Genomic DNA, 44,089 nt, shown 5'->3' with positions numbered 1-44,089 from the left:
GATTTTAAACCATCCTAATCTTTCTTCAGTCTTGTCTTATGGTACTTTGGCTGCTTAAAAACTGTCCGGAGTATTGAACGATCGCACAGGAAATAAAAGACCGCCAAGTAGAAGGTGTAGCACTCGGCAATTTGGGAATAGCTTACCTCAATTTGGGTAACTATGCCAAAGCCATTGATTATGGGCAGCAGAGTTTAGCGATCGCACAGGAAATAAAAGACCGCAAAGTAGAAGGTGTGGCACTGGGCAATTTGGGAATCGCTTACAGCTATCTGGGCAACTCGGCCAAAGCGATTGAGTATACACAGCAATATTTAGCGATCGCAGGCGAAATTAAAGACCGCCTTGGGGAAGGTAATGCACTCGGCAATTTGGGAGTTGCTTACCTCAATTTGGGCAACTATGCCAAAGCCATTGAATATGGGCAGCAACAGTTAGCCATCGCCCGCGAAATTAAAAACCGCCAAGTAGAATCTGTAGCACTGGGCAATTTGGGAGTCGCTTACAGCTATCAGGGCAACTATGGCAAAGCCATTGAATATGGGCAGCAACAGTTAGCCATCGCCCGCGAAATTAAAAACCGCCAAGTAGAATCTGTAGCACTGGGCAATTTGGGAGCTGCTTACCACTCTTTGAGCGACTATGCCAAAGCGATCGAGTATTCACAGCAATATTTAGCGATCGCACAGGAAATTAAAGACCGGCTTGGGGAGGGTGGGGCGCTCAACAACCTCGGAGTGGCGTTCTTGAAAGCTGGCAACCCAACAGAATCTGAAAAAATGCTCGTGAATGCGATTCAAGTTTGGGAATCGATGCGTCAAATGCTCGGCCCCAACGATGCGAATAAAGTCTCCATCTTTGAAGGACAAGATCGCACCTATCGGACTTTACAACAAGTCCGGGTGGCCCAGAATAACCCAAATGAAGCGTTAGAAATTGCTGAGCGTGGACGTGCCCGTGCCTTTGTCGATCTACTCACACAGCGCTTATCGTCAGGTGATGCCAATCCGGTCATCGCCACTGCTCCCAACCAAGACGAGATTCGACAAATCGCCAAAGCGCAGAACGCTACCTTGGTGCAGTATTCCATCATCTACGACTACTTCCAGATTCAGGGCAAACAAGTAGGACATGAATCCGCACTCTACATCTGGGTGATTCAACCGACGGGCGAGATCGCGTTCCGCCAAGTTGACCTCAAACCCCTCTGGCAGCAGCACAAAGCCTCTCTAGCCGATCTAATTATTGGCAATCAAGAATTCCTCGCCGTCCGCAGTCGGAGCAGTCTGGGCTCCACCCAACCCCAACCCAACTTACCGACGCTGCATCAACTGCTGATCGATCCTATTGCCAGCCTGCTACCCAAAGATCCCGATGCCCGCATCATTTTCATTCCCCAAGACTCCCTGTTCCAGGTGCCTTTTCCCGCCCTGCAAGATGAAGGCGGCACTTACTTAATCGAAAAACACACCATTCTCACCGCCCCTTCGATTCAAGTATTGGATTTAACCCGACAACAACGACAGAAGCTAGCACAGAAGCAATCCCACAGCGGCAGCGCTCTAGTATTGGGCAATCCCACCATGCCTAGTGTGTCTTCCTATCCTGGAGCACCCAAACAACAATTGTCTCCTCTACCTGGGGCCGAAGCCGAAGCCAGAGCGATCGCCCCTCTGCTCAACACCCAAGCCATTACGGGCGCTCAAGGTACAAAAGCTGCGATCGTCCAAAAAATGCCCCAAGCATCGATTATTCACCTGGCAACGCATGGATTGCTCGATGATGTGCGCGGATTGGGAAGTGCGATCGCTATGGCTCCTTCTGGTAGCGATGACGGCTTATTGACCGCAGAAGAGATTTTTGACATGAAACTGCAAGCAAATTTAGTTGTTTTGAGTGCCTGCAACACTGGAGAAGGCAGAATTACCGGGGATGGGGTGATTGGTTTGTCGCGCGCTTTGATTTCGGCAGGAGTGCCGAGTGTGATTGTTTCTTTATGGGCGGTTCCAGATGCGCCGACATCGGAATTGATGCAGTCGTTTTATCAAAACTTGCAAAATAATCCTGACAAAGCGCAGGCATTGCGGCAAGCAATGTTAGCCACGATGAAAACTCATCCTGGGCCACGAGATTGGGCGGCATTTACTTTAATTGGGGAGGCAGAGTAAGGACGATCGCGACAAGCAGATTACAGAGTACGATCGGGGATACTGCTCCTATCGCGAAACTGGCGGCTGCAAAATTTCATCCTCTGGAACTATTTTTGCTGACTCCAAAACCTCCTCTAAAATCGGAGAAGGAATCGGCACTTTCTCAACTACCTGATGCTTTTCCAAAGTCAAGCGAGACTGCGACGAACCAGACAATCTTTTCAATAATTGCGGTTTGCGATCGCACAGCAAATAAATTATTCGATCGCCTGCTTGCCAAATCTGGGTCGCCGACACTACTTGCAAGTATCCTTGCCTTTCCAGCAGCAACGGCGCCAACTCCCCGGCTTTAACCAAAGCTTGTAAGTGAGCAATTTGAAACTGCAATCCCTCTGTTTTTAACTCTGTTTCTCCCAATTTCACTTCGCCGTCGCTCAAATATTCGTTCCAATCCTTCAGCGACAAATCGGAGACAAAGGCTTGATTGATTTTAGTCGGATTTGCAGGCGTATTTGCTTGCGGATCTTTGGGGAATATTGCCAAAACCCTCGGCGGTGCAAACTCTTCGGCCGCTCGCTGAGCTAACACTAAGTTTACCTCGCCGTTGTTAGTCATTGCCAAAAAAGTTCCCATCGATTCCATTCCGGCTTCTTCTAAAACGCTGTGGTCGAGAGCACTGCTCAAAAATACCCGCAAACCTTCTCGTTCTGCTTGTTCGCAAGCTTCGGGGTTTGTGTCGATAATTGCCACTGATTCTCCGCGTTCTTGAAACAAGCGAGCAATTAATCTGCTCAAAGGATTTGACCCCACAATGACAGCACCGGTGGCCGATTTTGAGGTGATGCCCAAAAGTTGAGCCATCTGTCCAGCCGTTAGTCCCTGGACGAAAACTGTCATAATAATTGTTAGGAAAACTAAGGCTTTAATCGAGTCGCCGCCGTTGATTCCCCGCTGGGTGAGCAAAATTGCAAATAAAGATGCGATCGACGCTGAGACAATTCCCCTCGGCGCTACCCAACAAACAAATAATTTCTGTCGCCAATTTAGTCCGCTGTTCCAAGTACACAACCAAACATTGATCGGCCGCACTACCCACATTAAAGCTAAAACTGTAAACAAACTTCCCCAACCGAGGGCGACCACACTAGCGAGGGATAAATCGGCCGCCAGCAGCACGAACAGCATGGAAATAGCCAGGACTGTGAGTTGACCTTTAAACCTCCTCAGCAGCCTTTCTTCCGGGACAGCAGCGGCTCTGAGGACGATGCCGGATACCACAGTTGCCATCAGTCCCGATTCACTGCGGATTTCTTCTGCTAAGCCGAAAAACCCCCACAAACCTGCTAACACTACTAAGTTTTTGAGGTCTTCTGAGAGAAATTGCGATCGCTTGAGAATGAATCCCAGCAGCCAACCTCCCGCAACCCCGATGACTGCGCCAACTAATAGTCGCACGATTAAATCTCGGAACAAAACCAGCAAATCAGCATTGCCATTCAAAATAATATTCAGCACCAATACTGCCAGAATTGCCCCGACAGGATCGATTAAAACGCCTTCTGCTTCGAGCAACGAGGCGACTTGTTTGTCAACAGATACTTGTTTGAGTAAAGGGCCGATTACTGTCGGGCCTGTGACGACTACTAGAGAAGCATACAAAAATGCGATCGGCCAGGGAAATTCCCCCAACCAGTGTGCGGCCATTCCGCCGCCTATTAGCGTAATTAAAGTGCCTACGGTAACTAAATTGCGGATGCTGCCGGAAAGTTTGCCCAAATCTCGCAATTCCAAATTCAAGCCGCCTTCAAACAGAATTAAAGCTACGCAAAGGGATACCATAACTTCCAAACCGCTTCCCAGCAGATTCGGGTGCAGCACTCCCAAGCAGTCTGGGCCTGCTAAAATGCCAAACAACAGCAAAAAGACGATCGCCGGAACTTTCAGATAAGCGGCCAGAACTTGAGCGCTGATGCCACAGATGACGGTCATGACCATCAACAGGGTGATGTTAAAGGAGATTTCCATAGATATAATTGTTACAGGCTGCCCGCTTAGTTTTAAATGTTCGATCGCGGGTAACGGGAGTGCAGGCGTTATTTTCCGCGCAGCTTACAAACTCGGCACGGCCCTGGATTTTTCCCAATAAGATTAAAAAACCTTGATAGTCGCTATAACTTTATCAGATAATTCTCTTGGCGTCAAAGATGGCAGTAAGTTGTAGCTAAGCGAGAGAGTTTCTGTAATATTCGAGAGTCTGATGGGGATGCGGGCACAGAGGGAGAGGATTTGACGAATTTTGATGCGGAGTCAATCTCAAATCTTAAATACCAAGATTTGCCAGCTTTCCCATTATATAAGCCTTTCAACCCCAGATTCATCTGTGGAGTCAATCTCCAATCAAAAAGCTCACATCTCAAATCAAATCGATCACCCCCAGACTCATCTTTAGAGTAGATTTCCCATCTAAAATCTAAAATCGCAAGATTCATCTGTAGAGTCAATCTAACATCTAACATCTAACATCTATAATCGATTCGCATTCTGCCACTTGCGAAAAAACTCTGATAGAATTGCAGGCGAAATTCGCCCTTGCAGCCAATCTAAAGCCTGGTTTTGTTGGGGGGCGGCCCGATAAAATTTGCACGCATCTATCAACCGAATCGGAGAAGTAGTGACTGTAGATTGAGAGCGCCACTTTTGTGCAAACTCGGTAAGAATAGCCGGAGAAATTTGTTTTTGCAACCAATCTAAAGCTTGGTCTTGTTGTGCTAAACCGCGATAAAATTTGCCAACATCTATCAATCGCAAATTAGTGTCTGGAGGTACGGCAGTGGCCCGCCATTTTTGAGCAAATTCCCCTAAAATAGAGGTAGAAACTTGACTTTGCAGCCAAATTAAGGCAGTATCTTGGCTAGCGCTAGCTTGATAAGACGAGAATACCTGAGTCAGCCGCACGCCTGATATGGGAGTGGGAGTGGGCGCTGGAGGGGGGACAACTACTTTGGGAGATTTTCGCATCAAAGCCGCCCAGGTTTTGAGGCTTGCAATGCCGTCGGGATTGAGACCTTGAGATTTCTGAAACGAGATGAGCGCGGCTGTGGTGGTGGCTCCAAATTTACCGTCCATCGCGCCTTGATAAAAACCTTTAATTCTTAATTCCTTCTGGATGTCTGCAACTTTATAACTTACGGCGCCTTCTCGGACGCTTTCAAAAATATTGGTGTCTACATTGCCCGATACGCCTGACACGGTGCCTGTGTCGCTGTATTGCCAAAAAGTCCAAGTTTTCCAGCCACCGGGAACCCAAGGTTCCTCAGCAGTGGTATAGTGAGCAATCCACAGTGGGTAATCGGCAAACCGTGTGGTTCCCAAGTTGTCCCAGAAACCGGGGTAAGTGTAGATAATTGGCCGCATCAACGTGGCTTTTTCGACTGCTTCTAACCAAATTGCGGCTCGATCGCACAATTCACCCGCACTCAAACCGCCTGTAGTTTCCAAATCCAAGACTGCCGGCAAATCTCCCGCTTCGAGTTTGACAGTTTTCAGGAACAAATCTATTTGTCCTTGAACGCTGCTTGTCGGTCGAAAAAAGTGGTAAGCACCGCGTTGAATCCCCGCCGCTTTCATGGCCGCCCAATTGCGGGCGAAAGTTTGGGCAACGAACGTTGCACCCTCGGTCGATTTGACAAAACTGAAGGTAATACCATCCCGGGCAACTGCTTGCCAATTGACATTGGGCTGGTAGTCGGAAACGTCTATACCGCGAATACTCATATTACGAAGAGTTGGGAAAAGCTGGTTTGATCTGAAGCAGCGACTCGATTAAGGGTACATTAAATTGTAATGCTAAGTCGCTAATTGTTTTTTTTCAGGGAAGATTGTGCAAATGAATTCCGATCGAATACAGCCTGGCCCCGGTCAAGAGTCTGTTTGGGATTACCCGCGTCCCCCTCGCCTTGAGGAATTGACCAAACACGTACAGATAATTTTTAATGGAGTGACACTTGCCGACACGCGCCGTCCTCAGCGGGTATTGGAGACCAGTCACCCTCCTGTCTACTATATCTGCCCCGATGACATCAAAATGGAATATTTGCACAAAACTTTACAGGGTTCTTGGTGCGAGTGGAAGGGACAGGCTGGTTATTACACTGTGACGGTAGAGTCGAAAGAAGTAGTAAATGCTGCTTGGTTTTATCCCAATCCTAATCAAGTTTTTGCAGCTATTAAAGATTATGTGGCTTTTTATCCGAGCAAGATGGATGCCTGTTATGTGGACGGGGAATTAGTGCAATCTCAACCAGGGGATTTTTACGGCGGCTGGATTACCAAAGATATTGTCGGCCCGTTTAAGGGAGGGTCAGGAACGTGGGGGTGGTGAGGGAAGATTGAGTTTTAAGTTGTGAGTTGAGAACAGGGGCAGAAACCACCTTTTTTTTACGCAAAACCTCGTTACAGCCTCGACCCAGGTTTAACAACCAGGTTTTTTGAGTTTGTGTGCACTGTCAATGAGTTGAGGAATGGCGCCAAAATCGTTGTTTTACGCCCTAAAAAGCCCATCGTAAAAAATCGAGAATAATTCAATAAATCTGTAATTTAGTGAGGAGGAATCAATGCAATGCAGCTACGGCAAAAACTAACGGTGCAGCTTCTTCCCTTATGAAAAAATAGTGTCGTAAATAATACAAGCAATGGTAACAAATAAATAATTATATAATTTAATAGCTGACACTAGCTTTGTTGCTGGTTTATTGTTTATTCGGATCTGCGCTGTGTCTGTTGAATTTATTGAGCCGTCTAACTCGGCAGAAAACTCACCCCAAAATTTATCTTTAGAGTCTACTCTTAAGGATCTGGCTCTATTCAATTTTCAGGTGGAGTCCTCATATCTCGCCAAAGAAGTAGCTCGGTTGTTTCAATCTCACCCGCTGCTTCCGGGAGTTATCTTGACCGTAAATGGGAAATTTTTAGGGATGATATCGCGTCGGCGATTTATGGAACGCATGAGCCGCCCTTACGGAGTAGATATATTTGCTTGCCGACCGATTATAGCCTTGTATCAAATAGCTCAAACCGATATTTTGATTTTACCAGGAGTAGCCTTAATTGTCATGGCAGCTCAGCGCTCCGTGCAGCGACCGCCGGAACTGCTTTACGAGCCGATTGTTGTGCAGTTAGAACCTCAAGTTTACCGACTTTTAGACGTGCATCAACTCTGGGTAGCTTTATCCCAAATTCACCAAGAAGCTACTTGGTCTATGAGTGAACTTTATTACAATTTATCGCTCACGCAATCCGAGCTAGAAGCAGCTAATTCTCAATTAAAAGCAGCTAATTCCGAATTGTACCGCCTTGCCCACTTAGATGGCTTAACTCAGATTGCAAACCGCCACTGTTTTAACGAATACTTAGATAAAAAATGGCAAGAATTGGGAGAAGCAGCAGCCGAACTATCTTTGATTTTATGCGATGTTGACTTTTTTAAGACATACAACGATACTTACGGACATCAGGCGGGAGATGCTTGCTTGCAGCAGGTAGCCCAAGCTATTTTGGCAGCGGTAAATTACTCAGCAGGCGCAGTTTCGGGGGAGACTCTGGTAGCTCGTTACGGAGGTGAAGAATTTGCGGTAATTTTACCCCGCACTTCGTCGGAAATAGCTGTTTGGATTGCAGAGCAAATTCGAGTTTGGGTAAAAGAACTAGAAATCGAACACCTTAATTCAGCGGTGTGTTCTTTCGTGACGCTGAGTTTGGGGGTAGCGAGCACGTTTCCTCAGCCCGAAACTTCTCAGGAAAATCTGCTTGCAGCGGCAGACCGCGCGCTTTATCAAGCTAAAGACCGAGGTCGCGATCGAACAATCCTCGATACTAAGCTTTAGCTAAGCGAGAGGGGGAGAGGATTCTCGCTTGTTTTGATAGGGAATTAAAATATACAATTCAAATGCAGTAAAGCTTATAAAGTTAGATTAATAGTCCTGGACGCACAGAGTGTCAGAAACTGAGTTTCTTGCCGCCGAAAGAGCCTAAAAGCGTAGGTTTTTGCTCTATTAACCCGGTTGCTTTGGTGGCGAGTGCATCCCGGACAGACTAAGTAGGAAAAATTGCGTTCGATCGCCCCATCCAAACTCTACCTCCAAACACGTTCTGCCGTCCAGTGCCTGTCTGAAGATTCATAAATCCTCAATCCTTCCAATCCGACAGTTTCCACCATCATCTCAACTTCATCCAGCGTAAAAGCCGCTTGCAGCGAATCGCTGAACAATTGTTTCTGATGCGAGTTGCAATCTCCCGCATACATCTCCACTAAATGACTCCTCATTTCCTCATCCATAGGCCGGAGTAAATCGCGCAGAAATATTGCTGCGTTCGGTTTTAAGACTCGCTTGACTTCGCGCAAAAACGGCAGCGGATCGGGCAAATGGTGGATAATGCTGTTGGAAATCACCATGTCAAAATAACTGTCTGGATACGGCATGGCTTTAGCATCGATTAATTCGAGACTAATTTGCGATCGCACGCCCGCCTTTTCCACATTTTGGGCCCCCACTTTCAGCATATTTGCCGACAAATCAATGCAAGTCAATTTCCATGCTGGCCGGAGTTGAGAAATTGCGATCGGAATTCTCGCCGTACCCGTGCCCGCATCCAAAACGTTTCCAAAAACCGGCCCCAACGCCGCAGCACTGTGAGCAAAAGCAGCATTAACCTCAGCAAAATCCATCGAATCGTATTCGATCGCCTCTTCCAAGGAATCCATCACTTCCGGTTCCAAAACTCGCTGCATAAAATTTATCTCGTTATCTGGCATTTCCATATAGGGGCTGAGTTTTGCCTGCAAAAGCTCGACTAACTCCGGTTCCATATATTCGTAATTGTCCGGGATTTGCAGGCAAATAACTTTCTTGCCCTCGATACTTTCGGGAAATTTGCTGCGAAGTCGATCGCCATGCTTCTTCTCCATCACAAATATCCAATCTGCCCAGCCCAGCAAACCCTCAGTTACTCTGATTCTTGCACCTTTTTCCGTTCCCGCCGATCGCACGCTGTAGCCGCTAACTTTCTCGCATATCTTCTCGGCAGTCAAACTTCTCCACTTATTCTGACTGCACACAAACAATATCTTGGTTTTATCCATCAGACACAAGTACAAAATTCTATGTTAATTGTGGCACGGGCGTCCCGCCTGTGCTTCCGAAGCGGTTAAAAATTTCCTTCTAATTTTCCCCCAATCGCACCTTACATACCACAAACACTGTATTTTGTCAAATTTGGCAAAATCTCCGTTACAATTCTTAAACCATAAAATGCTGATTTTGCATAAATAATTGTACTTATTACATTTGAAGAGTTTGCTAATTTTATGAATTAAGTAGGTTTCAGCGTCAAAAAGTGAAATTAGTCATAATGCCCCTGGATTGTGAAAATCGTACCACAAGCCTCAAAGCAAGTAAATAGGTAAAATAATTGAGAATGAAGTCAATAATTTCGGTCGTCTTTAGATTTTTTTAATAATTGAGGGGTTAAAATAGATCGAACATTTAAAACTAAATCGACTTTTAGATTGTTTTTGCTTATTAAAGTAGCTGGAATTGGCCCGAAGACCGATCGACCCTCAACAATAGATACAGATGCTCGATCGCACAATGGCATCAAACCAAACTCGATCGCACTCTGCTAAAATTAATAAAACGAAGTCGTTATGAGTTTAAGTAAATACCTATGACCAACGAAACCGTAGAAAACCTAGTAATTATCGGCTCAGGCCCAGCAGGCTACACAGCAGCCATCTACGCAGGTCGAGCAAACCTGAAACCCGTAGTGTTTGAAGGCTACCAAGCGGGAGGCGTCCCCGGCGGTCAACTGATGACCACCACAGAAGTCGAAAACTTCCCCGGCTTTCCCGAAGGCATCACCGGGCCGCAGCTTATGGATCGGATGAAAGCTCAAGCAGTGCGCTGGGGTGCCGAATTATACACAGAAGATGTAATTTCGGTGGATTTGACCAAGCGGCCGTTTACAGTGCGCTCGGAAGACAGAGAAATCAAAACCCACACGATAGTAATCGCTACAGGCGCGACGGCGAAAAGGCTGGGATTGCCTAGCGAACACGTATTTTGGAGTCACGGCATTTCTGCCTGTGCCATTTGCGACGGCGCTACCCCAATTTTTAAAGGAGTAGATTTAGCTGTAATCGGCGCAGGCGACACCGCAGCGGAAGAATCTATTTATTTGACAAAATACGGCTCTCACGTACATATGCTGGTGCGGCGCGATCAAATGCGCGCCAGCAAAGCCATGCAAGACCGAGTGCTGAGCAATCCCAAAATTACCGTGCACTGGAACACCGAAGCACTGGATATTTTGGGCGAAGGGGGCGCCAAAATGGACGGGGTGAGAATTAGAAATATCGAGACAGGCGCTGAGAGCGATTTGCTGGTGAAAGGATTGTTTTACGCGATCGGTCACACTCCCAACACTCAACTGTTCCAAGGTCAGCTAGAACTCGACGAAATAGGTTATATCACCACCAAACACGGTTCGGTAGAAACCAGCGTCGAGGGAGTTTACGCCGTCGGCGACGTGCAAGACCACGAGTTTCGCCAAGCAATCACCGCCGCCGGTAGCGGCTGCATGGGGGCGATGCTGGCAGAACGTTGGCTGTCAGTCAACGGTTTAATGCAGGAATTCCATCAAACTGAGGAATCCGAGCAACCCACAGCAGCGCCGGAAGCTCAAAAAGTACGCAAAACCAGCGCGAACTTTGATATCACAGACACGCGCCACGAAGGAGGTTATGCTTTGCGGAAGTTGTTCCACGATAGCGATCGACTGATTGTGGTCAAATATGCCTCTCCGAGTTGCGGCCCTTGCCACAGCCTCAAGCCGATTTTGAGCAAAGTAGTAGATGAGTTCGAGGGCAAAATCCATTATGTGGAAATTGACATCGAAGAAGATCCAGAAATTGCTGAAAATGCTGGCGTGATGGGTACGCCGACGATTCAGTATTTCAAAGACAAAGCTTTGGTGACTGAGCTCAAGGGAGTTAAACCGAAAAGCCAGTACCGCGAGTTAATTGCCAGTAATTTGTAGGAATTAGATCGATTTTAGATTTGAGATTCCCCAAAAGAGAGTCAACCTAAACTCAACTTGCGTCCAGCCTGCCAAAAACCAGGTTTCTCCCCTCCGCGCCAGTCCGTGCAGGGGAGAAACCGGTTTTTTTTTTAGCCAAACACTCGCGAAAAAACCCGGTTTCTCGCGAGTGTTTGGCGAATGAGAAAGAGGATTTTTGACTGTTCTGGGTTTTTTCGTCTGAGTGCTACTAAAATCTAAAAGTCTTATATAGGTCGATCGTCATTATGGCTCAAAGCCGCCTCCGACTGCCGCGATTTCTCAAGAGTGCCTCACCGTCAAGCCTGTCAATGAAAATGATGTGGGCAGGTTTGACAATAACTGCCGTCTTTGTATTGGTAGCCACTTTGTCTCCAGCTATGCAAGCTTGGGGATGGCTGCAAAATCCTACCGAGGCTTTGAGTAACCCCATCCACGAACCGCCGTCGGCGAATTATTGGTTTGGTACTAGCCGCAGTGGCTACGATGTTTTTTCTCGGACGCTTTTTGCTTCTCGCGCTGCTTGGCAAGTGGTGCTTTTAGCCACAGCTTTGAGTTTATTTATCGGTGTGCCGCTGGGACTCGTTAGTGGTTATTTGGGCGGTAAGCTCGATCGAGTGTTGTTATTTTTAATGGATACAATTTATACTTTGCCGGGGCTGCTGCTTTCTTTGACGCTAGCGTTTGTAGTGGGAAAAGGAGTTTTGAATGCTGCGATCGCCCTGAGCATTTCCTACATCCCTCAATACTACCGCGTCGTCAGGAATCACACCGTCAGCGTCAAAACCGAATTATTTGTCGAAGCCGCGCGAGCAATGGGTGCTGACACTTGGACAGTGCTTTCGCGCTACCTGTTTCTGAATGTGATTCAGAGCGTACCTGTGCTGTTTGCGCTCAACGCTGCCGATGCAATTTTAACATTAGGAGGTTTGGGATTTCTCGGATTAGGACTTCCCGAAGCAACTCCCGAATGGGGACACGACTTGCGTTTAGCTTTAGATGCGCTACCTACTGGCATTTGGTGGACAGCTTTGTTTCCCGGTTTGGCAATGACTTTAATGGTAGTGGGACTATCTTTGGTGGGGGAAGGATTAAACGAGTTTGTTAACCCTCGCCTGCGGAATCAGCAGTAATTTTTCTGTAGCACAATCTCAAAAAACCAAACACCCCGATTCCGGACTTCTTTGAGAAGTCGGGAATCTAACGAAAAAGCGTTTTAGGTTTAATGAAAACGACCTACTTATCCAAGAAACACCAAGTATAGTTAAGGAGGTGAAATTATGAAAAATGTTCCACGCATAGAATATCTCAAAGTCCAAAATTACCGAGCTTTACATAATCTAGAACTTAAAAAAATTACTCCATTAACCGTCTTCTTAGGACCAAATGGCAGCGGAAAATCAACTATTTTTGATGTTTTCGCTTTCCTGTCCGAATGTTTCACCGAAAGCCTCAGAAAAGCATGGGATAGACGAGGCAGATTTCGAGAATTACGCACCAGAGATAGTACAGGCTGTATCATCATTGAATTAAAATATCGAGAGACATCAAAATCACCGTTAATCACCTATCATCTCGCCATAGATGAAGAAAATAATCGTCCTTTTATCGCTGAAGAATGGTTACAGTGGAGACGAGCAGGTCAAGGTAAACCTTTTCGCTTTTTAGATTTCAAAAAAGGCGAAGGACAAGTCATTAGTGGCGCAACTCCTGATGAAGAAGATGAAAGGATCACCGAACAACTAGCATCATCTGAATTATTAGCAGTAAATACATTAGGACAATTTGCCAAACATCCCCGCGTCAGTGCTTTAAGACGTTTTATTACAGGTTGGTATTTATCCTATTTAACCGCAGATAATACCCGCAGCCTTCCCGAAGCAGGTGCACAGGAAAGATTGTCCCCCACTGGTGACAATTTACCTAATGTTATCCAATACCTAAAAGAACAACATCCCCAACGGTTAGAAGAAATACTAAAAACCCTTTCTGCTCGTATTCCACGCCTCGAAAAAGTCGAAGCCTCAATCATGCAGGATGGCAGACTTTTGTTGGAAATTAAAGATGCTCCTTTTTCTCATCCAATTCTGGCAAAATTTGCCTCGGATGGTACGTTAAAACTATTAGCTTATCTAACAGTCTTATACGATCCTAGTCCCCCCCCAATTAGTAGGAATAGAAGAACCAGAAAATCATCTACATCCGCGCTTGTTGCCCCATATAGCAGAAGAATGTCGTGCTGCTTCTGCTAATACTCAATTAATGGTGACAACCCATTCTCCTTTTTTTGTGGATAGTTTGAAGCCAGAGGAATTATGGGTATTATATCGAGATGAAAAAGGTTTTACTCAAGCAAAAAGAACCGCAGATATGCAGAGAGTCAAACAATTTATGGAACACGGTGCATTACTGGGTTCGCTATGGATGGAAGATTTCTTTGATGTGGGAAATCCGCTTAAAAATGCGGGTGTACCGCACATATTTTAAACTTAAAATAAAGAGAAGGTGAGCACTTTGCATCTTGTTTTTTTTGTGGAAGAACCATCCCTAGAATTAGCTTTGACCCAGATTTTGCCGAAAATATTGCCATCAAATGTTACCTTTAACATTCATGGTTATGAAGGAAAACCAGATTTTTTAAAGAAAGTGCCTAATCCTTTGAAAGGTTATCAACCATCGCTTCATCCAGATTGGAAGATTGTTCTTTTAATAGATGAAGATCGAGAAGATTGTCTTAACTTAAAAAAGCAACTAGAAGAGATGGCAATATCAGCCGGATTAATTACTAAATCTTCCTGCCAAAAAAATAAATCATTTCAAGTCTTAAATCGAATTGTAGTTGAAGAATTAGAAGCGTGGTTTTTCGGCGATGTTGAAGCAATTTGCCAAGCTTATCCTAAAGTCTCTCCCCATTTAGCTAAACAAAAAGGGTATCGCGACCCCGATGCTATTAAAGGGGGTACATGGGAGGCTTTGGAAAGAGTCCTGAAAAAAGCTGGATATCATCCGGGAGGACTAGAAAAATATAAAGCCTCTAGCGAAATTTCTCAATATATGAATCCTGAATTAAATCGCTCTAAAAGCTTTCAAGTCTTTTATCAAGGTTTATTAGAAATCATCCATAGTAAGCAGGTATAATCATCTTTATAGACAATTTTCGCTCTTGTCATTGCTGAGCTAGGAGCGTGATGAATGATTTAGAGAGCAAACCTAGATCCGCGCTTTCGGAGGACACGCCGTAAATAAATGTAACAAAAGTTTTAGCGCTCGCACCAGCGTCGTACCCCTCCACATCTTTAAGCGCATCCTGCAGCTTATGCCTTCTCCAACAATAGCAAGCACATCGCTAACTGGGTAAATTTTCCTTCCCTTGCAGAGTTATCTTCTGCAGGCAGTTGCATCAACGTCCGCTGGAGATTTTTTTGCGTCTGCTTGAAATTATCAAGATAATTCGGGAATGCTATCTAAATTTAATTAAAGGGGTTTATGGAATCTTAACACTGTCACGATATATTTAAAGGAATCGTGAAGTTATACTTCCGGGAGATGTCGAATTGTATGGTTTGTGAGAGTGTGCGATCGCGTAAGTGCGAACCGAAAGCCAAAAAATTTTAGAGAAGTCCGCAGCCGAGAGTTGCGCGGCGGGTTAACTCTCAGTAGAATTTATCCTAGTGGTTTTTGCCACTGACGCGACAAACTCGTGTCGAACTGCTTAAATAAGAATGTGACGTTAAGAACTTAATGTGATTTAACGTCAAAATTAAACCCAATTTCTGAGATTTGAGCTAACTTAACAATGAAAGCCCCTGTTGCACTACTCAACCCGCAACGCTTCATGGGGGGTCAGAGTCGGTCTCTAATCCAGAGTGGCCGGCTTAAAACTAAAGCTACGAGCTTTATTCAATCGCAGATTGCGTATGATTCAATTCAGGGAAACAGGGTAATGATGGGTGTATCTACACGGATTGTATTGGTTCCAATTTGGGCAACTCAAAAATTGTCTGCTAACTGTCTGGCCAACTACGCCGCAGCCGTTCACCCAGATATACGCAGAAAACAGCGCCGTTTGATCGTGCCAAAGTTTTTGCGTGCCGTTCTCAGGATTTAGCAGAGCCGGACATGAGTTAGTATTGTCAAGCTAAGCTGACAGAGTTTTCCTAGTTCTTGACAAACAATGGAAAACAACTTCCATTTTTTGTGAGAAAGGCTACAATCGGGAAGGTCTTTGCAAGATCCGATTCTCCCCGTTTGGTGCTTTAACCCTCTGCTGTTGCATTTGAGGCAGCAGACCGATATCCAAGGTGGCTAAAATTTGCTGTGCAACTCCCATGTCTGACAACCAGAGTGAAAGCAAGGCGAATCAAAAGTTCGACACCTCGAATACAAAAGTTAGAGGGTGCCGTGCCGGAAAACTTGTACGGGTAAAAACTCGAAGTACCGGGTGAAAAAGCCAGTATTTTTGGAAGTGCGATCGATCGCACTTCATGGTTTGCTTCTGGGGGCAAGGTATTGCAGATGATGTGGTAACTCGCTCCGAAAGAAAAAGCCGCTAGCTCAATTTAAGGTCGCGATGTTAAAATCTGCGATCAATTGAATGCGCTGCCTGCTTCAAACCCGAACTCGAACTTTGACTCATAAAAATGGTGCAATTTCGGTAACAGATTCAGCTAGCAGACCGAAAATCCCACTATTTTTTCCTGCGGGAATGTCAATACTGGCTAACTTGTCTAAACTACAAACAGACGACACTATTCCACTGTTATTTATTCTTTAATTCAGGAGCATGAGGAAGACGGCATGATCCAGGCTAACACCGTACTCGAAACCACAATTACATCGGAAATGGAAACAATCGAGTTGCTTCGGAGCGCCGAAAGCGTTCTACCTGAGAGCGAGTTAGAACTTTTTATCGACGAAGAAGACGATCGAGAAGAATTCTTAGACTCTCAATCTGAGGAAGATCCTAAATCTGGCAAAGGCGCCAAAGCCCGCCGTCGGGCACAGGCAAAGAAAAAGCATTATACTGAAGACTCTATTCGTCTTTACCTGCAAGAAATTGGTCGGATTCGACTGCTGCGAGCTGACGAAGAGATTGAACTAGCGCGCAAGATTGCAGATTTGCTGGAATTAGAGCGAGTTCGAGAACAACTGCTCGAAGAGTATAACCGCGAACCCAAAGACAGCGAATGGGCGAATGCTGTAGATATGGCACTTCCTGCATTCCGTCACCGACTCCACGTCGGCCGTCGGGCAAAGGAAAAAATGGTGCAATCTAACCTGCGTTTGGTGGTGTCGATCGCCAAAAAATACATGAATCGCGGTTTGTCTTTCCAAGATTTGATTCAGGAAGGCTCTTTAGGTCTGATCCGGGCCGCTGAAAAATTCGATCACGAAAAAGGCTACAAGTTTTCTACCTACGCAACTTGGTGGATACGTCAAGCCATTACCCGGGCAATTGCCGATCAATCGCGCACTATCCGCCTGCCGGTTCACCTTTACGAAACCATTTCGCGGATCAAGAAAACTACCAAACTTCTGTCTCAGGAAATGGGTCGCAAGCCTACGGAAGAAGAAATTGCTACCCGCATGGAGATGACGATCGAGAAGTTGCGGTTCATTGCTAAGTCCGCACAGTTGCCCATCTCTCTAGAAACTCCGATCGGCAAAGAGGAAGACTCACGTCTAGGAGATTTTATTGAATCAGACGGGGAAACACCAGAAGATCAAGTCTCGAAAAACTTGCTCAGGGAAGACTTGGAAAGCGTTTTGGATACTCTCAGCCCCCGAGAACGGGATGTACTGCGACTGCGTTACGGCTTAGATGACGGACGGATGAAGACCTTGGAGGAAATTGGTCAAATCTTTAACGTCACTCGCGAGCGGATTCGCCAAATCGAGGCTAAAGCCCTGCGAAAGTTGCGCCATCCCAACCGCAACAGCATCTTAAAAGAATATATCCGCTAGAGTAATTTGCTAGCATCACCCAAAAGAGTGATCCGCACTCTTTTTTTTGGGGGGGGATACCCCCCGCCCCGGTTTTAGATATAGCTGTTAATTTTTGGGCAGCTAACTGCCCGGAGCAAGTGGCTATTTGCCGCCCACATCCCGCTGCCAAAATTTAGGGAGTCCGTGACGGAACTCCCAAGCTTTGCAGTGTCACAAAAGTCTTAACTAGAAAATTACATCACGCCCCAAAAGTGAAGCAGGCCTTGACCGGAAACCAATTCGATGATGACAGCGGCAGAGAAACCAATCATTGCCAAACGACCGTTCCAATTTTCGGCTCCTTCGCTGAAGCCCCAATTCCAAGCGTTGCGTTTTTGTTCTTGCATAGTGCGAACTCCTTTCGTTAACTTTTGTAAGGCTTATGTAAATAAATATAACATTTTTTGACAAAAATGCAACTTTGTGAATATGGAGATAGGTCACAACGGTCGATCGACCTTGATAATGCCTAACGAGGAAAAATAGCCAACTCGGTATCGGGGTCGAACAAGTGAATCTTGTCATGGGCGATGGCCAACCAAAGCTCCTCGCCAACTCGGATCGATCGCTCAGGAGGAACCCGCACTTGCATCCGCACCGCCGGAGCATCCGTCAAACAAACCCCCAAATAAGTTTCGTGTCCCAAAGCCTCTACAATTTCCACTTGTACCGAAAGATTTTTCGTAGCCGGAGGGTTAATGCTCAGATGTTCCGGCCGAATGCCCAAAATTAGCCCTCGCCCGTCATATTGTTGTAGACTTTTTGCCCAAATATCGGGTAAAGTAAAGCGAAATTGCGGGTGAGAAATCAACAACGGGGCACTAAATTCCACAGACAAAAAATTCATCGGCGGAGAACCAATAAACTCAGCAACAAACAGATTAGTCGGCTTGTTATAAAGCTCTAGAGGTCGAGCTACTTGCTGAAGCTGGCCTCTATTCATAATAGCAATCCGATCGCCCATAGTCATCGCCTCAGTTTGGTCGTGAGTTACATAAATAGTTGTAGTTCCCAACTGTCGCTGCAACTGCACAATTTGCGATCTAGTTTCCGCCCTCAATTTTGCATCAAGATTCGATAACGGTTCGTCCATCAAAAAAACTTCAGGATTTCGAGCCATCGCCCTACCCAAAGCTACCCGCTGCTTTTGCCCTCCCGAAAGTTGTTTCGGCAAGCGATTTAAAAGAGATTCTATTTGCAATAATTCAGCTACCTCTCGCACTCGTTTTCCTACAGCCTTTTCCCGTTCCGACAAATAGCGCAAACCCGGAGGCAACTTGCGAGTGGCTCCTCCTAAAAAGTCCTCAAACAAAGGATAAATTAGATGATTTTTAAAAGAATTGGAAGCTAAATAATTAATAACCTCTTCTACTTTTTTGCTGATTCCTTCTGCATTCTGGTTTCTGCCTTCTCCTCCTCCTTCTGCCTTCGGCATTAGCTCTTCTTCCATCTTTCGTATTCCGTCTTCCGTCTTCCGTCTTTCCTCTTCCTTCTTCCTTCTTCCTTCTTCTTTCTTCCTTCCTTCTTCTTTCTCCCTTTCCGAGCGGCGCAATCCAAAGGCGAGATTATCGTAAACTGTTAAGTGAGGATAGAGAGCATAATTTTGAAATACCATAGCGATATCTCGGTCTTTAGGAGGCAAATCGTTAAGGAGCCGATCGCCAACCCAAATATTGCCGGCCGTCAAAACTTCCAAGCCGGCGATCGAGCGCAGCAAAGTGCTTTTTCCGCAGCCAGAAGGCCCCACCAGCACCATGAATTCCCCGTCTTCGACCGTCAGGTTAATGCGCCGCAAAACGCTGTTAGACGAAGAGCGATCGGCTAGAGGCGAGACAGTTTCTGCGACGGTGTTTGCTTCTTTTTCCTGTTCTCCTTGGCGGAGCGGAAAACTTTTGTAGATATTTTCTAATACAACTTGCGCCATTAAACAATTTTAGGTTTTAGATGGGGTATGGGGTATGGGGCATGGGGCATTGGTAATTGGGGTATTCAAGGAAGGAGAAAGTTCGGCAACGAGCAGTATACGGGATTTAAATGATTTAACGGATGGATGTTGAATTCAGAAGTCAGAGGTCAGAAATCAGATTAATTCCCAATGCCCAATGCCCAATGCCCAATGACTATTGACTGCTGATAACTTTGATAATTTTTTCACCTGGATTCAGGTCAAAAACTCGATCGCCCGCAGCATCTTTACCCCAAAAAGCTATAGCATCCATAGTCGATCGCAGCACGCGGCCAGAATTAGTAAAAAGTTTGACATCCGTACCCGGAACAGCCTGCAGCAAGCCAACTAAAGCATCTTTAGGCTCTGAGAAACGAAAAGCTTGAGTGCCAATTTCGCCCCGGTTAGTAAGTCTGACAGAACCTGCAGGCATTCGTTTTGCCCAACCCAACTCGGAAAATAGCACCAGACTGTCGTCCGGGTAGAGAGTGATGCAACCCACCAACTGTTCCTGCTTCCGCAACCTGGTTACTTGAGATCCCTGGGCCGCGCGGCCCATTGGCGGCAGTTGTTCGTCATCAATCTCAAACCGGAGGACTCGGCCTCCTGAAGTTGCGATCGCCACTTGCTCCCCGACTTTAGCCAGACTCGCACAGCGCAGCCGATCGTCCTCCTTGAGTTTAACAACAGTAACGCCGCGATTAGTCAAATCAGCAAATTCCTGCATCGCCAAGCGCTTAATTTTGCCTTGCTGAGTCAGAGTTACTAAATCCGCCGCCTCCGAATTTTCCGGCAAAATAAAGTGTGCAACTGTGATTTCCGACAAAGCGCGATCGGCACTGTCTTTAGTAGCACTCGGCGACAACAAACTGACGATCGGCGTTCCCCGGTCTTTGGCGCTACTACTAGGAATATCGGCCACTTTCAGCGGGTAAGCTTTGCCGTTAGGAGTTAAGACGACCAAAGTGCGATCGGTTTTCGTCAGATTTGCCGTCACAATAAAATCTTCATTTTTTTCTAAAGCTGAAACCGATTTTTCGCGACTTTTCGAGCGTGGCTTTTCCCCAGTCGGCAAGCGTCGCACGTACTGCTTGTGGGAAAATTCAACTATAGTTTCCTCTGGCTCTAGAACGGGCAATAAGTTCGGCTGAATCGTTGCCGGCGACAACTGCTTCACCCCAGAATTTTTCTTACCAGAAAATTGTGATTCGGCGTTTGCTGCGCGTGCAGTTCCATTGGCGAATTTAGTGCGGCGGGGGTCAGCGTACTTGCGTTTGAGCGATCGCAATTCCTTCTTTAAAGCCTTCAAAAGTTCGCGTCTGTCGCTCAACAACCGCTGCAATTCTTGAATATTAGCCATCAACTCATCAAACTCAGACTGCAAATTTTGCCTTTCCAAACCAGTCAGCCTACGCATAGGCATCGCCAAAATCGCATCAGCTTGACTTTCGCTCAAATTGAGGCGAACTTGGAAAGTTTGCTTAGCAGTAGAGCCGTCAGGAGAATTTCTGAGAATGTCGATCGCTGTATCGAGATTTGTCAAAGCCAACATTAAGCCTTGGACAATATGACAGCGGCGTTCTGCAGCTTGCAACTCGTAATTGTAGCGGCGGGTAAGAGTCACTTCCCGGAAATCCAGAAATTCCTGCAACAATTGTCTCAGCGTCAACTGTCGCGGTTGACCGTTGACAATTGCCAGCAAAATCGCCCCAAAATTTGTTTGTAGGTCAGTTTGTTGATAAAGACGAGCCAGAACCGCTTCTGGGGTAAATTCCCGCTTGAGTTCAATCACCACTCGAATGCCTTCGCGATCGCTCTCGTCACGCAAATCAGAAATACCGTCGAGGCGACCAGCATTGACCAACTCCGCCACCTTTTCAATCCAAGCCGCCTTATTTACCTGAAACGGAAACTCCGTCACCACGATCGCCGTTTTAGTACGCACTTTGCGATTACCAGGCACTTCTTCCACCCCAGCCACACCCCTGACCGCAATGCTGCCTCGACCCTTAGTGTAGGCGTCAACAATGCCCTCTGTAGCGACGATTTCCCCTCCTGTTGGAAAATCCGGGCCCGGAATCAGTTCTATCAACTTCTCGTCCGATAGTTCCGGGTTTTCAATCAAAGCAATTAAACCGTCTACCACCTCCCCCAAATTGTGCGGGGGGATATTAGTTGCCATCCCCACAGCAATGCCCGTACAGCCGTTGAGTAACAAAAACGGCAACTGAGCAGGCAGCGCAGTCGGTTCCTGCTGCGAACTGTCAAAGTTAGCAGTAAAATCAACAGTTGCATCGCCGACTTGGGTTAGCATAGCTTCGTGGGCGATCGGTGCTAGCCTAGTTTCCGTATAGCGCATAGCAGCCGCCGGATCATTGTCCACCGAACCGAAATTGCCGTGACCCGCCAGTAAAGGATAGCGGCTCGAAAACTCCTGAACCATGCGTACCAGAGCGTCGTAAACCGATTGGTCGCCGTGCGGGTGATATTTTCCCAAAACATCTCCAACTACCCGCGCGCACTTACGGTAAGGTCGGTCTGGCGTCAGACCGAGTTCGTGCATCGCATATAAAATTCGACGGTGAACAGGTTTTAAACCGTCGCGGACATCAGGCAAAGCTCGCCCGACGATCACACTCATGGCATATTCGAGGTACGATTGCTGCATCTCGGCGTGCAGAGGCGTAGAAATTACTTGCCCGGAAAGTAGGTTGAGTTGTTTAGCCATGAGTCCTTGTGTCCGTTAATTCCTGAGTGAAAACAGCCTCTGTCAATAATGCCGAGGTTGCCTGTCTCGATTGAAAAGCGTTTGCCGCAGGCGAACCGAAAGTTCGACCCAACCGCCCTGTTGAAGAATAAAAATAAACTTAACTTGTGAAAGCAGAATCAGAGTTCCGAAGACGGGCAACACTTGCCTCTTACTCTCCACTCTTACCCTAACCTCTATGTTGCCTTCATTTGCGCCTACCTGTCTATTTACCTTCTGCCGTGAGAAGGTTGATTCACAGGAGAACACGGAATGCCAGAAACTCAGAACGTAGTGAGGCTGTAGCTCTTCCTAGGAAAGCATCACGAGGGACTTGAGTCCCCGTCAATCCATGATAGAATTTAATTGTAATTAGGAATAACCATCTACACGAAGAAATATTCTATTCAGGAGAAACCCCAGATTGATCTCGTCTCGGTACAGCCGTAGCGTGGATCAAGCAGCAATGGTAGACGATCGAGCTTACCGTATTTTGGCAAGCGTGATGTACTCCGAAACTATTAAAAAAGAAAAGTAAGCGGAATTGGAATACCTCTGGTACTGGTACTTGTTCTGTCTGATCGTGTAGAGGCGACTGGACTATGAGTGAAGTCCAAGTTTTGGGCTTATTCAACCATAGATCGTGGCCGTGACTCGCTGAGAGTGTCAAAAATACCGATCCGATATTGATGAATTCATCAGTCAAAAGCTCTCCTGGCGATATCTCCTAGTCTGACATCCCATTGATGAACGGAAGCGTCGATATTTTAAGCCGTTTTGATGGGTTAAAACTGAGAATTAGGAATCTCCAACAATCCCCGCCAACTCCCGCTAGATTCGCTACTTCAAATGCTGTGGCGACGGGAGTATGTGAATAAACATGGCTTGATTTTAATGAGGAAGAAGGAAAATAATTATCACACATTCCCGAATCTAATACCAGTTCAAAAAATAATGCAACTGTCGGCCCGTGATCCAAACTGATATCCAGTCAATCAGTTCCCATCTAAAATCTAAAATCTAAAATCTAAAATCTAAAATGGTAGAAGCCGAAGGCTTTACCGAAAGAGAGGATACTATAGTCGAGGACGAACGGGTAGTCAGAAACCGGGTTTTTTCATAGCAATAGTTCGTTATAGCCCGCCGAAACGAGCAAAAACCGCGTTGCGAGGCGTCGTCCATGCGTCTTGGATTGTACTATAAACCTGCTACCTGAGAATCTTGAGACTCTCACCAGTGCCAGGTCTAGTTATAAAAAACAACTAAACTGTCTGTGTGTAGTAGTCTAAATGATGGTACTGGATGCTTCTCGGCATCTGTAAACCCTCTCACAGCTAGTGGCTCAAGGATATACATACGGGTTTTGCAGGGTTCCCGGCTGATGGCGCTAAAAACTCTGCATTTTTGACGGGGAATGTAGTCCCCGTGTCGTGTTCCTCTTTGGACTAAAGTCACAAAGTTTCTATACTTCCCATATTTATTTATGAAAACCGTTCTGATTGTAGAGGACGATTTGGTTAATGCTCGGGTTTTTTCCAAAATTCTGACTAAGCGGGGGGGCTTAGCCGTGAAGCACACGGAAAATGTTGAAGAGGTGATGCAGATTGCTGCCAACGGCGAAGCTGATTTGATTTTAATGGATGTGTCTCTTTCGCGCAGCGTGTACCAGGGCAAATCTGTTGACGGCATTAAGATTACTCAACTGCTCAAAGCTGACCCGCAAACGGCATCGCTGCCGATTATTTTGGTGACTGCTCACGCGATGGCTGGTGATAAAGAAACATTTCTGGATCAAAGCGGTGCCGACGGTTACATCTCTAAACCTGTGGTAGACCATCAAGAGTTTGTTAATCAAATCAAGGCTTTGCTGCCTGATTGAGTGAACTATATATGCAGAAGGAATAAGAAGGAAGAAGGAAAAAGGAAGAAGGAAGAAAGAATTATTTGTTTGAACCAACAAACAATTAAAACTCTAGAATTACAAAGTTTGCTTAAACTCTGAATCTTCCTTCTTCCTTCTTCCTTTCGATGTCCCATCGCACAATGCTATGAGTTCGGACTTGTAATTTGTGAGGAAAAATAGGAGCTTTTTCAACTCATGAAATCGGAGTGTGCGTTGCGACGAGGAACCAACTTATCCTCAGCGAGCGCAACGCTGTTCACTCCTTCATGCAATCTCAAAACTATGATTAGTCTTCGTCCTCATCGAAGTCAAAACCGATATCATCATCGTCAACGTCAGGTCCCAAGGCATCATCGTCAGTCTCAGCGACAAAATCGTCCTCATCAACCTCCACTTCCTCAAAATCCTCATCAGGCTCAAGATCAGACGGGCGTCCGATCTCAAAACCGCTCTCGATCGTATAGGCGCGGCGGGCAGTACGGTCATCAAGTACCACATCCTCCTGTAAATCGTGGATGTCGTCATCAAACACAGCACCATCAAAACCCGCATCCTGGACTCCAGCATCCTCATAGGCATTGAAGCCAGTACCAGCAGGAATCAGGCGACCGATAATCACATTTTCCTTCAGGCCCCGCAGCCAGTCAGACTTACCTTCGATCGCAGCCTCAGTCAACACCCGCGTAGTCTCCTGGAACGAAGCAGCGGAAATAAAGCTATCAGTATTCAGCGAAGCCTTAGTAATCCCCAGCAACACCGGAGTATAATCCGCCGGCGCTCCACCAGTAATTGACATCGCCTCATTCACCTGCTCAACCTGCCGCAATTCTACCAACTCGCCGGGGAGCATAGTAGTATCGCCGCCATCTTCCATCCTGACTTTGTTGGTCATCTGGCGAACGATGACCTCGATGTGCTTATCCGAAATATCCACGCCCTGAGACTGATAAACCGACTGCACCTCATTCACCAAAAACGTCTGCACCTGTTGGAAACTCTCCAAGGCAGCCTCAAAAGTAGACTGCCGCTCCTTGAGCACGTGGAAGAACACCTCCAGAATTTCGTGAGGGTTAGCAGGCCCGTCGGTCAAAGCTTCGGCGACGCCTACGCGCTGTCCGTCGGAAACGATCGGGTTTTGACCAGGCAACAAAGGATACTCCTCAATCCGGCCATCATCCTCAATCACCGCAAGTTCCACAACATCGTCATCCGTAACCACACGAGCTGTGCCCGGCCGCTTGGCTAAAATACAAGCTTCCTTCGGCTTCCGCCCTTCCAGAAGTTCCTCAATCCGTGGCAAACCCTGAATGATATCCCCAGTCTTTGCCCGCTCAAACACCAGAATCACCAAATTGTCACCCCGCTGCACCAAGTCGCCATCGTCTACGTGCAGCACCGCACCGGCCGAAACCCGGTAAGGACGAGCCACCCTGAGCAAGAGTTTCGCCGGTTCCGTCTCCGATGTCGGTACAACCTTCACAACTTGGCCCGACTCTTCCAGAACAACCCCTGGAGCTATTTCGGTACCAGCCACCAGCAGTTGACCCGGACTCACATCCGGCGTACCCGCCACAGAGATCGAAATAGAATCCGCATCTCGCATCACCAACAGTCGGCGCACTGGTTCGCCATGCCCCTCACGGATGCCCCGAACGATACCCGCTTCTTTGCAGAGAATCTCTGTGCGGGCGACTACTGCCCCGGGCGCGATCGACTGCCCATCTTCGACCAAGAGCCGCGTGTGGGTGCTGCCCTGAGTCGGATCTGCAGACACGTCCCGCCGAATCACCAGCGATTCCAAAATGACTAGCTGCAAGCGGAAAGTCTTTGAAACTCGATCGCCCCCATCAGCCACAGCCATCGCCAACTCTTGCGACTCCGTACCGTCTTCAGGTGAACCCCAAGCCGGACCCGAACCGTCCGCCCCAAAAGCCATAGCATCATCCTCATCCGGCAGCAGCTCGATATCCGCCGCCAGTTGCGGAGCTCCCGAACCAATTTCCAAGATAAGCTGAGTCCGCAGCAGTTCCAATCCCTCGACAGACTTGACGCGCTCTCCATCCTTATAAGGAAGTCGCTGCACCGCTTTCAAAGAGATTGACTCATTCAGCGCCGTCTGAGAAGGCACTGGTGGCTTATCCGGCACCGGAAACTCCACCACAGGCCGCAGCAGCAAAGCCGGGCCTTCGGGAGTTTCGATATACTCTGCATAGCCCAACTCTTCGGCAACCAAGCCCGGGAAAATTTCTTGACCGGCGTTGACGATTTGACCTTCCCCAAATGTTAGCGGCGGGCGGTCTACTACATGGAGTGTCCCCGGTTTGATCACAATTTCCCGCAGGATGTCATTTTTCTGAGTGATTTCCACTGCCCCGCTGGTTTGGCAGAAAATATCCTTAACCACCTCAGTACCGGCCTCAACGTACTGGCCATCTTCAACCAGCAGCAGAGAAATATCCTTATTGACCTCGTGGCACTCTTCCGGTATCCAGAGCAGAGTGCCACCTTTAACGACTTCGTAGCCAAGTTTAGCTTTGCCGCGCTTGTGGACTTCCACCCCGCCGTACTTGACAATGCCCCCTGTAGCTGTGCGGTAGCTGTCGTCGAGCAGTTCGGCGACGACTTCCCCGTTAATCACTTTGCTCCCAGGAGCCGTCTTCAGGGAAAACCGCTGCTTAGAAGCTGTTTCGATCGTGTAGTGGTCGCGGCCGCCTGCGCTTTCAGCCCGCACAACAGCTTGGTCGAGCAGGACTTGGGCGGTGATAATTTCGATTTCTCTGGGGTCAGCGATGCGGACTACGCCACCGTGTTCGGAGACGAGTTTAGTTTCGGCAATCACGCTTTCTGCCGGAATGCGATCGCCATTTTTCACTGCCGGTTCGGCGCCGGGGGGCAAGTTGTAGACTTCTCCTGAGAGAATCCAAATCAGCCCGCCTTTGCTGGCTGTGCGGGTTGTGTTCCCTTGGCGGTCGGTTTTTTCTTCGGGCACCAAATCCGCAAATTTGGCTTCTCCGGCTAAGTCGGAAGCCACGTCCGTAGTAACTTTTTCCGTTGTTTTGCGGGCTGCGCGACCGAGGATCGGCACTTCTGCCAAAACTTGACCGGGAATGGCCCGTTGTCCGTCTTTGACCATCAGAGTAGAACCCTGGACGATCGCCAATTCGATTTTCAGTTTTTGATTTTTGGCGCCGGATTTCCCTTCTTCAAAGCCGTCGCCTTCAAATACAAGTTTGCCGTTGTTTTCTGCCACCAGTGCTTCTTCGCCGTGTCTGGTGCGGAAGGAGCGGGTACGCAAGTTCTTGAATTTCACTACGCCGGGGAAGGGTGCGCGTTCTTGTTTGGCGACTTCTCCGGTGAATACGCCACCTGTGTGGAAGGTACGCATGGTGAGCTGGGTTCCCGGTTCCCCGATCGACTGAGCCGCAATAATCCCGATCGCTTCTCCCATGTCCACCATTTTCAAGTGGGCGAGACTCCAGCCGTAGCAGTGCTGACAAACCGATCGGGTTGATTCACAAGTCAGGGGCGATCGTAAATACACCTCTCCCACCCCAGAATTACCAATTTCCCCCGCCAACTCTTCGGTAATTGGCTGATTTCGGACGGCTTTTTCGCTGCCGTAAGACACGATTTCCCCGGTTTTGGGGTGCACCACATCTCTGGCGAATACGCGCCCTAGCAGTCTGTCCTTGAGGGGAATCAGCACTGTTGCTCCGTCCGTCATCGGCCGTACTCGAATTCCCCGCTGAGTGCCGCAGTCCACTTCCCGCACAATTACGTCTTGGGACACATCCACCAAACGGCGAGTCAAATAGCCAGAGTCGGCCGTCCGCAACGCTGTATCTACCAAGCCTTTGCGCGCGCCGTAGGAAGAGATGATGTATTCGGTGACGGTGAGTCCTTCGCGGAAGTTGGTTTTAATTGGCAAGTCGATGATTTCGCCCTGGGGGTCAGCCATCAATCCGCGCATTCCGACTAGCTGCCGCACTTGAGAAATGTTTCCCCGCGCCCCGGAGAATGCCATCATGTAGACCGAGTTTAGGGGGTCTGTGGCTCGGAAGTTTTTGACTACTTCGTCTTTGAGGTCTTCTGATGTGCTGTTCCAGGTATCGATTACTTTTTGGAAGCGTTCGACTTCGGTGATTTCGCCTCTGGTGTATTTTTGTTCGGTGATGCGGATTTCTTCTTCTGCTGCATCGAGGAGCGATCGTTTTGACGGGGGCACTTGCAAATCGTCTACGCTAATCGAAACTCCCGCTCGTGTCGCAAACCGGAAACCCAAATCCTTGAGTTTATCGGCCATTTGCGCTGTACGGGCCGTTCCGTAGTGCATGAAAGACCAAGAGATTAATTTTTTGAGCTGACCTTTGTCAACAACTCGATTGCGAAAAACAATTTCCTTATTTTCTGTCATTTTTCTGAGTAGTGGTAATTGGTAATTGGTAACTTTTACTGCCGTTCGACTTCGGCTCCACTGAGCGAAGCCGAAGGATTGAGGAACCGCGTAGCCGAAGTATTGGTAATTGGTAATTGGTAATTGGTAATTGATAAGTAGAGCGACGGGAAAAAACAACAAGCATTTTGTAGGGGCTGGTTTAGCGTATAAGGAAGAGAGCTAAGCTAGGAGATGAATGGACTCACCTGCCCTTCCCATAATAAAGTTTATTTGCACCTACCTACTTACTTGGTAATTGGTAACTTTTACTGCCCTTAGACTTCGCTCATTAACCGCGTCGCTGAAGTATTTGTAAGTAGTAATGGGTGAATTTTCCGGTTTCAATCACTATTATTTGTTAGCGATTATTTGTCAGTTATTACCCATTACCTCTTACCCGTTACCTCTTATCCATTACCTCTTTCTAATTGTTAATTACCGATTCGATGGTTTGGTGATAGATAATCCTGCCCGGAGTAGTGCGAATGAATTGATTGATCACCTTGCCGTCTCCGTCTTCCCGAACCCGGCGGAACTTGTATTCTTTCGTCACGATACCGTCGGTAGAGCGTTCCACCTTCAGCGGTTCTCCTTCGGGTTCTGTGTTTTCTATGGCGCCTTGAAACCTCACCCACACATAAGAGTGCAAGTCAACGACTCCTTGTTCGTAAGCTACAACCGCGTCGGTAAGGTTGGAAAAATAGTGACCAGCTCCTTTTTGAGCGTCAGGATTTTCGGCTGTTAAGTAATAGCAACCGAGCACCATATCTTGAGAAGGAGTAACGATCGGTCTTCCTGTTGCCGGCGACATAATGTTGTTAGAAGCCAGCATCAGCAAGCGCGCTTCCGCCTGAGATTCCAGAGACAAAGGCACGTGCACGGCCATTTGGTCGCCGTCAAAGTCAGCGTTAAAAGCCGGACAGACTAGCGGGTGAAGCTGAATGGCCCTCCCGTCCACCAAAATCGGCTCAAAGGCTTGAATCCCCAAACGGTGAAGCGTCGGCGCCCGGTTTAGCATTACCGGGTGTCCTTCAATCACCTCCTGAAGCACGTCCCAAACGCTGGGATCGTTGCGCTGGATCAGTTTTTTGGCTGCTTTGATATTGTTGACTAATCCTTGGCGGATCAGGCGGTGGATGACGAAAGGCTGGAAAAGTTCGATCGCCATTTCCCTCGGCAAACCGCACTGATGAATTTTCAGTTTCGGCCCCACCACAATCACCGAACGCCCGGAGTAGTCAACCCGTTTACCCAGCAAGTTTTGCCGGAAGCGACCTTGTTTCCCTTCAATGATGTCCGACAGCGACTTCAGCGGGCGGTTGTTTGCCCCCACCACCGTCCGGCCCCGGCGACCGTTGTCAATCAGCGCATCCACAGCTTCTTGCAGCATCCGCTTTTCGTTGCGGATGATAATCTCCGGCGCCAGAATTTCTTGCAGTCTCGCCAAGCGGTTATTGCGGTTGATGACTCTCCGATAGAGGTCGTTGAGGTCACTGGTTGCAAAACGCCCGCCGTCTAACTGCACCATCGGCCGCAAGTCGGGGGGAATCACCGGAATCACATTGAGCACCATCCAATCGGGTTGAGAGCCCGTAGCGATGAAGTTGTCAATTACCCGCAAGCGTTTAATTAACTTTGCCCGTTTTTGACCTTTAGCATTAGCAATATCTTCCCGCAACTTTTCCGCTTCACTTTCTAGCGGAATATTTTGCAGCAAAACTTGCAAAGCTTCAGCACCTATGCCTACTTCTACGCCCGTCAGCGTGGAATCTTCGCTGTAAAGTTCGTCTTCTATTTCCAGCCAAGCATCTTCCGTGAGCAATTGCTTGTATTGCAGCTTTTCTGCATTACCTGCATTAAGGACAACGTAGGCATTGAAATACACGATTTGTTCGACATCTCGCAGCGGCATATCTAATAGAATTGCCATGTAACTCGGGATGCCTTTGAGATACCAAACGTGAGCTACTGGAGCTGCTAATTTGATAAATCCCATCCGGTGACGGCGCACGCGAGATTCTGTGACTTCTACACCGCATCTTTCGCAAACAATACCTCTATGGCGAACTCGTTTGTACTTCCCACAATGACATTCCCAATCTTTTGCCGGCCCAAAAATGCGCTCGCAAAACAAGCCATCCATTTCAGGTTTTAACGTCCGGTAATTTATTGTTTCGGGTTTTGTCACTTCACCGGTAATCTGACCGTTGGGTAAAGTTCTCTCTCCCCACTGTCGAATTCTTTCTGGTGAAGCTAATCCTATCTTGACGTAATCAAAGCGTTGTTCTACCTTAGCCATTTTGACTCCAATTGATTATTTACTGTCGATTAGTGCTGGCAATTTATATTTTTTGTTTGCTTCGTTTTGAACTCAAATCAATATTACTCTCCTCTATAGGTGACGTTTCTTTTAATATCAGAAATGATATTTCTGGATACTCCAAATTCCTGAGCTATTTTAGCAAGGGATTCTCCGGCTTGGATTCGTTCTCGGATCTCAATAGCTTGAGCAAAAGTTAGCTTGCGATCGAGATATCCACCCGTGCGAGGAACTGGAACCTCTTCGCCTGCTTCCTTCCAAGTGACGTGATACTTAATATCGTGTATGGTTTTGCGACCAACACTGTATTTCTGAGCTACATCCTTCACTCTCTCTCCTGCTGCTAGTTTTTGCCGAATTTCTCGCACTTTTTCCCAGTCTAATTTGGCATTGGAAAGGGGATGACTTTTGCCTTGAGTGCGTCCTTTCTTAGAAGCATCTAATGAATTTTGGGAACGAGTACCACCCCACAGGTGTTCTGGATTGATACAACTGGGACGATCGCAGCTATGACAAGCATCTATTGAAGTGGGAATTTCACATCCTAATTTCTCTGCTAAAACAGCACGAGTGACTGATTTCGATTTCCCATTTTTAAAGTACCTGCCATAGCCTTGACCGTCCTTTGAGCCTTGAAAAATGATGCAGCCGTTGTCTTGAATTTCTCCTAAAAAACCTGGCGAAACTGTAGTGAAGTTATCGGGAATATTTGTCTGAAGTATCTTAGTAATAGTTTCATGTTGTACCCCATACTCTTTTGCTAGGTGGTTTTTGACTGTTCCAGATAAATATTTAGTCTGAATTTCCCGTAGTTGTGCGATCGACAATATGCCAATACCGGGAATACTTTTGCGTCTGGGAGTTTTGCGATCGCGCCCAATCATCTGCCCGGTATTCTCAGCAGCAGTACCTACTACCAGATGTGCCGGGTTGATGCAGCTTCGATTGTCGCAGGTATGGCAACCAAAATAACCGGAACCGAGGAACCCTGCTATTTTCGATTCGAGGACTAAACGGTGGACTAATACTGTTTTGCCATCGATCCACTTGCGCGCGTAACCGTTGCCAAACTTGCTCCCTTGCCAATTAATACAGCCCGTCGCCCGGTCAACTTCTCCTTGAATTCCTGGGACAACTGTTACAATATTCATGTTCAGCGTCTCTCCTGTTTAGAGCGTTGATTCGCCTCAGCAGTGGTACGAACACTGCTGAGGCATTTTAATTTGAGATTGCCGATTAAAGATTAAAGAATTCAATGCTGTCAAAAAATCTTTAATCTTTAATCTTTAATGCCTAATCCTCGTCCAGTTCGTCACGAGAAAGGGATTCGTAAGTAGGCCGGGAGGGCGATCGCTTGCCCCCAGCATCTGCCATCAAATCCACCTCAACGTGCTCGCTGCCCTCGTCGGACGTATTCACCTTGTGCACGGCAATATCCAAGCACAAAGACTGCAACTCCCGCATCAGCACCTTGAAAGATTCCGGCGTACCGGGGCGCGGAATAGCTTTGCCTTTGACGATCGCATTCAGCGCTTCATTCCGCCCCTGCATATCGTCCGACTTCACAGTCAGCAACTCTTGCAAAGTATAAGCTGCGCCGAACGCTTCCAGAGCCCAGACTTCCATTTCTCCGAACCGCTGACCCCCCTGCTGCGCTTTGCCGCCCAAAGGCTGCTGCGTTACCAGCGAGTAAGGGCCTGTGCTGCGGGCGTGGATCTTATCGTCTACCAAGTGCACCAGCTTCAGCATATAGGCGATGCCGACTGTGATCGGGCGATCGAACGGTTCCCCAGTTCGGCCATCGTAGACAATAGTCTTGCCGGGGTGCTTTTCGTTAAACACCCAAGGCTTGCCGGTTTTTTCGCGTGCCTCCTGTAGCTTGCCGTGTACGGTTTCGCGAGACTTTTCAGCGCCGTGCATTTCATCAAAAGGCACCATCTTGAACCGCATAGACAGATTTTCGCCGGCCCATCCCAGCAAGCACTCAAAAATCTGACCCACGTTCATCCGCGACGGTACGCCCAAGGGATTGAGCACTATGTCAACGGGAGTCCCGTCGGGCAAATAAGGCATATCCTCCATCGGCAGAATCCGGGACACAATACCCTTATTTCCGTGGCGGCCGGCCATTTTGTCGCCGACTTGAATCTTCCGCTTTTGAGCCACGTAGACGCGGACGACCATGTTGGCGCCGGGGGGCAGTTCGTCGCCCTGTTCGCGGGTAAACACCCGCACGTCCACCACGCGGCCTTTTTCGCCGTTAGGAACTCGCAGGGAATTGTCGCGCACGTCGCGGGCTTTTTCCCCGAAGATTGCCCTCAGCAGTTTTTCTTCCGGCGGTTGGTCGGATTCACCTTTGGGGGTCACTTTGCCCACCAAAATGTCGCTAGCTTCCACCCAAGCACCTTTGCGAATAATCCCCTGTTCGTCTAGCTGGCGCAGCGCGTCTTCACCGACGTTAGGAATTTCGCGAGTGATTTCTTCTGGGCCGAGTTTGGTTTGGCGGGCTTCGATTTCGTATTTTTCAATGTGGATCGAAGTGTAGACATCTTCGTACACCAAACGCTCGCTAATGAGCATGGCGTCTTCGTAGTTGTAGCCTTCCCAGGGCATATAAGCTACGAGGATGTTGTGACCCAGGGCGAGTTCTGCTCCTTCGGTGGAGGAACCGTCTGCGAGCACTTGACCTGCTACGACGCGATCGCCTTCATAAATCAGCGGACGCTGGTTTAAACAAGTATCTTGGTTAGAGCGCTGATATTTTTGCAGTTCGTGTTCGATGCAACCTGCATATTTTTGCTTCCAAACCGAGGGCTGTTTGACTTTGAGTTCGTCGTATTCCCGAATCAGAAAATGTTCTTCGCTGGAATTGGATTCGGCATCTACAGCCAGGGGTTTGACAATAATCCGGGTGGCGTCGATGTATATCACTTCGCCGTTAATCCGGGAAACTACAACCATCCCGGAATCTCGCGCGGCCTGAGCTTCTAAGCCGGTACCGACTAGGGGCCGTTCTGGTTTCAGTAGCGGCACAGCTTGCCGCTGCATATTTGAACCCATCAGAGCTCGGTTGGCGTCGTCGTGTTCCAGGAACGGAATCAGGGATGTGGCGACGGAGACGATTTGCACTGGCGAAATCGCCATGTAGTCCACCTGCATGGGGGTGGTGGTTGTAAATTCTTGGCGGTAGCGGACGGCTACGGTTTCGCCTAAGAGGTTGTTGTTTTCGTCGAGGCTGATGTCTCCGGGGGCGACGCGCAAATCGTCTTCTTCATCGGCTGTCATGTAGACGGGTGCTTTGTCGCGCAGTACCTGTCCTTTTTCTACTGGATAAAAAGGAGTTTCGATGAAGCCGTAGGGGTTGACGCGGGCGTGGGTTGCTAAGGAACCGATCAGACCTGCGTTGGGACCTTCTGGTGTTTCGATCGGGCAAATCCGGCCGTAGTGGGACGGGTGAATGTCCCGCACTGCAAACCCGGCGCGTTCCCGAGTCAGACCTCCTGGGCCTAAGGCCGAAAGTCGGCGCTTGTGCGTCAGTTCTGCTAGGGGGTTGGTTTGATCCATGAACTGGGATAGCTGGGAGGAACCGAAGAATTCCTTGATTGCTGCTACCAGCGGTTTGGGGTTGACCAGAGATGCGGGGCTGAGGGAGTCGGCATCGGAGACGGTCATTCTTTCGCGGATGATCCGTTCTAAGCGGTTGAGGCCGACGCGCACTTGGTTTTGCAGCAGTTCTCCGACGCTGCGGACGCGACGGTTGCCTAAGTGGTCGATGTCGTCGGTGGAGCCGATGTCGAATTCGAGGTTTATTAGGTAGTCGATCGCTGTCAAGATATCTTGGGATGTCAGCACCCGCATGGTATCGGGGACTGTCAAGCGCAATTTTTTGTTGAGTTTGTAGCGGCCTACTCTGCCCAAATCGTAGCGTTTGGGGTCGAAGAAGCGGGAGTGGAGGAGCTGTTCGCCCCCCGCTACGGTGGGGGGTTCGCCTGGACGCAGTTTGCGGTAGAGCTCCATCAATGCTTCTTCTTCGCCGAATTGTCCTTCTTTTTCGATCGTTTTTTGGAAGTATTCCGGGTGCCGCAGGGAGTCGTAGATTTCGCCGTCTGTGAGTCCCAATGCTTTGAGCAAAACCTGGGCTGATAGTTTGCGGGTTTTGTCGATTCTGACCCAGACTAAATCGTTTTTGTCTGTTTCAAATTTCAGCCAAGCGCCGCGGTTGGGGATGAGCGAGGCGTTATACGAACGGCGGCCGTTTTTGTCGGTTTCTGATTTGTAGTAGACGCCGGGCGATCGCACGATTTGGTTGACAATCACCCGTTCGGCGCCGTTGATAATGAAAGTGCCGCGCTCGGTCATCAAGGGCAAATCGCCGATGAAGACTTCTTGTTCTTTGATTTCCCCTGTTTCTTTGTTAATCAGACGTGTGGGTACGTACATTTGCACCGAGTAGGTGCTGTCCCTGCGTTTGGCTTCGTCCACGTCGTATTTTGGGCGCTTGAGTTTGAAGTCTTTGCCCATGAAGTGGAGTTCCAGCTTGCCCGTGTAGTCTGTAATCGGGGAGAAGCTGTCGAGTTCTTCGATCAGTCCGGCTTCTAGGAACCAGCGGAAACTTGCCCGCTGGATTTCTATCAGGTCGGGCAAGGTGAAGGCGAATTCTGTGTAATCTTTAGTGGTCATGGGTGTCCTTTTTCCGCAGTGGCTCTAGCTTTTTACATGGCGCCAAGGCTCGGCTTTTTTACCTTGTTGCGTTTTTTTGATTGATTGTGTGAGAGAATTTATATGATGTTTTCGATCGTCTACCAACTGCTACAACGGTTATTTTTGCTAGTTGCTCGCAGTATTTTTGTGCGGATTTTGGTTTCGATCGAGATGCTTTTAGCTTCGATCTCGTGGTGTCCCAGGGTAAATTCCCTACACTTTTGACTCCTAAAATTGACTTGACAGCTATTGCCAAATTGCTGAGGTTCCAAGTTTCTTCGCTATGTGTAAGTTTGAGTTATTGCGTGAAGTTTTTGGCGATCCCGAAGGTTAGCGTACTCGCGTTGTGTTGGCCTCAAGCGGGCGACATCGCAGTCGCGGATACTAAGCCAATGCCCGATCGGTCGGTTCTTTTTATTATAGGACGCAAATCAGATCGCAGCAGGCAACGCCAAAAGAATCTCAAATAAAGGATGAATCCGGTTTTTTGGGCCGGATATAAATGGGATTGTCCCTATCGCTTGCCCCTAAATCAACCTGTTTTCCTCGTTTCTGTGTTCTGAATAAGCTAAACACAAAAGCCGAATAGCTGACAGGCATTTTCGGTTGTCTGCTGGGACAAAGTTAAGAGAGAAACTCCTCTCAATTTAGCAACTTGCTCGGCTACGTAGTAGACGTAGGCTGGTTCGTTGCGTTTTCCCCGCTGGGGTACGGGGGCGAGAAAAGGGCAATCTGTCTCGACTAGGATGCGATCGCTATTTACCATACAAGCTGATTCTTGTATTTGCAAGGCTTTTTTAAAGGTGACTGTTCCGCTAAAACTGATGTAGAAACCTAGGTCTAAAAACCACTGGGTTTCTTCGGGCGTGCCTCCCCAGCAGTGCATGACCCCGCGCACTGGCCCGCGTGTTTGCCAAAAGTTCCTCAGCATTTGGGCCATTGGGGCGGCGGCGTCGCGACAGTGGATAATGACTGGTTTGTCAAGTTGCTGGGCGATTTCAAGCTGTGCCTCAAACACTTTAAACTGGTGTTCTCGATCGTCAGCTTTATAAAAGTCCAGTCCGGTTTCGCCGATCGCCACTACCCTAGAGTCGGAATTCGCTAATTCCCTAATCTGGCTGGCAGTCTCGTCTTTCCACTTGTCGGCATCTAAGGGGTGGAGTCCCACTGCAAACGAGACTTCTGCAAACTGATTGGCGATTGCTTGAATGCCGGCAAACTCTTCTGGCTCTACACAAGAATGAACCAGCCGAACTACACCAGCTTCGCGCCAGCGTTCTCGAATGGCTTCTAACTCAGATTTGTAGGTCTCAAAGTTGATATGAACGTGAGTGTCGATGAGCTGCATGGGGGAAGCAGATTAGAGGTGATACGGGAGAGTCCTAGTGGGATAGGGCGAGGGGGGAGTGAGAGAGTCTGGGAGTGGGAGTGGCAGAGAGTGTGTGGGAAAAATCTTCCGTCTTCTTTTTTCCTGCTTCACGCTTGACTGCTTCACGCTTGACTGCTTCCCTCAACATCCATCCCTTAAATCTTGTAAACTGCTTCGTTGCCGAACTTCCTTCTTCCTTAAGATGCTACCGATACTTCGTGCGGCTTGAGGGTTCTTGCCAAGCGGGACTTTTTGCGAGCGCCGTTGTTGCGGTGGATTACACCTTTTTTGACAGCTTTGTCAATTTTGCTGTAGGCCTCAGACATTCGCTGCTGGACTTCTTGCATTAATTCCGGGCTCGGAGCTGCGGCGTACTTGTCTACGGCAGCGAAATACTTCTTCATCAAAGTTTTGACCGCTGACTTGTAAGATTTGTTGTACAAGCGGTTACGTTCGGCGATTTTGACTCGTTTGACGGCGGACTTAATATTTGCCATAGTTCAGTTGCTGGAAGTAGGTATTCATTGATACACCCTAGTCTCAAGACAGTCTCAAGACACGGGGATTTTGAAGGACAACCTTTTCGGGATCGATCCGCAAAAAGCTTGATTTTTAATGGCGGAGTGAGACAGCCACTTTCCATTCGCTCAGATTGAGCTGAGTCTGTGGCTACTTTTTGGCGACGCCCGCGCAATAATTTTTTATTGACTCATTTAACTGCCTGTTTTTTACCCCTGACAATACCCAAAGGTATGACACGGGTGTTACGCAGGCGTTTTGCGGTGTTTCCACCGTCACGAGTTAAAGTCACGGTTTCTTGCGCGCAATTTTCAAGTATACAATAATTTGGCGTTTTTTTATAAAAAAATTATCAGGTGTTGGAAAAACTAATATAGCATCTATTCTGCTTAAAATCCAATTCTCTGAAAAATCCAAGTTAAGCTATAACAAAGAATACGGGTGATTTGGGCTTCGGTAAGAAGCACTTACCGAAGGTAGAAGGTAAAAAGCTGAAGGTAGAAGGTAGAAGACAGCACGGATCTGAAGGTAGAAGGTAGAAGGCAGAATCAAAATTCTTCCGCTCGAACACTCTCCCTCTCGGATATTATCGGGGTAGGACACTCTCCCCCTCTGCGTTCCAACCCTCTTCCTCCGCACCTGGTTCTCTGGCGGGCAATTCAAGAGAGAAGGTTGTGACTTGTCCTCAGTGTTGCAAAATCCTCGATCGAGATTTAAACGCTGCACTGAAGCCTTGGAAAATGCCGCGACTCTCGCGGTTTAAGCTTGTGGACTGGTGGTGGCCTACTTCTCTAGGAAAACTCCACAAAAATCCCCAATTGTCAAGCAAATGTTAGTGAAGTTATAGACGGCATTCCTAATCTCCATGCTGCGAATCATTACTCAGTGGGTTGAGGCACAAGCTGAACTGCGACGGATCTGCGATCGCACCCATGACGAACTTGTCGTTCACAAAGAAGCCACCGTGCGGGAGGTGCTGCAAGCTGTAAGGCGCAGAGGCGATCAGGCTGTGCTGCACTACACTGCTGAATTTGACCGCATGACCCTAAATGTGGAAGATTTACGGGTCAGCGGCGCCGAATTGGATGCTGCTTACCAGCAGGTGTCGAAAGAATTATTAAATGCCATCCGGCTGGCTTGCAAACAGGTAGAGGCGTTTCACCGACAGCGCGTACCCAAGTCTTGGGTGCAGTTTGGTGATGACGAGATTGTTTTGGGCAAGCGCTACACACCGGTCGATCGAGCGGGAATTTACATTCCTGGCGGTCAGGCGTCCTATCCGAGCTCGGTGATCATGAATGCGGTTCCTGCGAAGGTCGCCAAGGTGCCGAGACTGGTGATGTGTACTCCCCCCGGACAGGAGAAGAAAATGAATCCTGCGGTGCTGGTAGCGGCTCAGGAAGCGGGAGTTGATGAGATTTATCGGGTAGGCGGAGCGCAGGCGATCGCAGCTTTAGCCTACGGTACGGAAACAATTCCGAAGGTGGATTTAATTACTGGGCCGGGGAATATTTACGTCACCCTGGCTAAAAAACTGGTTTACGGGACTGTGGGGATCGATTCTCTGGCTGGCCCGTCGGAAGTGTTGATTATTGCGGATGGTTCGGCGAATCCTGTACACGTGGCTGCGGATATGTTGGCTCAAGCTGAGCACGATTCGATGGCGTCGGCAATTTTGCTGACGGCGGATTCGGTGCTGGCGAGGAAAGTGGTGGCTGAGGTAGACAGACAGTTGGCAAATCACCCGCGCCGAACTTTAACAGAAAAGGCGATCGCCAACTATGGTTTAGTCGTAGTAGTTGACTCGCTCAAAGCGGCGGCGGAACTCTCTAATGAGTTTGCGCCCGAACACTTGGAATTGCAAGTTGCAGATCCTTGGGCTTTGCTCGACCAAATTCGCCACGCTGGGGCGATTTTCTTGGGCTGCTCGACGCCGGAAGCTGTGGGTGATTATTTGGCGGGCCCGAATCATACTTTGCCGACTTCAGGGGCTCCGCGCTATGCGTCGCCGCTGGGTGTCGAAACTTTTATGAAGCATTCGAGTTTGATTCAATATTCGCCTGCTGCACTTAAGAAGGTGGGTAAAGCGATTAATGTTTTAGCCGAAGCAGAGGGGCTTCCTTCTCACGCTGATTCGGTGCGGCTGCGGACTGAAAATGAGGGAAAGGATAAATTTTAGAGGGTAGATTTAAGCAGATGATCGGCAAAATACATAGGTAGTCAAAAGTGAGTGAAATGCAATGAAAGGAAGCAATTCTCTTGCGATTATGGTAGCTTTACATTCTGTGACAAGCGGCCCAGTTTATTTGCACCTACCTACTTACCAACTCCGGGCTTAAGAAAGCCGGTTTCTTTAAGTATCTTGCTTAAATGACGCAATTATGTTAAGAAACCGGGTTTCTGGGTAGGTAATAATGATGTTGGTGGGAAGCGCGAAATTGTGGACAGTAGGCGACAATCAACGAAAAATTTAAAGTCTAAATATCTGAAATTTAAAGGTGCATGGTATTGAATACTGTTTTGGTAGCGATCGACAATTCACAGCTTGCAGAACGGGTTTTGCAAGCTGTGGGGCAATTTCGCCTAGAACCGACGGCAAAGGTGATTCTAGTTCATGTTGTGAGTTCTGGTACGTCGGATTTTGACGCGGTTGTCGATCGACCTCACGCTCAGGGAGATGAGATTGCTTACCGAGAGGTGGAAAAGTTACTGCAATCTTATCAGGAAAAGTTGCCTTGCCAGAGCGAGTTGGAGATTGTTTCGGGGGAACCGGCAGCAGAAATTTTGCGTTTGGCTAATATTTATAAGGCCGATTTAATTGCGATCGGATGTCGCGGTTTGACTGGTGTAAAGCGAATTTTGGAGGGTTCGGTGAGTGCTGAGGTTGTCGCTGAGGCTCCTTGTTCGGTGTTGGTGGTGCGCGCCAGATGAGCGGGGAAACCGCATAACCGCGGCAAGGGGTAGAGTAGATATTAACCCAATTGCTGCAATCCCTTACTGTGCAAGTTCTCCTCGATGTGCTGCATTTCCTTCATATCCTCACCCGCCACTATCCCGTACATTTCCGTGTAGATTTTTCCGTATTTAACCTTCTCTAAAGCTGACAAGATTATCAAGTCCTTGCGATCGAGTTCGGGTTTCAGGGTGACAAGAATCGATTCCAAAGTCCCATCCATTCGGCAGTTACTGGAATATTTAGCCACCTCCTTTCCCAGCCCCAGTAAAGTATGGCGCTGCACACAAAGCGGAGTGGAGCCATTAACTCGGAAATTGGCATCAATGGCATACAGTTGTCCCTCAGAGTCTTCCAGCACGTCAAAGCCAATAACGCCGAAATAACCCTGTTGGTGAGCATATTTACCAATAGCCGCAATCATCTCAAAAAACCTACTCATGTCGGTTTCGCGGTAGTGAATCAGTCCCCCTAAATAGCTGCCCTCTGGGGTGACAAGTTGACTGGTAGTGCCGATAAGCGTGATATTTCCCGTTTTGCTTACATAGAACTGCACGCAGTAGTTCTGCACTTCATTCTTGACGAATTCCGAGACAATAATCGTATCCAGCAACTTAATATCGAGATATTTCCTCACTTCCTGCAAGCAGTAGTTCAGATCGCTGGCGCTTTTGATAATATAAGTGCCTTCTCCAGAGAGCCCGTGGGATGCTTTAATCAAGTAGGGGAATTGCTCTGGTAATTGAATGCTTTCGAGATTGACTTCGTGCAGATTGTAGGTTTCGTATTTCGGGCATTGCACGCCTAATTCTGCTAGCGTTGCTTTGCTGAGCAAGTGGTAGTGGATGTCGGGATGGACGGCGTGTTTTTCGGGCTTGAGATTGTCGAAGGGAAATAGAGTCAGGAGTTTGTCAAAGCGATCGCTTACGCTGAGATCTTCGAGATAACTTGAGCAGTCTATCATCTCCATACTGCTGTAGCTGAAGCCAAAATACTCCCGCCAATAGTCCATCAGCGAGTTCGGCGGCTGATTAATCACAATCCCTGGGATGGCATCACCTAACACAGCCAGATTTTTCCACGGTTCCTTCTGACCAATCTTGTCGAAAGAAGTTTTGGTGGCTTCACTGCTGCCATCTTGAATAAAGTATTTTTTCCTGTTGGGGTAAGCAGCCCAACTCGCAGTTGCAGGATAATTTAGGATAAACGCATAACGTGCATCTGTGATGTCTGGAGCAAACAAATCGGAAAGAGAATTACCCTGAAAGTAAGGAAAGTCGTATGTTGAGTTCATCAGAAACCTTCAAGTCGAGTTTGAATTCAATTGTTTTCCCGGCAAGTAAGTAGCTCGACATAATAATTAAACGTAGGGCGGGCATTGCCCGCCCTACAAATTGAAAGAGTGTTTATTGATGTCCAGCTACTTAATACCTAGGAAATAAGATATTAGTTGCGAAATTGTCACTCTCTCCAACTAGAGAGAATGCAGCCTCAATAACTTCAATGATGGACGAGTTGTTTTTTCTTAGTGAACACAGCCACCTTGTCCATTTCTGAGGTTCTATAAGCACAAGCCATGTCGGTTGAGTTATGCGCCCAGCCAACCCGCCCTTGAGGGTCTATGAGGATGCACCCAGCTTCTCCTGCCACCTTAGAGGCCAGAGTCTCAATTGCCATCTTCGCTGCTTCGTCTGGGTGCTTGCCGGACGCTAGAAAGTCGATCGCCGTCTTAGCCAGAACTACTGGTATAATCGACTCGCCATCGCCTGTGGTCGAGCAACCGCCTTGTTGACTGTCAGCAAACAAGCCTGAGCCAATAATGGCGCTGTCGCCGACGCGACCAGCGGGCTTATTCATAGTGCCCCCAGTTGAGGTACCGGCAACTAAGGTGCCACTACTATCCAAAGCTACACAACCAACGGTATTGGGGCGGTCAATAACTTCTTTTTCCTCCTCCCACTCTTCCTGTTGCTCGTCAGCGATTAAGTCTTCTTTTGCAGACATTTCGGCTCCATTTTCTGCTGCAAAATGTTCGGCGTGATCCGCTACTAAGAACATGGGTTTTTTATCCATAATCTTTCGGGCCACTGAGATGGGATGGCGCACGCCTTGAACATTGGCGAGCGCTCCCCAAGCTAATAAACCGCCTTCCATCATCGCTGCGTCTAGCTCTACCTCTCCCTGGTTGTTGAGAACCGCTCCAAAGCCTGCGTTAAATGTCTGGTCAGCTTCCAGAACCCGGATAGCTGCCTCAACAGCTTCTGCTGCTGTACCCCCCCTTGTCAGCACTGCCCAACCAGCTTCTGCTGCTGCGGTACAGCCTGCATTGTTGGCTGCAACCTTCTCTTCTGTGATGGTTTTTGCTCCACCGTGAACAATAATACTCAGTACCATAAATTTCCTTTTTTTCTCTTAAGCTCTACTTAAAAATCCCTTATATTAATCAATTTTTAAGTAGTTTTTTCTCCCTCATAGTTTTATAGATTAGCTGTGTTTAATTTGGGGTTCTTCTATCTTCAGAGATAATTATTTTTGTCGAGCTTGGTGTTCCTTCAGACCTAGCTATTTACAAATTATTAATAGACATATGACCAAAGTTATGTCAATAGTGTGAGGCAATTTGGCTTCGAGTTAGTTAGGAAAATTGAAAGATTTAGGGAGTAAAGATGAGGTAAAATTTAAGGCGATGCACTACACATTAACAGGCAAAATGGGTAAACGTGAAGAAGGAGACTTTGAGAGACAATAAGTGCGATCGCGCTTCACACCACTCTGAGCCTTTCTGCTTACCCGCCAAAAACCCTCGCAGCAGCAACAAACTAGCCGTTTGACCCAAATTCAGCCGTAGCAGCGGCACTCCCGTGCGATCGCTAATTCGGCGGTACTGTTATTGCTGTGCGAAAATCGCTACTTTTACTGTTAACAAAAGTTGCAATATTTTTTATTTAAACCGCACGTAAAGGCAGATAAACGCATATGCAAATTACAAATTACCATTAATTCATTTAGGTTACTTTCCTGAAAGTAAGGTTGATTCTTGGTTCAGTAACTTTGGCTGCTTTCGGGATTTGGTGTTGCCAAAAATGCTGGGTTACTCCTTTCATCAGCAGGAAGCTTCCAGGAGTTAATTGAATTTCTACTTTCCTTTCTTTTTGATATTTGTGCCTGAGCATAAAACGACGAGTAGCCCCAAAACTTACAGAACCGATCGCTGGGTTTTCACCAAGTTCTGATTCATCATCACTGTGCCAAGCTACACTATCTTTGCCGTCGCGATATAGATTAAGCAACACGCTGTTAAACAATGTACCTGCTATTGCTTCTATTTTAGATTTGATGGTTATGAGTGTAGGTGTCCATAGATTAGGCTCCATTTTTATTTGGGAGTAAGTGTAAGATTTACCTGCATCTCCGTACCATGCGCTAAGTCGCGGTATAGCGACTTGCTTGCCAAAAAGCAGAGCCACCTCTTGCTTCCAATTAATAGTGCCGTACAATTCCGCAAATATCTGGTTGCTCTCATTGTTATTGAAGAAGTCGCGGTACATGATTATTTCGGCATCAGGCAGAGATAATTGCTGACCATGCTTCTGGCTTTCTGCTTTTGGCTCTTCCCACAATGAAAGTTGAGTATACATAAATCTGCTCGATGATTACCTTTTACTGAAATTTATAAATATACAGTTGTTGACACAAACACTGCCCAGCTTTACCATTAATCATGTAAAGCTAATTTTAGCATTTTAACAAGACAAGGATAATTACTTTTTGTAACCTACATAAAATTTTATGTATTCACCAACCCAATCCTGAATCGTGATTTCAGATGAGACTGATGTCAATTAGCTATGTACTATGAATTGCTTTCAAATAATTAGGGCTTGCTGAATAAGCCTAAAACCCTTACCTCAAAAGACTTTGACTCGCGTTCGGCGTTGACAACGTGTAAGAC

General features: G+C 47.6%; 29 protein-coding genes and 1 pseudogene. 13 read left to right on the top strand and 17 right to left on the bottom strand.

The features are described from left to right. The first annotated feature begins 131 nt into the window (after positions 1-131). On the top strand, positions 132-2,168 hold the full coding sequence (locus QUA70_RS20770; RefSeq protein WP_333410657.1) for a CHAT domain-containing tetratricopeptide repeat protein: 2,037 nt from the start codon (positions 132-134) through the stop codon (positions 2,166-2,168). A 48-nt stretch (positions 2,169-2,216) separates the two neighbouring features. On the opposite strand, the gene QUA70_RS20765 is transcribed toward QUA70_RS20770, so the two are convergent. Together QUA70_RS20765 and QUA70_RS20760 are read right to left on the bottom strand one after the other, a co-directional pair. Next, the gene (locus tag QUA70_RS20765) at positions 2,217-4,175 is read right to left on the bottom strand and encodes a cation:proton antiporter domain-containing protein (protein WP_333323815.1); all 1,959 of its coding nucleotides are present in this window, start codon (positions 4,173-4,175) and stop codon (positions 2,217-2,219) included. Positions 4,176-4,673: 498 nt separating this feature from the next. Next, on the bottom strand, positions 4,674-5,924 hold the full coding sequence (locus QUA70_RS20760) for a GH25 family lysozyme (protein WP_333349556.1): 1,251 nt from the start codon (positions 5,922-5,924) through the stop codon (positions 4,674-4,676). Between the two features lie 112 nt (positions 5,925-6,036). Between QUA70_RS20760 and QUA70_RS20755 the strand changes: the two genes are divergently transcribed. Together QUA70_RS20755 and QUA70_RS20750 are read left to right on the top strand one after the other, a co-directional pair. Beyond that, positions 6,037-6,531: a DUF427 domain-containing protein gene (locus QUA70_RS20755; RefSeq protein WP_333349554.1), complete on the top strand. Its 495-nt coding sequence runs from the start codon at positions 6,037-6,039 to the stop codon at positions 6,529-6,531. 391 nt (positions 6,532-6,922) lie between these two features. Beyond that, positions 6,923-8,032 (top strand): GGDEF domain-containing protein, encoded by a 1,110-nt coding sequence (locus QUA70_RS20750; protein WP_333323820.1) that lies wholly within the window; start codon positions 6,923-6,925, stop codon positions 8,030-8,032. 248 nt (positions 8,033-8,280) lie between these two features. Here QUA70_RS20750 and QUA70_RS20745 read toward each other — a convergent pair whose 3' ends face one another. After that, positions 8,281-9,288 carry a methyltransferase domain-containing protein gene (locus QUA70_RS20745; protein WP_333323822.1) on the bottom strand — a complete coding sequence of 336 codons (1,008 nt, stop codon included), beginning with the start codon at positions 9,286-9,288 and terminating at the stop codon, positions 8,281-8,283. Between the two features lie 584 nt (positions 9,289-9,872). Here QUA70_RS20745 and trxB point away from each other — a divergent pair. The 5 genes and pseudogenes from trxB to QUA70_RS20720 all read left to right on the top strand — a co-directional run bounded on the left by trxB (position 9,873) and on the right by QUA70_RS20720 (position 14,399). Further along, positions 9,873-11,243 carry a thioredoxin-disulfide reductase gene (trxB, locus tag QUA70_RS20740; protein ID WP_333323823.1) on the top strand — a complete coding sequence of 457 codons (1,371 nt, stop codon included), beginning with the start codon at positions 9,873-9,875 and terminating at the stop codon, positions 11,241-11,243. A 266-nt stretch (positions 11,244-11,509) separates the two neighbouring features. After that, positions 11,510-12,394, top strand: a complete 885-nt coding sequence (locus QUA70_RS20735) for an ABC transporter permease (RefSeq protein ID WP_333323824.1) — start codon at positions 11,510-11,512, stop codon at positions 12,392-12,394. 147 nt (positions 12,395-12,541) lie between these two features. Continuing rightward, positions 12,542-13,496, top strand: a pseudogene (locus QUA70_RS20730) (AAA family ATPase); the annotation flags it as partial. A gap of 27 nt (positions 13,497-13,523) precedes the next feature. Beyond that, positions 13,524-13,748 (top strand): hypothetical protein, encoded by a 225-nt coding sequence (locus QUA70_RS20725; protein WP_445251660.1) that lies wholly within the window; start codon positions 13,524-13,526, stop codon positions 13,746-13,748. A gap of 45 nt (positions 13,749-13,793) precedes the next feature. After that, on the top strand, positions 13,794-14,399 hold the full coding sequence (locus QUA70_RS20720; protein ID WP_333323828.1) for a DUF4276 family protein: 606 nt from the start codon (positions 13,794-13,796) through the stop codon (positions 14,397-14,399). Between the two features lie 1,118 nt (positions 14,400-15,517). On the opposite strand, the gene QUA70_RS20715 is transcribed toward QUA70_RS20720, so the two are convergent. Continuing rightward, positions 15,518-15,766: a hypothetical protein gene (locus QUA70_RS20715; RefSeq protein ID WP_333323830.1), complete on the bottom strand. Its 249-nt coding sequence runs from the start codon at positions 15,764-15,766 to the stop codon at positions 15,518-15,520. Between the two features lie 292 nt (positions 15,767-16,058). Between QUA70_RS20715 and rpoD the strand changes: the two genes are divergently transcribed. Beyond that, the gene (gene rpoD / locus QUA70_RS20710; RefSeq protein ID WP_242723539.1) at positions 16,059-17,225 is read left to right on the top strand and encodes an RNA polymerase sigma factor RpoD; all 1,167 of its coding nucleotides are present in this window, start codon (positions 16,059-16,061) and stop codon (positions 17,223-17,225) included. Positions 17,226-17,440: 215 nt separating this feature from the next. Here the strand turns inward: rpoD and QUA70_RS20705 are convergent, their stop codons facing one another. The 3 genes from QUA70_RS20705 to gyrA form a co-directional block, all read right to left on the bottom strand. Beyond that, entirely contained in the window at positions 17,441-17,593 is a 153-nt protein-coding gene (locus QUA70_RS20705; RefSeq protein WP_015179166.1) for a high light inducible protein, read from the bottom strand. Positions 17,594-17,715: 122 nt separating this feature from the next. Further along, positions 17,716-19,170, bottom strand: coding sequence for an ATP-binding cassette domain-containing protein (locus tag QUA70_RS20700; protein ID WP_333323832.1), 1,455 nt, complete (start codon positions 19,168-19,170; stop codon positions 17,716-17,718). 196 nt (positions 19,171-19,366) lie between these two features. Then, entirely contained in the window at positions 19,367-21,919 is a 2,553-nt protein-coding gene (gyrA, locus tag QUA70_RS20695) for a DNA topoisomerase (ATP-hydrolyzing) subunit A (RefSeq protein ID WP_333323834.1), read from the bottom strand. 1,501 nt (positions 21,920-23,420) lie between these two features. Here gyrA and QUA70_RS20690 point away from each other — a divergent pair. Next, positions 23,421-23,816 (top strand): response regulator, encoded by a 396-nt coding sequence (locus QUA70_RS20690; RefSeq protein WP_006632892.1) that lies wholly within the window; start codon positions 23,421-23,423, stop codon positions 23,814-23,816. Between the two features lie 310 nt (positions 23,817-24,126). On the opposite strand, the gene QUA70_RS20685 is transcribed toward QUA70_RS20690, so the two are convergent. From QUA70_RS20685 to rpoB, 4 genes are all read right to left on the bottom strand, one after another. Beyond that, positions 24,127-28,254, bottom strand: a complete 4,128-nt coding sequence (locus QUA70_RS20685; protein WP_333323836.1) for a DNA-directed RNA polymerase subunit beta'' — start codon at positions 28,252-28,254, stop codon at positions 24,127-24,129. 445 nt (positions 28,255-28,699) lie between these two features. After that, positions 28,700-30,574 carry a DNA-directed RNA polymerase subunit gamma gene (locus QUA70_RS20680; RefSeq protein ID WP_333323838.1) on the bottom strand — a complete coding sequence of 625 codons (1,875 nt, stop codon included), beginning with the start codon at positions 30,572-30,574 and terminating at the stop codon, positions 28,700-28,702. A gap of 83 nt (positions 30,575-30,657) precedes the next feature. Continuing rightward, a complete protein-coding gene (locus QUA70_RS20675) occupies positions 30,658-31,746 on the bottom strand; it encodes an HNH endonuclease (RefSeq protein ID WP_333323840.1) in 1,089 nt (362 codons plus the stop codon). 142 nt (positions 31,747-31,888) lie between these two features. Next, positions 31,889-35,275 (bottom strand): DNA-directed RNA polymerase subunit beta, encoded by a 3,387-nt coding sequence (gene rpoB, locus QUA70_RS20670; RefSeq protein ID WP_333349549.1) that lies wholly within the window; start codon positions 35,273-35,275, stop codon positions 31,889-31,891. A 102-nt stretch (positions 35,276-35,377) separates the two neighbouring features. Here rpoB and QUA70_RS20665 point away from each other — a divergent pair, with 102 nt between their 5' ends. Continuing rightward, positions 35,378-35,521: a hypothetical protein gene (locus tag QUA70_RS20665; RefSeq protein ID WP_333410655.1), complete on the top strand. Its 144-nt coding sequence runs from the start codon at positions 35,378-35,380 to the stop codon at positions 35,519-35,521. Positions 35,522-35,864: 343 nt separating this feature from the next. On the opposite strand, the gene QUA70_RS20660 is transcribed toward QUA70_RS20665, so the two are convergent. The 3 genes from QUA70_RS20660 to rpsT are packed head-to-tail and all read right to left on the bottom strand — an operon-like array spanning position 35,865 to position 37,162. Further along, positions 35,865-36,644, bottom strand: coding sequence for a TatD family hydrolase (locus tag QUA70_RS20660; RefSeq protein WP_333349547.1), 780 nt, complete (start codon positions 36,642-36,644; stop codon positions 35,865-35,867). A 34-nt stretch (positions 36,645-36,678) separates the two neighbouring features. Further along, positions 36,679-36,813 (bottom strand): hypothetical protein, encoded by a 135-nt coding sequence (locus QUA70_RS20655; protein ID WP_333410653.1) that lies wholly within the window; start codon positions 36,811-36,813, stop codon positions 36,679-36,681. Between the two features lie 49 nt (positions 36,814-36,862). After that, the gene (rpsT, locus tag QUA70_RS20650) at positions 36,863-37,162 is read right to left on the bottom strand and encodes a 30S ribosomal protein S20 (protein ID WP_333323848.1); all 300 of its coding nucleotides are present in this window, start codon (positions 37,160-37,162) and stop codon (positions 36,863-36,865) included. Positions 37,163-38,049: 887 nt separating this feature from the next. On the opposite strand from rpsT, the gene hisD reads away from it, so the two are divergent. Both hisD and QUA70_RS20640 read left to right on the top strand, forming a co-directional pair. Continuing rightward, entirely contained in the window at positions 38,050-39,363 is a 1,314-nt protein-coding gene (gene hisD, locus QUA70_RS20645) for a histidinol dehydrogenase (protein WP_333323850.1), read from the top strand. 323 nt (positions 39,364-39,686) lie between these two features. Continuing rightward, complete coding sequence (locus QUA70_RS20640; protein ID WP_333323852.1) at positions 39,687-40,115, top strand: universal stress protein; 429 nt, start codon at positions 39,687-39,689, stop codon at positions 40,113-40,115. 41 nt (positions 40,116-40,156) lie between these two features. On the opposite strand, the gene QUA70_RS20635 is transcribed toward QUA70_RS20640, so the two are convergent. The 3 genes from QUA70_RS20635 to QUA70_RS20625 all read right to left on the bottom strand — a co-directional run bounded on the left by QUA70_RS20635 (position 40,157) and on the right by QUA70_RS20625 (position 43,775). Then, complete coding sequence (locus tag QUA70_RS20635; RefSeq protein WP_333323854.1) at positions 40,157-41,431, bottom strand: carbamoylphosphate synthase large subunit; 1,275 nt, start codon at positions 41,429-41,431, stop codon at positions 40,157-40,159. 206 nt (positions 41,432-41,637) lie between these two features. Then, positions 41,638-42,531, bottom strand: a complete 894-nt coding sequence (locus tag QUA70_RS20630) for an isoaspartyl peptidase/L-asparaginase family protein (protein WP_333323855.1) — start codon at positions 42,529-42,531, stop codon at positions 41,638-41,640. Positions 42,532-43,142: 611 nt separating this feature from the next. Then, positions 43,143-43,775 carry an alpha-ketoglutarate-dependent dioxygenase AlkB gene (locus tag QUA70_RS20625; RefSeq protein WP_333349546.1) on the bottom strand — a complete coding sequence of 211 codons (633 nt, stop codon included), beginning with the start codon at positions 43,773-43,775 and terminating at the stop codon, positions 43,143-43,145. Positions 43,776-44,089 lie beyond the last annotated feature (314 nt).

Origin of the sequence: Microcoleus sp. LAD1_D5 (genome assembly GCF_036702115.1) — a bacterium.
In the GTDB taxonomy this organism is placed as follows: Bacteria; Cyanobacteriota; Cyanobacteriia; order Cyanobacteriales; family Microcoleaceae; genus Microcoleus.
Note: the sequence above shows the minus strand (reverse complement) of the source record. Positions and strands in the feature narration are given on the sequence as shown.

What these genes read in the sequence shown, in the direction of transcription:
- QUA70_RS20765 (WP_333323815.1), bottom strand. Translation starts at nt 4,175, where the DNA reads ATGGAAATCTCCTTTAACATCACCCTGTTGATGGTCATGACCGTCATC.
- QUA70_RS20760 (WP_333349556.1), bottom strand. Translation starts at nt 5,924, where the DNA reads ATGAGTATTCGCGGTATAGACGTTTCCGACTACCAGCCCAATGTCAAT.
- QUA70_RS20755 (WP_333349554.1), top strand. Translation starts at nt 6,037, where the DNA reads ATGAATTCCGATCGAATACAGCCTGGCCCCGGTCAAGAGTCTGTTTGG.
- QUA70_RS20745 (WP_333323822.1), bottom strand. Translation starts at nt 9,288, where the DNA reads ATGGATAAAACCAAGATATTGTTTGTGTGCAGTCAGAATAAGTGGAGA.
- trxB (WP_333323823.1), top strand. Translation starts at nt 9,873, where the DNA reads ATGACCAACGAAACCGTAGAAAACCTAGTAATTATCGGCTCAGGCCCA.
- QUA70_RS20735 (WP_333323824.1), top strand. Translation starts at nt 11,510, where the DNA reads ATGGCTCAAAGCCGCCTCCGACTGCCGCGATTTCTCAAGAGTGCCTCA.
- QUA70_RS20725 (WP_445251660.1), top strand. Translation starts at nt 13,524, where the DNA reads ATGGTGACAACCCATTCTCCTTTTTTTGTGGATAGTTTGAAGCCAGAG.
- rpoD (WP_242723539.1), top strand. Translation starts at nt 16,059, where the DNA reads ATGATCCAGGCTAACACCGTACTCGAAACCACAATTACATCGGAAATG.
- QUA70_RS20705 (WP_015179166.1), bottom strand. Translation starts at nt 17,593, where the DNA reads ATGCAAGAACAAAAACGCAACGCTTGGAATTGGGGCTTCAGCGAAGGA.
- QUA70_RS20700 (WP_333323832.1), bottom strand. Translation starts at nt 19,170, where the DNA reads ATGGCGCAAGTTGTATTAGAAAATATCTACAAAAGTTTTCCGCTCCGC.
- gyrA (WP_333323834.1), bottom strand. Translation starts at nt 21,919, where the DNA reads ATGGCTAAACAACTCAACCTACTTTCCGGGCAAGTAATTTCTACGCCT.
- QUA70_RS20690 (WP_006632892.1), top strand. Translation starts at nt 23,421, where the DNA reads ATGAAAACCGTTCTGATTGTAGAGGACGATTTGGTTAATGCTCGGGTT.
- QUA70_RS20685 (WP_333323836.1), bottom strand. Translation starts at nt 28,254, where the DNA reads ATGACAGAAAATAAGGAAATTGTTTTTCGCAATCGAGTTGTTGACAAA.
- QUA70_RS20680 (WP_333323838.1), bottom strand. Translation starts at nt 30,574, where the DNA reads ATGGCTAAGGTAGAACAACGCTTTGATTACGTCAAGATAGGATTAGCT.
- QUA70_RS20675 (WP_333323840.1), bottom strand. Translation starts at nt 31,746, where the DNA reads ATGAATATTGTAACAGTTGTCCCAGGAATTCAAGGAGAAGTTGACCGG.
- rpoB (WP_333349549.1), bottom strand. Translation starts at nt 35,275, where the DNA reads ATGACCACTAAAGATTACACAGAATTCGCCTTCACCTTGCCCGACCTG.
- QUA70_RS20665 (WP_333410655.1), top strand. Translation starts at nt 35,378, where the DNA reads ATGATGTTTTCGATCGTCTACCAACTGCTACAACGGTTATTTTTGCTA.
- QUA70_RS20660 (WP_333349547.1), bottom strand. Translation starts at nt 36,644, where the DNA reads ATGCAGCTCATCGACACTCACGTTCATATCAACTTTGAGACCTACAAA.
- QUA70_RS20655 (WP_333410653.1), bottom strand. Translation starts at nt 36,813, where the DNA reads ATGTTGAGGGAAGCAGTCAAGCGTGAAGCAGTCAAGCGTGAAGCAGGA.
- rpsT (WP_333323848.1), bottom strand. Translation starts at nt 37,162, where the DNA reads ATGGCAAATATTAAGTCCGCCGTCAAACGAGTCAAAATCGCCGAACGT.
- hisD (WP_333323850.1), top strand. Translation starts at nt 38,050, where the DNA reads ATGCTGCGAATCATTACTCAGTGGGTTGAGGCACAAGCTGAACTGCGA.
- QUA70_RS20640 (WP_333323852.1), top strand. Translation starts at nt 39,687, where the DNA reads ATGGTATTGAATACTGTTTTGGTAGCGATCGACAATTCACAGCTTGCA.
- QUA70_RS20635 (WP_333323854.1), bottom strand. Translation starts at nt 41,431, where the DNA reads ATGAACTCAACATACGACTTTCCTTACTTTCAGGGTAATTCTCTTTCC.
- QUA70_RS20630 (WP_333323855.1), bottom strand. Translation starts at nt 42,531, where the DNA reads ATGGTACTGAGTATTATTGTTCACGGTGGAGCAAAAACCATCACAGAA.
- QUA70_RS20625 (WP_333349546.1), bottom strand. Translation starts at nt 43,775, where the DNA reads ATGTATACTCAACTTTCATTGTGGGAAGAGCCAAAAGCAGAAAGCCAG.